Below are 57,671 nucleotides of genomic sequence, written 5' to 3' on the forward strand. Positions count from 1 at the left end.
CTGCCCGTTCCTGCTGCAGATAATCGGCTACCGCTTCACGCAACCCGGGATGAGACAGATAGTGCCACGAGTGCGTGATGTGCGGCTCAAAGCCGCGTACCAGCTTGTGCTCGCCCTGCGCACCGGCATCAAAACGCTGCAAACCTTCCGCAATGGCGAAATCCATGCCCTGATAAAAACAGGTTTCAAAATGCAGGCGATCGAACTCCGCCAGGCAGCCCCAATAGCGGCCATACAGCGTATTGCCATCCACTAAACAGAACGCCATCGCCGCCGGTTGGCCCTGCAGCGTCGAAATCACCACCCGAATCGAACGTGGCATCCGTTCTGCCAGCAGGCTAAAAAATTGGCGCGTCAGATACGGTCGCTGACCGCGCACCGCATAGGTGTTGGCGTAACAGGTGTAGATGAAATCCCACTGATCTTCGCGCAGCTCATCGCCGCGATACCAGGTGAAATCAAAACCGTTGTTCATCACCTGTTCACGCTCTTTGCGCAGCTGTTTACGCTTGCGTGACATCAGCGTGTCGAGGAAATCCTGAAAATCGCGATAGCCTTTATTATGCCAGTGATACTGCAGACCAAGGCGCTCCAGCCAATCTGGCTGCTGTTCAATGATCTGGTTAGCGAATGGCGTGGTGAAGTTGATATGCGCACCGCTCAGGCCGTGCTCAAACAGGTTATCCGGCAGCGCGTTGAGCAGTTTTCGCACCGCCGCTTCATCGCCCAGCAGGCGTGCGCCGGTCACTGGGCTGAACGGAATCGCGCCCAGCCATTTCGGGTAATACGCAATACCCGCGCGCTGACAGGCATCCGCCCACGCGTGGTCAAACACATATTCCCCGCGCGAATGGCGTTTGCGGTAGCCCGGCAGCGCCGCGCGCACGCTACCATTCTCACGCCATAACAGGTGATCGGGCTGCCAGCCATTTTCCGGCCGCACGCTGCCGCTCTCTTCTAATGTCAGGAGAAAGGCGTGGCGTAAAAAAGGTTGATCGTCAGGTAACAGCGCATCCCACTCGACAGCAGAAATCTCCGCCAGCGACGACAGATGAAACAAAGACATTCACGGCTCCCGGCCAGGTGAAAGCGAAAGTCTAGTTCAACAGGTTTTCCCGCGCGGGAAAAGGTGCAGCGCACTGAATGTGTAATGGAGGTATTTAACCGGTTGCGCGCCCTGCGGTTGATTGATTTTAGGTCGCCATAAATGGCGCCCCTACGATGGACCGACGCGTTTTGTAGGGTCGCCATTCATGGCGACCGTGTGCACAATTTGACACGGGTGACCCGCAGGCCGCACCCTACGATTTTCTCGTCACCTGGAATCTTGATGGATCGACTCGATTGTGACCGCATGTTCGTCGCGGTGCTGGAAGTGGGCAGCTTTGCCGGCGCGGCGGCGCGTCTTGGCACCAGCAGTGGCCAGGCCTCAAAGCTGGTTTCGCGGCTTGAGCAGGAGCTCGGTGTGCAGCTGTTGAAACGCAGCACGCGCGCGCTGTCGCCCACTGAAGTCGGTCGCGCCTACTACGAGCGAGTGAAAACGCTGCTGGAAGCCTTTGCTACGCTGGATGCCACAGTGCGCGATAATGCGACTACGCCAACCGGCCGCCTGAAAATCAGCGCTCCAGGCACTTTCGGCACGGCGATACTTTCCAGCGTATTGGTCGAGTTCGCACGCCACTATCCGCAGATCGAACTCGACGTTAACTTCTCCGATCGCGCAGTGAATATCGTCGATGAAGGATTTGATATGGCGATCCGTATCGGCAAGCTCGACGACAGCAGCCTAATCGCCCGCCGCCTCGGCGATGTGCCGATTCGCGTTGCTGCCTCTCCGGGCTATTTGCTCCAGCACGGCACGCCGCAGCACTGGCGCGATTTGGCGACGCATCAATGTATTAGTGACACCAACTTCCGCGATCCCTGGCATTGGCCGTTCGTTACGCCGTGCGGCGACAACGTAAGCATGCCGATTCGTGGTCGTCTCTGTTTCTCCAATACCGAAGCCTGTTTACAGGCGGCGGTGGCCGGATTAGGCATCGCGCGCCTGCCGGGCTTTATTGCCGTATCCGCGCTGCAGCGTGGCGATATCGTCCCATTGCTGGAAGCGTTTGCTACGCCGCCGCTCGGCCTGTTTGCGCTCTATCCGCCGTCGCGCCATCTGGCGCAAAAAACCCGGCTGCTGATCGATTTCCTCGCCAACCATTTCCAGCACCATCCGCCCGGCTGACTCCTTCCAAAATGGAAGCAATGAAAGCCATTTTACCCGGATTATCACTTATCCAGCAGCGCTGTATGCTCTCTTCATCAACGTAGAGGAGCAAAATTATGCTGGTAAACGGTAAGTGGAGTGCAGAGTGGCATCCGGTGCAAGCCACCGACAAACAGGGCGGATTTGTGCGTCAGACCTCCAGTTTTCGTCACTGGATTAGCGCAGATGGCTCCAGCGAATTTGCGGCCGAGCCGCATCGTTATCACCTCTATGTGGCACTGATTTGTCCCTGGGCTTCACGCACGCTGCTGGCGCGCAGCCTGAAAGGGCTAGAGCACGTGATCAGCGTGTCGGTGGTTGAGCCGCAGCTCGGCGCGCAGGGCTGGCGCTTCGGCGATTATCCCGGTGCAGATCGCGACTGGCTCAACAAAGCCGAATACCTTCACGAGCTTTACACCCGCGCCGATGCCGATTTCACCGGGCGCGCCACCGTGCCGGTGCTGTGGGACAAGCAGACGCACACTATCGTCAATAACGAGTCGGCCGATATTTTGCGCATGCTGAACAGCGGCTTTGGCGCGCTGGCGGACGATCGCATCGATCTCTATCCCGAGGATCTGCGTGCCGAGATCGACGCGCTGAATGAAGCGATCTATCCACGCCTGAATAACGGCGTCTATCGCACCGGCTTCGCCACCACGCAAGTGAGCTATCAGCAGGCGTTTAACGACGTGTTCAGCCAGCTGGATGAGCTGGAGCTGCGTTTGCAGGATGGCCGCACTTTCCTGCTCGGCGAGCGCGTAACCGAAGCGGATATCCGCCTGTTTGTCACGCTGGTACGCTTTGACGTCGCCTATCACGGCCTGTTTAAATGCAACCTGCGCCGCCTGCGCGACTATCCGCTGCTCGATCGTTATCTGAAGAGTATGCTGGCGGTTTCGGGCGTGCGTCAGACGGTGAATATCGACCATATCAAACAGGGCTATTATTCGATTAAAGCGCTGAATCCCAACGGCATTGTGCCGGTTGGCCCGGATATGACGGCCTACGGTTTATAAGGAGCAGTGCGATGGCAAAAGCGTTAGTGATTTTTTTACACGGCGTCGGCAGCAGCGGCGACGATCTGGCGGTGCTCGGCGAACATTGGGCGCGCCTGCTGCCGGATGTGGCGTTTGCCTCGCCGAATGCGCCCTTCCCGTTCGAACATGCGATGGGATATCAATGGTTCAGCCTGACCGGCATCACGCCGGAAAACCGCCCGGCGCGCGTACGCGACGCGCGTGCCGCCTTTGATGCCACGCTGCAACAGCTGATGGCGCAACACGGCATGGCGGACGCGTGGGATAAAGTGATTCTGGTGGGTTTTTCGCAGGGTTCGATTATGGCGCTGGATGCGCTAGCGTCTGGCCGTTATCCGCTGGCGGGCGTGGTGGCGTTTTCCGGCCGTCTGGCGTTTGACGCAGCCTTAACGCCGCAGCCTTACACGCCTGCGCTGCTGATTCACGGCAAAGCCGATGATGTGATTCCGTTTAGCGAAAGCGAATCGGCGGCGCAGCGTTTGCAGCAGGCGGGCGTGACGGTGGAAGCGCGTTATGAAGCCGCAACCGGCCACACCATTTCATCGCAGGGCGCGATGGATGCAGCCGGGTTTATTGCCCAATGCTTGCAGGATTAAGGCCAGTAGCGGTTTAACGCCTGCCACGCCTTGTGCGCAGCCACGTCCGCTGGCTGCGCTTTTAGCTCATCATTAAACACTTCAATGCCGACCGGCCCGCTGTAACCGGCACTTTTCAGCTTATCGACAAAGCGTTCCACTTCGATAATGCCGTCGCCCGGCAGCAAACGCTGATGACGCGCATACTCGCTGAGCGGCTTTTTATCCTGCGGCGGCATCTCTGCCATGTCGCACAGCTGCACTTCGTAGATACGATCGGCAGGAATGCCATCCAGCTGCGACGCATCGCCGCCTGGCGCACAGATGTGGAACAGATCGACCACTAAACCGATATTCGGTTGGTCCAGCCGCTGCAGCCGTTCCCATGCCAGCGGCAGCGTGTTATCCACGCTGCACCACGCCATTGGCTCATACATGATGCGCATGTTGTAGCGCGCGGCTTCCGACGCCAGCCAGCGCAAATCTTCATCAATCCGCGCCGCCACGCAATCTTCGCGCGTGCTGGCCGGTGCCTGGATGGTGTCGCAGCCGATGGCCTGAGCAATCTGAATAAACTGGCGCAGTTCTTCGCGTTTTTGCTGACGATCGCGATCCGGCGCACCGGTGAAATCGCGTAGCACCTGTACATTGGTGAAACCCAGCTGCAACTGCTTTGCGAGCTGCGACGTACTGGCCTGCACATCTTCACGCCAGATCTCCACCTGGTCGAAACCGGCGGCGCGTGCGGCGCGCAGCTTTTCCTCAGGTTCACCGTTTAACAACACCAGGTTAAGGAATTTGGGGTTACGGCGCATTAATCAGCTCCTTAATCGTCCGGATAATCGGTGACAAATTCTGTCCGTCACGCGGACAGAACGGCGTTCAGTATCTACCTCTTAGGAGTTATTTCAAGCGTGGCGGTTATCCCAGCAGATTCACCACGGCAAAACCGGCAAAGGTCATCAGCAGAGAACCGATAACGTGCACCATGACACTCGACATCGCCCAAAGGTATTTACCTGATTGTAGCAGCCCGACAATTTCCGCCGAAAAAGTGGAAAAGGTGGTTAAACCGCCACACAAGCCGGTAACTATCAGTAACTTCCAGAAAGGATCGATCTGTGGATTACGGACAAAAAACGCCAGCGCGGCACCAATAATAAAACCGCCCACAAGATTCACCATCAAGGTGCCCGGCGGCAAATTGGGAAACAGCGCGTTAAACCGCAAAGAGATTAACCAGCGCAATGAACAGCCCACTGCACCGCCAACGATAACCGCCAGTAACGACTTCAACATAGTGTGTAGCTCCTGAAATGAAATACGCGCAGGGCCGCGGCAGGACAGAAAACACCTGACACACCGCCGTCTCCCGCGCAGGGATACGAGTGTTGTCAGGCGTCATCAGCCGTCTGTGACCAGAACGGCGGTTGGGGAAGGTGGCACGCCATCACCTTAGGCGGGAGATAATACGCTGGCTTAGCAATGCAGACAATATGGTGAAAGAGGCACAATGTTGTAGCGGCGCGATTTATCGCGCGTATCAATGAAGGCACAGTGCCAACCCATCTTTGCGCAATAAATTGCGCCGCTACGGTGTGTGCGAATATCAACGATTGAAATGAATCACGCCCTTAATCAGTTCGCGATTATTGATGACCTCGGCTTCAAAGGTCTCCGCCAGCGTAGAGAAATCATAGTGACGATTCAGCATCATATCGGCACGAAGCTGACCGTTAGCCATCAGTTCGCCGACTTTGGCGAAATCTTCCAGCGTGGCGTTGCGGCTGCCCATCAAGGTGGTCTCCTTTTTATGGAACTCGATGTCGGGAATCACCAAATCCCCTTTATGCAGGCCAACAAACACGATGGTGCCGCCGTGACGAATCAGTTTTACCGCACCGTTCATTGCCGCCGGGCTGCCGGTAGCATCGATCACTTTGGCGGCTAAGCGTCCGCCAAACTCCGCTTTCAGCTGCGTTGCAAAATCCTCTTCCAACGGATTTACCGTCGCCACACCCAGCTTATCCGTCACATGCGCACGCCGCTGCTCGCTGGTATCCGCCACCACCACATGAGCGCCAGCCGCTGCCGCAATCGCCGCCACGCCGAGACCAATCGGCCCTGCGCCCACCACCAATACCTGCTCATCCGCCACCACCGCTGCACGGCGTACCGCATGGGCGCTAATGGCAAAGGGTTCAATCAGCGCGGCGGCTTGCGGATCGACATCATCTACCGCCAGTAAATTGCTGGCGGGCACGCTAAGGAATTCGCAGAAACCGCCATCCTGATGCACACCAATCACCGAGATTTTTTCGCAGCAGTTGGTTTTGCCGCTCAGGCAGGCATCGCACTGCTGGCAAGCCACATAAGGAATCAGCGCCACGCGCTGCCCTGTCCGGAAGCCGCTCGCCTGGCTACCGAGTTGCACTACTTCACCACACAACTCATGCCCCAACACGCGCGGATAGCTGAAGAACGGCTGATTTCCGGCCCAGGCATGAATGTCGGTGCCGCAAATCCCGGCGGCGATCGGTTTGATGAGGACTTCATTCGCGGCAGGCGTCGGTTTAGCACGCTGCTGCCACACCATCTGGCGCGGCTCGGCGACCACCAGCGTTTTCATTGTTGTCATGGGTTTCTCCTGTGCTGATGTCGCAGTTATGGCGAAAATCATGAGTTGTAGGTTTTTGCGTGGGGGGAAGTGTGAAGCGATCCGCTTTTTTTGGGCTTTGTATGGTTTTTAATTAATAAAAAACCGGAGACGCGTATGAGCCGCAGTCAAAACCTACGTCAGAACGTGATTAACCAAATGCTGGAGGGCATTGCCAAACGGCATATCCGTTCGCCGCTGCCACCGCAGGCGGCGCTGGCTGAGATGTTCAATATCAGCCGCACGACGGTGCGCTACACGTTACAGCACCTGCATGAGCGCGGCGTGCTGGAGAAGGTGGATGAAACCTACGTGATTGTGCGCGATCCCTGCGATGAAGACGGTTTTAACGCTCTCACACCGCCCATTGAACAGCAGGCCATGCAGTTTGAGCAGACCTTTTTCAACCTGATTAACCAGCGCCAGCTGATGCCGGGCGACACCTTTAGCGAGCTGCAACTGGCGCAGCAGGTGAAAGTGAGCCCGATTGTGGTGCGCGAATTTTTGCTGCGCTTTATGCGCTATGACCTGCTGGAACCGGTGAAACGTGGTCAGTGGCGCATGAAGAAGTTCGATCAAAACTATGCCGAAAATCTGTTTGAGCTGCGCGAAATGCTGGAAACCCACGCGCTGACGCGCTTTCTCAATCTTCCTTCTCAGGATGAGCGCTGGATGCAGGCGCGCGATCTGCTCGATCGCCATCGGTCGATGCGCGATACCATCGCCAGCAATTACCGCCACTTCGCCGCGCTGGATAAAGAGATGCACACGCTGATTCTCTCGGCCGCCAACAATCCTTTTTTCAATCAATCGCTGGAGATCATTTCAGTGATTTTTCACTCGCACTATCAGTGGGATGAAACCGATCTCAAGCAGCGCAATATCGTGGCGCTGGAGGAACATATGGCGATTCTCACCGCGCTGATTAGCCGTCAGGATGTGGAAGCGCTGTGCGCCCTGCATAATCATCTCAGTACAGCCAAGACCTCAATGATCCGCTCGATTCGTCAGTACAATTAAAAACCGATTAAAAACCACAAAGCATTAGCTCCCGCACGAATCTGAAACATCTCCGCAACATCCGAACGGTTTGCTTCTAGTCTCGAAGTCAATCCGTTGTGGCAGCACCGTTTCGCTGCCGCAGGATCCCACATCCACGCATAACGATAAGTACCCACATCCGGGAGGTTGCAATGGAAAATACTTCGGCTCGTGGTCGCGAAAATGCGCCACAACCCGCTGCTGACGGGCAAGATTTTATCCCGGCACGCGGTGATGAAGTGCGCTCGCCGCGCATCAAAAAGATTCAGGTCACCGCCATGTTGCTGCTGCTGTTTGCCGCCATGATCAACTATCTCGATCGCAGCTCGCTGTCGGTCGCCAACATGACGATTCGCGGCGAACTGGGGTTATCCGCGACCGAGATTGGTTTACTGCTTTCGGCGTTTTCCCTGGCTTACGGCCTGGCACAGCTGCCGTGTGGCGCGCTGCTGGATCGCAAAGGGCCACGCATTATGCTGGCGATTGGCATGTTCTTCTGGTCGCTGTTCCAGGCCGCAGCCGGTTTGGTGCATAACTTCACCCAGTTTATTTTCGTGCGCATCGGTTTGGGGATTGGTGAAGCGCCGATGAACCCGTGCGGCGTGAAGGTGATTAACGACTGGTTCAACATCAAAGATCGCGGCATGCCGATGGGGATGTTTAACGCCGCTTCGATGATTGGTTTATCCATCGCGCCACCTATTTTGGCGGCGATGATGATGGTCATGGGCTGGCGCGGCATGTTCATTACCATCGGCGTGCTGGGCATGTTCCTCGCCATCGGCTGGTATCTGATGTACCGCGACCGCGACAACAGCAAACTGAGCGGTGAAGAGATTCACTATTTGCAGGCGGGCAGCGTGGCATCACGCAAGGAACCGCTGAGTTTTGCCGAGTGGCGCGGCCTGTTCAAGCAGCGCACCATGTGGGGCATGATGATTGGCTTCAGCGGCATCAACTACACCGCGTGGCTGTATATCGCGTGGCTGCCGGGCTATCTGCAATCCACCTATAACCTCGACCTGAAAAGCACCGGTTTACTGGCGGCGATTCCTTTCCTGTTCGGCGCGGCGGGCATGCTGCTGAACGGTTATGTGGTAGATGCGCTGGTGCGTCGCGGTCACGATGCGGTGAAGGTGCGTAAGATCTCCATCGTCAGCGGCATGTTGCTGTCCGCCGCGTTTACTGCGTTTGTCACCCGTGCCACCGACACCACCAGTGCGGTGACGCTGATTGGTATGGCGCTGTTCTGCATCCACTTTGCCGGGACATCGTGCTGGGGTTTGATTCACGCCAACGTCACGGCACGCATGACGGCATCGGTCGGCAGCATCCAGAACTTCGCCAGCTTCGTTTTCGCCTCGTTCGCCCCGGTGATTACCGGTTGGGTGCTGGATACCACCAAGTCATTTAGCCTGGCGTTGATGATTTGCGCCGGTGTGACGGTGGTGGGGGCGCTGGCGTATTTGCTGCTGGTACGTAAACCGATTACGGATGGGATTTGATACAGAGCCGGCGGTCGCCATGAATGGCGACCCTACGGGTTTTGTAGGGTGCGCATTTATGCGCACCAGCAATAGGCGTTATGCCTGCCGGGTAAAAAACTGCGATTCACACTGCCGGGCAATCTCCCACAGCTTGTTGCGAATCACCTGTTTCAGCTGCAGCGTGGATTGCGACTGCGGCCGATCGCGGCGACTGATTAACATCACTTCAAACGGCAACGGCTGCGCCACCGGCAGCAGCTTGAGCTGGTCGGCATAACGACAGGCGGTGAACAGATCGACAATTCCCACGCCGCCGCCCGCCAGCACCATATCGGCAATCACCGAATAGGTTTTGATCGACAGCGATACCGCTGGATTCAGCCCCTTATCGCGCAGCGCGCGGTGCAGTACCCGACCCAGCGGATCCTGATTCTGCATCATCAGCAGGTTGTTGGCGCACAGCCACTCCAGCGTCACCGGCTCATGATGGGTGTGATGGCGCGGCAGCAGCGCCACCATCGATGACTGAAACAGCGGCTCGGCAAGTAAGTCCGCCTCCACCTGCTGCCCAAACACCAGCGCGAAATCGAGCTGATTATCCATGATCATGCGGCACAACGTGCTGAAGTGCTCGGTCACCAACTCGACGCTAACCGACGCCGCCTGTTGTCGCCAGTTCACCAGCGCCGGTGCCAATACCATCTGACCAAATGCGTGCGCGGCGCCAACGCGCACCGTTTGCCCTTCGCCGCGCCGCAGCTGTTCGGTCAATTGGGTAATCGACTGTAAACGTTGATAGATATCTTCCACTTCCGGCAGCAAGCGCCGCCCTTCTGCGGTAACAACCATGCCCTGCGCACGCCGTTCGAACAGGGCAAAGCCAAGCTGCTGCTCGGCGTGATTCAGCACCCGGCTAACATTCGGCTGCGACACATTGAGCAGGCGCGCCGCCGCACTGATGCTGCCGGTCTGCACAATCGCCTGAAACACTTCAATATGCCGCAGCCGCATGGTTATTCGCCCCAGGTGGCTTCAAGTACGCGCAGCCAGTTGCCGTGGCAAATCTTCTCCAGCAGCGCGTGCGAATAGCCGCGTGCCGCCAGCGCCTGCACCAGCAGCGGGAATCCGGCCACGTCTTTCAGATCGCCCGGCATGGTTGCGCCATCGAGATCCGAACCAAATCCAACGCCATCTTCCCCCACTTTTTCCAGCAGATACTCGACGTGACGCACGATGGCATCAACGCCGGTTGGCGCATGGCGATCGCCATCTTCACGCAGGAACGGCACTGCAAAGTTAACCCCGACAAAGCCGTGAGTTTCGGCAATCGCTGCCAGCTGGCGATCGGTGAGATTACGTGACTGCGCGCTTAGCGCATGCGCGTTGGAGTGGCTCGCCACCAGCGGTGCATCGCTGATCTCTGCGGTGTGCCAGAAGCCTTTCTCATCCATATGCGACAGATCGACCATGATACGGCGGCGATTACAGTCACGCACCAGCTGCTTGCCCGCCGCCGTCAGGCCGTTGCCGATGTCTGGAGAAGAAGGATAGAGGAACGGCACGCCGTCGCCGAACTGATTCGGACGACTCCACAGCGGCCCCAACGTGCGTAAACCGCTGGCGTACAAGATATCGAGCAGCTCGCCATCGCTATCCAGTGCTTCCGCGCCTTCCACGTGCATCACCACCGCTAACACCTTGTTTTCCATGCAGTGGCGGATATCGCGCACGCTGCGGCAAATTTTCACCTGGCCGTTTGATGCCTGCTCAATGCGCAGCAGCAGCGCCAGCATGGAAAAGGTGGCGTCGCGCGCAGCGCTGATAATTTCCTGCGGAAAATTTGCGAGGTCTGGCGCACTTCTTGCAATCAGAGGGTGGGACGGTACCCAGGTGGCGAAAATGCCACCTAACATATTTCCCTGACGGATACGCGGAAAATCCATTTGGCCACTGTGGGTGCCCGTAAAAAATGCCTTAACCGCGTCCGGCTGATGGTGCTGCCAGAGTTTATTCAGCACATCGTTATGGCCATCAAAAACCGGAATGGTGAAGGTTGTCGCATCAGACATGTTGTTCAGTTCCATGTTCGGGAGAAAGCGCAGCACTGCCAGCTGGCGGAGCAAATTGCACCAAAAAAGGGCGTGTGAAACAAAAGGCTTCGTGCCGGTATTAATCCTCCCGCACGCCAGGAAAGTCAAGACATAAAAACGCAAAATAACAATTTTTTATTTTAATTATCAATCAGTTGGGAGTTTACATGGTTACCAGAAGACGTTTTCTTGCAGGATGCACTGCCGTACCTGTTGTTTCCTACCTCAGCCTGAATTCCGCATTCGCCGCCACGCCACCCAGCATGCTGGTGATAGCGATGCAGCTCGATAACATCACCAGCCTCGATCCGCATGAAAGCTTCGAAGCCACCGGCGGCCAGATCTGCGGCAACCTGTATCAACGTTTAGTCACGCCCGATCCGCAACAAGCCGACAAAGTCATTGGCCAGCTGGCGCAAAGCTGGGACGTCAGCAGCGATAACAGCACGTATACCTTCCATCTCGATCCGGCGGCGAAATTCGCCGATGGTTCACCGCTCACCGCGGAAGATGTCGCATTCTCGATTGAACGTATCGTTAAGCTGGATAAGAGCCCGGCGTTTATCATCAACCAGTTTGGTTTCACCAAAGATAACGTGACGCAGCAGGTGACGGCGAAAGATGCCCACACCGTGGAGATGAAACTCGGTGCGCCAGCGGCAGAAACTTTCCTGCTTTACTGCCTGTCCGCTACCGTTGGCAGCATCGTGTCGAAGAAGGCTTGTCTGGCGAATCAGCAGAACAACGATTTCGGCAACGGCTGGCTGAAGCAGCACAGCGCCGGATCCGGTGCGTTTACGCTGCGCACCTGGAATGCCAGCGAAACGGTGATTCTGGAACTCAGCCCGCAATATGCCGCGCAGAGCAAAATCAAACGCGTGATCCTCAAACATATCGCCGACCCAGCGGCGCAGGCGCTGATGCTGAAGAAAGGCGATGTCGATGCGGCGTATGACCTCACCACCGAACAGCTGCTGCAGGTGAAAAACGACAGCAGCGTGGCGCTGGTGAATCAATCGCTGTCGGCCATCATGCTGATGTCGTGCAACACCAATAATCAGTATCTGAAAAAGCCGCAGGTGTGGCAGGCGCTGAAGTGGGCGCTGGATTACGACAGCATCCAGAAAAACATTCTGTCGATGAGTTTTGTCACCCATCAGAGTTTCCTGCCGAGCGGATTCCCGGCGGCGCTGGACGATACGCCATTCCACAAAGATGTGGCGAAAGCCAAAGCGCTGCTGGCCGAAGCCGGTTATCCGGACGGCTTCGAAATCACTCTCGATCACTACTCGATGCAGCCGTACCCGGACATCGCGCAGGCAATTCAGACCCAGCTGGGCGCGATTGGCATCAAAGTGTCATTGATCGCCGCCGAAAACCGCCAGGTGTTGACCAAAATGCGCGCGCGTCAGCATCAGCTGGCACTCACCGTGTGGGGCGCCGATTACTTCGATCCCAACTCCAACACCGAAGCCTTCTGCGTCAACACCGACAACAGCGATAACGCACGCGCGCGAACCCTGGCGTGGCGCTGCAGCTGGTCAGATGAACAGTTCAATAAACTGACCGAGCAGGCGCTGCACGAGCCGGATCCGGCAAAACGTATTGCCCTCTACCAGCATATCCAGCAGCTGGGGCGTGAAAAGAGTCCGTTCATTTTCATGATGCAGAAGACCAAGAATGTCGCCACCCGCAAAGGCCTGGCGGATGTGCACATGACCGTGCTGGAGCAGTGGCCGTATGCGCAGGTGAAAAAAGCCTGATGCCGTTACTGAAGAGAATCGTCAGCACCCTGGGAAGCCTGGTGCTGACGCTGTTTGGCCTGTCGGTGTTGACCTTTTTCATCGGCCGCGTCATGCCCACCGATCCGGTGCTGGCGGCGGTCGGCGATAACGCACCACAATCGGTGGTGGAGCGCGTGCGGACGGAAATGGGGCTGGATCAGCCGCTTTACGTGCAGTTTGGTCACTACCTCAATCAACTGCTGCATGGCGATCTTGGCCGATCGATTCTTACCTCCAATCCGGTGAGCACCGATATCGCGCGCTTCTTCCCCGCCACCATGGAACTGGCGACCGCAGCCATCATTATCGCTGCGCTCATCGGTATTCCACTCGGCGTATGGGCGGCGGTGCGTCAGGGTTCGTGGCTCGACCAAACCATTCGCGTGATCTGTCTCGCCGGCCATTCGCTGCCGGTGTTCGTGCTGGCGCTGTTGAGCCTGCTGGTGTTCTACGCGGTGCTCGGCATTGCGCCCGGTCCCGGCCGGCAGGACATTATCTGGCAGGATATGGTGCCGCAGGTGACCGGCTTCCTCACCATCGACTCGCTGCTGGCGGGAGAAATGGACGCCTTCTGGGATGCGCTGGCGCACATGGCGCAGCCGGTGCTGATTCTGGCCTACTTCAGCATGGCCTACATTACGCGCATGACGCGCACCTTTATGCTGAATGCGCTGAGCGGCGAATTCGTGATTACCGCCCGCGCCAAAGGGCTATCCTCGCGCCGGGTCATCTGGCGCCATGCCTTTCCCACCGTGGCGGTGCAGCTGGTGACGGTGCTGGCATTGACCTACGCCGGGCTGCTGGAAGGCGCGGTGGTGACGGAAAACGTCTTCGCCTGGCCGGGGCTTGGTCAATATCTCACCACCTCGCTGATGAACGCCGATATGAATCCGGTGGTCGGCGCGACGCTGCTGGTCGGCACCGTGTACGTGCTGCTCAACCAGCTGGCTGACCTTCTCTATCGACTTTGGGACCCGCGCGTAAAATGATCTTCTTCTCTCGAGACTGGCTGCTTGACGACACGCCAGCCAACCGCCGCCAGGCGGTGTGGGGCCGACGCTATCGCCTGTGGCTCAACCTGCGCAGCAATCCGCTGGCGATGATCGGCCTGCTGGTGATCAGCGTAATGCTGTTTCTGGCGCTGTTTGCGCCGTGGCTGACACCCTTTGATCCCGGCGTGCAGCATCTGGAAAACCGCCTCGCTGCGCCTTCTGCCGCGCACTGGCTCGGCACCGATGAGCTGGGGCGCGATGTCTGGACGCGCATTATCTACGGCGGCCGCACCACGCTCGGCATGGTGATCGCTGTGGTGCTGCTCACCGCGCCGCTCGGCCTGCTGATTGGCTGCATCGCCGGCTATGCGGGCGGCTTCGTTGATAAAGCGTTAATGCGCATCACCGATATCTTCCTCGCCTTCCCGCGTTTGATTCTGGCGCTGGCGTTTGTCGCGGCCCTGAAGCCAGGTGTGGAGAGCGCGATTCTGGCGATTGCCCTCACCTCCTGGCCGCCATATGCGCGCCTGGCACGCGCCGAAACCTTACAGTTTCGTCATAGCGATTTTATCGCCGCCAGCCGCCTGACCGGCGCTTCGCCGCTGCGCATTATTCTGCGCCACATCATGCCGCTGTGCGTACCGAGCCTGATTGTGCGGGTCACGCTGGATATGAGTTCCATCATTATCACCGCCGCCAGTCTGGGCTTTCTTGGCATGGGCGCGCAGCCGCCGTCACCGGAATGGGGCACGATGATCGCCACCGCGCGTCGTTTCCTGTTCAGTGAATGGTGGGTGCCACTGATGCCCTGTATCGCGATTTTCCTGACGTCGCTGGCGTTCAACTTTCTCGGCGACGGTCTGCGCGACGTGCTGGATCCTAAGGAGCGCTAAATGTTGGTGGAAATTAGTAACCTGCGCATTGCCTTCCGCTCGCGCAGCGAAACCTTTGAAGCGGTGCGCGGCGTCAGTTTTAGCGTTGGCCGCGAGAAGTTTGCGATTGTTGGCGAAAGCGGCTCTGGCAAATCGCTCACCGCGCGCAGCCTGATGCAGCTGCTGCCGGGCAATGCCGAGGTCAGCGCTGATGTACTGCGCTTTGATGGCATCGATCTGCGCGGTGCCAGCGAGAAAGTGATGCGCAAAATTCGTGGCAAGCGCGTCGGTTTTATCCTGCAGGACCCAAAGTATTCGCTCAATCCGGTGATGACTATTGGCCAGCAGATTGCCGAAGCCTGGCGCGAGCACAAAGGCGGCAGCCATAAAGCGGCGATGCAGGCGGCGATTGCGCTGCTGGAACAGGTGAAGATTCGCGATCCAGCTGCCGTGGCGAAACGCTATCCGCATGAAGTATCGGGCGGCATGGGCCAACGCGTGATGATTGCCATGATGCTGGCACCCGATCCGGAGCTGCTGATTGCCGATGAACCCACCAGCGCGCTGGATGCCACGGTGCAGGCCGAGATCCTTAAGTTGATTGACGAACTGGTGTCGGCGCGCGGCATGGGGCTGATCCTGATTAGCCACGATCTGCCGCTGGTGTCGCACTTCTGCGATCGTGTGGCGGTGATGTACGGCGGCCGCATCGTCGAGCTGCTCGACGCCGGGCAACTGCAGCAGGCACAGCATCCCTATACGCGCGGTTTGTTGGCCTGTTTGCCATCGCTGCGCCATGCGCGTGAGCGTTTACCCGTATTGCAGCGCGATGCCGCATGGCGGGAATAATTGGCAGGTCGCCATGAATGGCGCCCCTACGATCGTTCAGCGCGTTTTTGTAGGGTCGGCATTCATGCCGACCGTTTCCATGCCCGCACGGAGCATCCATGATTCAAATCGATAACCTGCACATCGCCTTCGGTGCGCACACGGCGGTGAATAACGTCAGCTTTGCGGTGGGTAACGGCGAAAGCTTTGGCCTGGTGGGTGAAAGCGGCTCGGGAAAATCCACCATTCTGCGTGCGCTCGCCGGGCTGAATGCCGACTGGCAAGGCAGCATGCTGTTTGGCGGCATGCAGCTCAGCGCCAAACGCAGCCGCGCTTTTTATCGTCAGGTGCAGATGGTATTTCAGGACCCGTTTGGTTCGCTGCATCCGCGCCAGACCATCGATCGTATCCTGCACGAACCGCTGCTGGTGCATCAGCTCGATCGCGCCGAGCAGCGCATCAGCCAGGCGTTAAGCGAAGTGGGTTTGCCGGCGGCGGTGCGTTTCCGCTATCCGCACCAGCTCTCCGGCGGCCAGCGCCAGCGCGTAGCGATTGCCCGCGCGCTGATCGCCGAACCGGAAGTGCTGCTGCTGGATGAACCTACCTCCGCGCTGGATGTGTCGGTGCAGGCCGAAATCCTGAATTTACTCAGCGATCTACGCAGCGAGCGCAAACTCACCTACATTATGGTGACGCATAACCTCGCGGTGGTAACGCACCTGTGTCAGCGCATTGGCGTGATGCAGCACGGCGAGATGGTGGAGCAGCTGAGCGCCGACGATCTGCGCGCGCGACGCATCCAGCATCCGCATACCGCCCAACTTTTCGATCTCAGCATGACGCTGGAGGAACCGGCATGACCGCTAACTGGCAACACGCTGCGGATATCGCACAACAGATTACCGAGAGCTGGCAGCAGCCGGGCGCGCCGGGCGGCGCAATCGTGCTGTTTGATGCGCAGCAGATTCACGCCACCCACTGCGCTGGCCTGGCCGATTTGGCGCAGCAAACGCCATTCAGCGCCGACAGCGTGGTGCGCTTCGCCTCCATCACCAAACATATCTTTGCCGCGTTGGTAACCGGCCCCGGCCGCCGCTATCTGCAGCTTGATGACACGCTGGCGCAGCATCTGCAGCAGCTCAGCGGCGCCAACGGGCAGATTACCGTTGGCCAGGCGCTGGACATGAGCAGCGGCCTGCCGGACGTGCGCGAAACCTTATCGCTGCTGGGATTGTCGGTGTACAACGCGACGCGCGCCGCCGACCTGTTAGATTTTATCGCGCGTGAAGGCGAGCTCAATTATCAGCCCGGCAGCGAAATTTCTTACACCAACACCGGCTACCGGCTGGTGGAAGAAGCGCTAAAAGCCAAAGGCGTACGCTTCAACGATTTGCTGCAGCAGTACATCAGCGATCCGCTGGATATCAACCTGATTGCGCCGGAAAGCTGGTTCGATATCGTGCCCGGTTTAGCGCCGGGTTACTGGCAAAACGGCGACCATTGGCAGCTCGCCAGCGCCGGTTTGCATCTCTCGGCTTCGGGCAGCGTAACCGGCAGCCTCAATCATCTGACACGCTGGCTGCAAAGCCTGCTGGCCGATAGCGGACCGGGCGCGGGCGTGCTGCAGCGCCTGACTGCACCGCGCAATCTCAACGATGGCCGCACCAGCGGTTACGGTTTGGGCATTACCAGCTCGACGCTTGGCAGCCAGACGCTGTTTGGCCACGGCGGTTCGCACGCCGGTTATAAGAGCTATTTTCTGCTGCATCCGGAGCTGAAAATCGGCGTGGCGCTGGTCGCCAATCGCGAAGATGCCACCACTTCCGAAAGCGTGTTGCGCGTGATGGCGGCGCTGCTTAATCGCGAATTGCCGGAGAAAGGACACGATTTAACGCCTGGACTCTACGTGGCGGAAGACGCCGCCGACTGGCTGGAGATCAAGGGCGTGACGGCCACCTGGCTTGGCGCCGGCGAAACGCTGTGGCGCGATGATGCGCACGGCGATGCGGTTTCGCTCTCCAGCACCTTTCCGATGCAGTTGCGTCACGAGGGCGCGGCGATTGTCGGTGAAATTGGCCATGCCGCACGACGTTTTGTGCCGGTGCAGCCCGACCAAGCCAGTCTCGATAATCTGCAAGGCCGGTGGTTCGCGTCCCAGTGGCGCAGCGAGTTGGTGGTTGAAGGCGATAGCTTGCTGATGGGCATCGGTCCGGCGGCGATTCGCGCCCGGTTACAGTCGTTAGGTGGCGATCGCGTACTGGCCACCGCGCAGGATGGACCGTGGGAGAAGCGTTTTGTGATTGCGCGCGCAGGCGACACGCTGCAGTTAATGTTGAACCGCAGCCGGGTGGTGAGGTTTAGCCGTTAAACCAGGTGCGCATAAATGCGCACCCTACAAGACCGGCTCGATTCTGTCGTAGGGTCGCCATTGATGGCGACCGCATTCAGACCACGCGGTGACGCAAGCGGCCGATTTTCTCGATCTCCACTTCAATCTCATCGCCGGGGAACATAAACAGCGGCGGCGTACGCTTTTTGCCCACGCCACCCGGTGAACCGGTGATGATCACATCGCCTGGCGACAGCGGGCTGAACGCTGAAATGTACTCAATGATCTTCGCCACCGGATGCACCATGCTGGCGGTGGTATCGTTCTGCACTTCGCGCTGATTCAGCCAGGTTTTAATTGCCAGCTGCTGTGGATCGGGGATCTCATCGGCGGTGGTCATCCACGGCCCAAACCCCCCGGTTTGCTGCCAGTTTTTACCGGCGGTGAACCAGGTAAACTGCATGTCGCGCACCGTGGCGTCCATAAAGCAGCTATAGCCAGCAACGTGCTGCAACGCATCGGCGGCCTTCACCTGATAGGCCGCTTTGCCAATGACCACCGCCAGTTCGCCTTCGTAATCAAACTCCTGCGTAGTGGCCGGTTTCAGCAGCGGCTGTTCGTGCGCCGCCAGCGAATCCGCAAAACGCACAAACAGCGTGGGCGCTTCAATCGTCTCAGCAAACTCTTTGCGTTTGTCGGCGTAGTTCATGCCAACGCAGAACACTTTGCCCGGATTTTCCACTACCGGCAGGAAGCGAATGGCGCTAAACGGATGATCAACGGGTTGCGCAAGGTAGGCATCAAGATCGCTCAACGCGCCGCGTTGCAGCAACGTTTTGAGATCCGGGCAGTCCGCACCGAGGCGCGCACCGATATCAATCACACCTTCCTGCTGCACAATACCGTAACTTTTTCTTTGCTGGTCAATAAGATAAAAACTGCAGAGCTGCATGACTGCCTCGTTGTTATAGATAAATTGCGCGCAGGTTAGCAAAATTCAGCAGGAGATGCGGACCGACCTGCTGATTTAGCGGTCGCCATAAATGGCGCCCCTACGTGTTGCATGTGGCAACGTCGTAGGGTGCGCATTAATGCGCAATTACGACTGCGTGCTCGCCAGATAGGAGAAGGCGCTCAGCAGGCTGATCAGCGTGTTCATCTCATCCGCGCGATAGCCGACGGTCACCGCATCAATGCGCGTCACGCCGGGAATCAGGCTGAACAGATCCGCCAGCACCGGTTTGCTGGCCTGCAGCTGCATCTCATAAGGCGCGCTCAGGCGCGTGGTGCTGACCTGCCGTTTACGCTGTACGGCGGCGGTCGCCGCTGCGCGAATGGCGTTTTGCGCCGCCTGCGGGCTGATGGATTCCGCGCAGGTGTGCGAGATGGCGCGTTTCACACAGACGTAATCCACCGAGGGATAGTGCTCCGCCATCCAGCCTTTAAGCTGATCGTCACCGCTCACCAGCCACAGCGGCGTGCCCTGTTCGGCCGCCGCGGCCGCGTAGATGTCGCTTTCACCCATCACTTTACCGTTGATGTGAATACGCCAGAATGCGCGGCCGTTAATGGTGTGCGCCAGCACGCCAGGCTCGCCCGCCGCGCTGTGGTAGCCGATAAAGAACAGGCCATCAAACGGCTGCTGTTCAATGCCTTCCACCATCGATAAACCGCGTGGTTTGCCCTGCACCATGCGCGCACGCGGATCGATATTTTCCGCGCGCAGGTTGGTCATCTGCGCGTGGCTGTCGGCTACCACCACTTCGGTGGCGCCACCGGTGAAGGCACCGTCGATGGCGGCATTGACTTCCTGTTCCATTAGTCCGCGCGCCAATTGATATTCCGCGTGGCCAGGTGAACACTGTTCCGGGCGCATCACGCCCGCGATGCCTTCGATATCGGCTGAGATGAAGATTTTCATGAGGTTGGGGTTCCGTGCGGTTATTAGCAGAGGCCGCCATGAATGGCGACCCTACGGGCCTGTGGTGTTTTTTGTAGGGTCGGCATTTATGCCGACCGGGACGACAGCGCCAATCGATCCAAAACGTCGCTTAACGACGGACGATAATGCCTGCGGAAACCGGTGACGGCTTCGGCGCTCAGCAAGGCATCCAGCACCGCGTGTTCGGTGGCATCGGCGGCGGCGGCGAGCAGCGGTTCCAGCGTGGATTCTTCCGGCGGTTGTGGCCGGGGCTGGGTGGAAAACGCCACAGCAATATCGCCCGAGCCGTGGCCCCAATAGCTGCCCAAACGCCCTAAACCGGCACCTGCGCGTTTGGCGACGCGCTTCAGTTGGCGCGCATCAAGCGGCGCATCGGTCGCCATAATAATGATGATGGAACCGGCATCGCGCTGCGGCGTCAGTTCCGGCAGCAGCGGCGCAATCATCTCGCCAAGGCGCACGCCATCCAGCGTCAGTGCGGTCAACGCGCCGAAGTTCGCCAGCACCAGCACGCCAAGCGTGGCATTGAGCGACGGAATCAGGCGCGATGCGGTGCCGATGCCGCCTTTCAAACTAAAACAGCTCATGCCGCGCCCGGCACCAACGCTGCCGCGGTCAAAATCGGCGGTGGCGTTATCCAGTGCCTGTTGCGCCATGGCTTCCGTAATGGCCAGCGCCTGAATGTCATTCAGCCAGCCGTCGTTGCACTCCAGTGCTAGCGGATTGACCGTCGGCAAACTGCGGCCCAGCTCGTGGTTGCGGCTGATGGCATCGCGCACCAGCGTGGTAAATAGCGTGCCCACCGCCAGCGTGTTGCTGAGCAAAACCGGCGTCTGCAGCACGCCCAACTCTTCGACCTGTACCAGGCCAACCGGCTTGGCGAAACCGTTGAACACCGCCGCCGCACACGGCAATGGCTGGGTAAACAGATTGTCGCCCGGTGGCACAATAGCGGTGACGCCGGTTTGCCGCTCGCCGTCCGCCAGCGTGTAATGTCCGACGCGTACGCCCGCCACATCGCTGATGCGATTAGTGGCACCGCTAACGCTGCGCGGTTGTCCCAGCTGGCGCTCGCTGCGCCAGCGTTGCAGCAGCAGATCGCGCTGTTGTTGTTGAAAATCCATACTTAGCTCTTCAGTTTAGGATCGAGCGTGTCGCGCAGCGCGTCACCCAGCAGGTTAAACGCCAGCACGGTAATGAATATCGCCAGACCTGGAAACACACTGACGTGCCACAAGCCAGCCATCATCATGCTGCGGCTCATCGCCAGAATATTGCCCCACTCCGGCACATCGGGTTCAGGGCCGAGGCCGATAAAACTCAGTCCGGCAGCAGTGAGAATACTGGTACCGATACGCATGGTGAAATAGACAATCACGTTCGAGAGCGTGCCTGGCAGAATATGGCGCAGCAGAATCACGCGATCCGGCGCGCCGGCGCAGCGCACTGCTTCGACATACGCCGCCTGCTTTAACGACAGCGTGGAAGCACGCACGATGCGGGCAAACACCGGCACGCTGAAGATGGCCACCGCAATGATGACGTTATTCAGTCCCGGCCCGAGAATCGCTACCACCGCAATCGCCAGCAGCATGCCGGGAAAGGCGAACAGCACGTCGGAGCCGCGCATAATCAGCATATCGATCCAGCGGCCATAATAGCCCGCCAGCAGGCCCAGCAGCACGCCGACTATCATGCCGAGCGTCACCGACAGCACGCCAACGTACAGCGAAATGCGTGCACCAAAGATGATGCGGCTGAAGAGATCGCGGCCCAATTCGTCGGTGCCCATCCAGTGCGTGCTGGACGGCGGTGATGACAGCGCCATCCAGTCCGGTGCCATTGGATCCCAGGGCGCCAGCCACGGTGCGAAGACGGCCACCAGCACCAGCAGCAGCACAAAACCGCCGGAGACCAGCGCCAGCGGATTACGCACCAGCGCGTGCAGGAAATCACGCCACGGCGAACGGATCGCCTCCTGCGCGTGGGCAGGCAGAGATTGCAGACTCATTACGGCTCCTGTCGCAGGCGAATCGCTGGGTTGACCACGGCATACAGCAGATCGACCAGCAGGTTAATCACAATAAATTCAAACACGAACAGCATCACTAACGCCTGGATCACCGGCTGATCCTGCGCCTTGATCGACTCGATCAACAGCCAGCCTAATCCCGGCCAGTTGAAGACGCTTTCGACCACGATCGATCCGCCGAGCAGAAAACCAAACTGCAAGCCGAGCATGGTGATCACCGGGATCAATGCATTGCGCATCACATGTTTCCACGTCACCAGCCGATTACGCAGCCCTTTGGCTTTGGCGGTGCGCACGTAATCTTCCTGCGCCACTTCGAGAAACGCCGAGCGGGTGAAGCGCGCCATCACCGCCGCCACCGATGAACCGAGCGTGATGGCCGGTAATACGATGTCGCTGGGTTGATTGAAGCCGCTGACCGAAAACAGGCCAAACGGCATGGCGACGAACTGGATCAGCAGCAGGCCCAGCCAGAAGGTCGGCATCGAGATGCCGCCCACGGCGACACTCATCAACGTCCAGTCCTGCCATTTACCGCGTTTCAGCGCGGCAAACACGCCGAGGAATAACCCCAGAATCACCGACCAGGCAAAACCCGCCAGCGCCAGCCACATCGTCGGCATAAAGCCTTGTTTAATCACTTCCAGCACCGGCTGTTGGGTGCGATAAGTGACGCCAAGATCGCCGCGCAGCAGGCCGCCGATCCAGTTGATGTATTGCTGCGGTAGCGGATCGTTAAGTCCGAGATGCTGGCGCGCAGCTTCCACCGCGGCTAAAGGCGCATCCGGCCCGGCGTAGATGCGCGCCGGATCGCCGGGCAGCAGCTTGATGAAGCCGAAGACCAGCAGCGAGACCACCAGCAGTACGGGGATCATCTCCAGCAGTCGGCGAATGATGTATGCGAACATGCGGTTCCTTTAAATGGGGTGCGCATGAATGCGCACCCTACAGTAGGGTCGCCATTTATGGCGACCGCCAACCTTTACTTAAACGCCGCCTGATTAAACAGGAAGTTGCCATCCGGCAGCATCGATACGCCGCTCAGCGTGCTGCGCTTGCCAACCAGATTGTCTGGCGTGCCGAGGAAGGCCACCGGTGCCTCTTTCCACAACACTTTCTGCGCTTCAGCGTATGCCTCGCCACGTTTGGCCGGATCGGCGGTGGCTAAACCTCCGGCAATCGCTTTGTCGGCTTCGGCATTGCTGAAGTACGAAACGTTGTAAGAGGTCGGCACCCAGGATTCGGTGGCATAGAGTGGACGCAGTGCCCAGTCGGCATCACCGGTTGAGGTGGACCAGCCACCGTAATAGAGGTCAAATTCCGCCTGTTTCGGGTCTTTCACGCCCCACAGTTTGGCGTTGCGCGTGCCAGAATCCATCGGCGTGACCGTGGCGCGAATGCCCACCGTTGCCAGCTGCGCTTTCAGCACCTGCGCGGCACGCACGCTAGCGGTGGCGTTGGTGACCCACAGTTTCAGGTCGAGGCCGTTCGGATAACCCGCTTCCTTCAACAGCGCTTTGGCCTCATCCGGCGCATAGCGATAGTTTGGCGCGCTCTGCTTCTGATAGAACTGCACGCCTTGCGGAATCGCCGAGCTGGCCGGTTTACCCATGCCGGCAAACGCCACTTTCAGCCACAGATCGCGGTCGATAGCGTAGTTGATCGCCTGACGCACGCGGACATCATTCAGCGGCTTGTGCTGGGTGTTGATCGCCATGTAGTAGAGGTAAATGCTTGGATCGCGCTGGATCGCCAGTTTGCTGTCGCTCTGCACGGTGGCAATCAGATCCGACGGCAGCGGCCAGATCGCATCAACCTGCCCCGATTTTAGTGCCGCGACGCGCGTGGCATCTTCCGGGCTGGGTGAGAAGATCACGTTATTCACCTTCGGCCAGCCCTTCTGCCAGTAGCCGTCGTACTTCGCTAAGCTGACAGCTTTACCCGGCTGCCAGCTGACGAATTTGAACGGGCCGGTGCCCACCGGATGCAGGCGCAGCTGCGCTTCTTCCGGATATTGCTTCAGGATTGCCGGGCTCCACATCACCGCCGACGGATGCGCCAGCGTGTTGATGAAGGCACCAAACGATTGGTTAAGCTCGATTTTTACCTGATCCGGCGCCAGCACCGTCACCTTCTCAATCATCTTGTACAGGCTGTTGCGCTTGAGGCCTTTTTTCTGATCGGCGAGGCGATCGAGGTTGGCTTTTACTGCTTCCGCATCGAACGGCGTACCGTCCTGGAAGGTGACGTCTTTACGCAGCGTCAGGGTAAATTCAGTGGCGCTGTCGTTGCTGGTGTAGCGGGTGGCCAGCCACGGCTGCAGCTTCATCTGTGCATCGAACTGGAACAAGCGCTCAAAGATGCCGCTCTGCACCGAGTAGCTGACGTTGTCGGAGGTATCGTGCGGATCGAGGCCGGTGATATCGGCATACATCGAAATGCGCAGATCCTGTGCCTGAGCAGCAGCGGCCAGCGAGAGGGTCAATCCCAGCGCAAGCGCCGTACGGCGGAAAATCGGGTTCATGAAATCTCCTGGTATTGAGGGTTAGCGCGAAACACAGTCAGCGACCCAGTGTTGCGGAGCAACCTGGCGATAACGTGGTTTGATGACCGTTTCTCCCACCTTGCGCAGTGGCGAAGGGATGTCGCTCTCTTCGAAAGTGCGGGGTTGCCGGTTCTGAGGATCGGCTACCGGCACCGAGGCCAGCAGACGTTGGGTATAAGGATGTTGTGGCTGGTTGAACACCGACTGGCGCGGCCCGAGCTCAACAATCTGGCCGAGATACATCACCGCCACGCGGTTAGCAATGCGTTCTACCACCGCCATATCATGCGAAATAAAAATCCACGCCACGCCGGTTTGCTGTTGCAGATCCATCATCAGATTGACCACCTGCGCCTGAATCGACACGTCCAACGCCGAAACGGCTTCATCGGCAATGATCACCTTGGGTTTCAACGCCATAGCGCGCGCAATGGCGATACGCTGGCGCTGGCCGCCGGAAAATTCGTGCGGATAGCGCCGCGCATGTTCCGGCAGCAGTCCCACGCTTTTTAGCAGCGCATCGACCTGCGGCGAGGCCTCGTCCAGCGACTTCACCATGCCGTGCAGCAGCAGCGGCTCGGCAATGGTGAAACCAACCGTCAAACGCGGATTAAGTGAGGCGTAGGGATCCTGAAATACCATCTGAATTTCACGGCGCAGCGGTTGAAACTGTGCCTCTTTCAGGTTGGCGATTTCATTGCCCTGAAAATGGATGCTGTCGGCGTCGCTGTTAATCAGCCGCATCAGCGCACGCCCGGTGGTGGATTTACCGCAGCCGCTTTCACCGACAATAGCCAAGGTTTCGCCCGGCCACAGGCTGAAATCGATCTGCTCCACCGCGTGCACCTGATGGGTCAGCGCCGAGAAAATGCCGCTGCGAATCGGGTAGTACACTTTCAGACCACGCACATCCAGCAGCGGCGTTTCGTCGTAGCGCGCGGTGCGCTGCTCGCTGCGATCGTTGGCCTCGCTGCTCAACAGCGGAAAGCGCTGCGGCCACGCGTGTTCGCGCATATCGCCGAGTTTCGGCACTGCGGCGAGTAATGCTTTGGTGTAAGGATGCTGCGGCGCATTGAAGATGTCGCTGACCGTGCCCTGCTCAACCACTTCGCCACGTAGCATCACCACCACGCGATCGGCGATTTCGGCCACCACGCCCATGTCGTGGGTGATAAATAGCACCGCCATCTGCTTCTCGCGCTGCAGATCACGCAGGATGTGCAGAATGCGCGCCTGCACCGTAACGTCCAGCGCGGTGGTCGGCTCATCGGCAATCAACAGTTGCGGATCGCAGGCCAGCGCCTGGGCAATCATCACGCGCTGGCGCATGCCGCCCGACAGCGAATGCGGATAGCTTTTCATTACGCGATCCACATCGGCGATGCGCACCTGACGCAGTAACTCACGCGCGCGCGCCTCGGCCTGGCTTTTGTCACAAATCTGGTGGTCACGCAGCGCTTCGGTCAGCTGATCGCCAACGCGTAATACCGGATTGAGCGAGGTCATCGGCTCCTGAAAAATCATCGCCATCTCGCGGCCACGCAGGGCGCGGCGCTGAGGTTCATTCAGGCTGGCCAGTTGATGGGCTTTGCCCTGACGATCGCGAAATTGCATGCTGCCGCGATCGATGCGACCAGAGGCGGCCAGCAAGCCCATCACCGCCAGCGAGGTGACCGATTTACCCGAACCGCTTTCGCCCACCACGGCGACAATTTCGCCCTGATGAATGTTAAAACTGATGCCCTTCAGCGCCTGATTCTCGCCGCTGCGGCCGCGAAAACTGACGCTGAGATCCTGAATCGCGAGCACCGGCTCAGAACCGGCAACGCTGGCGGCGTAGGGGGTAAGTGAAGTGTCCGTCATCGTTGCTCCGCGTGCGGGTTACAGCCAGATTCGGCCTTGAGCGTAAGAAAGGAACGGCGAGCTGTCGGCGGCCAGCCAGATCGGGCCATCGAGATCGACATGTTCGGCGGCTATCGCCACCGGCAGCGCCGCCTCCATCGCCAGCGATGAGCCGAGCATGCAGCCCACCATCAGCCGCATATCGCGCTTCTGCGCCTCTTCCACCATCGCCAGCGCTTCGGTGAGCCCGCCGCACTTATCCAGCTTGATGTTGATCATCTCGTAGCGATTGCGCAGCGGCGCGATGTCTTCTCGCGTGTGGCAGCTTTCATCGGCACAGATTGGAATTGGGTGCGCAAAACGCTGCAGCTCCTGATCCTGGCCCGCCGGCAGCGGCTGCTCGACCATCGCGATGTTGTAGCTAACCAGCGCATTGAGCAGGCTGGGCAGATCGACGCCCGACCAGGCTTCATTGGCATCAATGATTAAGGTAGCGCGCGGCGCGGCCTGACGGATCGCCGCGACTTTTTCAAGAATCTCGTCGCGATTAAGTTTGATTTTCAATAGGATGGCACCGCGCGATACTGCATCGGCAGCGGCGGCGGCCATGTTCTCGATGGAATCGAGGCTGAGAGTTTCGGCGGTAATCACCGAGGGCGGCTGAGCACGTTCGCACTGTTGCCACAGCGTGTGCTTCGCCAGCGCGGCATCCAGGCGCCACAGCGCACAGTCCAGCGCATTACGCGCTGCACCCGCAGACAAACGGCTTTGCAGATCGAGGCGGCTCAAGCCCGCTTCAATGTCGGCGCGCAGCGTTTCCAGTTCAGCGTTGACGCTTTCCGGCGTTTCATCGTAGCGCGGCGTTGGCGTACATTCGCCCCGACCAATGAAGCCGTTCTGCTCCAGCGTCACGCGAATCACCGTGACCGCCGTACGCGTGCCGCGCGAGATGGCAAATGGACGCGCCAGCGGCAGCTCCAGCACTTCAATCTGCATGCGCCGCATGTTAGCCACGCTCCTGCAGCAGCGCGGCGATATCCGCCATGCCAAATCGCACCGGATCGGTGGCCGGCACGCCGAATTCAGCGCTGATTTCACTGCAGTAGGCGCGCGCTTCCTGTTCGCTGTAGTTCGAGGTGTTGATGGCAAAACCGGCCAGTTGCACAACCTCGCTGGTGACGTGCGCCGCGCGCAGGTTGGCTTCGACACAATCCTTCAGGCTCACCATCGGCTGATGCGGCAGATGACGCATATGCGGACGGCCCATTTCGTGACACATCACCAGCCAATGCGGCTGTGCACCGTGGATCAGTCCCATACTGACGCCAGCGTAAGAGGGATGGAACAATGAACCCTGGCCTTCAACGATATCCCAGTGATCGGCATCATTGGCAGGCGACAATGCTTCGGCCGCACCGGCGATGAAGTCGGCAATCACCGCGTCAATCGCAATCCCTTCGCCTGCCACTAAAATGCCGGTCTGACCGGTAGCGCGGAAATCGGCTTTCATGCCGCGTTCGCGCATCGCCGCTTCCAGCGCCAGCGAGGTGTACATTTTGCCCACCGAGCAGTCGGTGCCAACAGTAAGCACTCGCTTACCTGTACGCTTTTTACCACTTCCCACGTTCAGTTTTGGACGCATATGGCGCAGGTCAAACAGCTTAACCCCTTGCGCTTCTGCTAACGCGACCAATTCCGGTTCATCGACTAAACGGTGGTGCAAGCCGCTGGCGACGTTCATCCCGGCAGCAATGGCGCTTTTCACCGTGTCGAGCCAGTGTGTTGGCAGGTAACCACCGGCATTGGCGGTGCCAAGCACCAGCGTTTTGGCGCCGCGCGCTTTGGCGGCGGCGATATCCAGTTCTTCGAGGCCAAGGCTAACGGTGCAGCCTGGCAGTTTGATTTCGCCAACGCACTGCTCGGGTCGCCATACCTGAATGCCGCGCGCGGTTTTAGCGGCCAATGGATCGGTAACGTCGCCGAGGAAGAGTAAATAAGGTTGAGGGATCAGCATGATGTTTCTCGTTTCAGACGGTTTATAGGGCCTGAGCTGACTATTTCATGCAGAAGAAAAGGTGACGAATGCTTGTTTAGTAGCGGGGTATAACCTGCGGCTATAGCCAGATCGAAATGTGATGACTGAAGGGATAAATCAATGAATTAGGGAGAGAATTACGGCAGAAGTGGTGAGAGCGATAAGAAAACAGTTGATAACCACAGGTCGATCCCTGACCGCGATTATCGAGGGTATGCTGGGGAGATCTTAATTAAGCGCGCCCGGCGGTACGTGTTTGAAGGTTTCGACATAAGAACGGAACACGTAGCGGAAAAAGCGTTTCATAAGGCACCTGGTTCAAAAATTGTTGAAGAAATACGCAAAAAGTATAGCGCCTGAGCGTTTTTACCGCAATTTTTTTTGAAGTGGATCACAGAATGGAGGGGGGGGTTATTGCGGGTTTGCGGTGGTCGCCATGAATGGCGACCCTACGGGAAGCGCAGAAGAAGTTGTAGGGTGTGCATTTATGCGCACCAGGCAGCTGCAGGCTTAGCTGAACCAGCCCATGTGCTCGCTTAAAATGGTGCAGCCAATGCTGATCAGTACCACGCCACCGAGGACTTCAGCCCATTTGCCCATCACCGGACCAATAAAGCGTCCTACCAGCACGCCGGTGGTCGCCATCACGGTGGTCGCGGCGCCAATGGTAACGGCGGTCATAATGATATTAACCTGCAGGAACGCCAACCCAACACCGACCGCCAGCGCATCCAGGCTGGTGGCAACGGCGGTTAATGCCAGCACCATAAAACCGTGCCGCTGCGGCGCTTCGCAAGGCTCATCGGCCGTTTGACGGAAACCTTCCATGATCATACGACCGCCCAGTATGGTTAACAGGCCAAACGCTACCCAGTGATCCCACGCCATAACGTAGCGGCTGGCCGCGAGACCAATCGCCCAGCCAATCAGCGGCGTCAGCATTTCGATCACGCCAAAGATTAAGCCAGTACGCAGCGCTTCTTTAAAATTCGGGCGATTCAGCGATGCGCCTTTGCCCAGTGCTGCGGCGAAAGCGTCCATCGACATACCAAAGGCCAGAATCAGGGTTGCGATAAATGTCATGGGATTTCAATCAATGCCGCGGAACAGGCCCTAAAGCCGCTACTTCTCCGCATTTATTGTTCAGTAATGAAAAAGTGCGCGCAGTCTAACACGCTAAAACGCCAAAAAAAAGACAGTAAAATCAGGGATTTAAGTATAGCAAAGGCTATAACTCTTAACTTCCGCTATTTTTGTCGCTAAGTGAATGGAATAGAAGAAATTTCTTAGCGCGATCCGGCACGGGGATTGCACCGTAGCGCCCTTTTATGCGCTAATGCCGACGCTAACTGATTTGGAAGATGACCATGAATAATCCATTCGAAACGCTGATTATCCCGGGAGGCATTCTGCTGCTGGGCTTTCTCTCCGCTCTGCTGCTGCCCGCGCCCTCGTTTGGCATTGAGCTGGCAAAACGGCTGCAGGAAAGTTTGCATCTGATGGATGTTAATCAGCTGTATACGATTGTTTTTAGCCTGTGGTTTTTGCTGCTGGGTGCCATTGAGTTTTTCGTCATTCGTTTCCTGTGGCGACGTCGTTCGCGTTGATCGCTCTCCGCATGGTGATGCATTTTTCTTCTGCAGGAGTCGCCTCCTCATACCAAAATTCATCACCACAAAATTGTAACATTACTTTTACACGGACTGGCTAAATATTGAGCACCACAAATTCCGCATAAATAATCAATCCACCAAAAACAGATAAGAATCATTGGTTTAAATTGTGATGTATGTCACTACACCTCTCCTTCCCCCATAACAACACTCACAAAGCCATAACATTCACATTACGATAAGCATCTGATTAAGAGATAAAAATCCCTTATGGCAGCGGGGTTGAGCTGATTAATTCTTATGCTGAATCATTTCCGCCTTTAAAAAATAAACAAACGTTTAATTCCGATACGAGAATGTTATATTCGAATGCATATGCATAACGTGCAGTTAACCGTTATCGTCCCTATGACTTATACCTGAGTCTTAACCTTTGAGAAGTAGCACCACGCGCTCGAAAGAAGCGCGGCTATTTCGCCTGCGAACCTGTTGAGCTTCAGGTCAACAGAGAGAGGAGATGTCGCCTCATGAGTACTACTGCGGTAAATCTGGCGCTCGCCGCCGCTGGCAAGGAAAGCGCACACCTTCAGGACCGAAAAGACGTCGACGTACTGCTGATTGGCGCAGGCGTGATGAGTGCGACCCTGGGCACATGGCTGCAGGATCTCGAGCCTGACTGGTCGATTGAGATGGTTGAACGTCTTGATGACGTTGCCGTTGAATCCTCTAATGGCTGGAACAATGCGGGAACCGGCCATGCCGCGCTGGCGGAGCTGAACTATACGCCGCAAAAGGCGGATGGCAGCATCGACATCGCTAAAGCGGTGGCGATTAACGAATCGTTCCAGATTTCGCGCCAGTTCTGGGCCTATCACGTTCAGAAAGGCAACCTGCGCAATCCTAAAAGCTTTATCCACAGTACGCCGCACATGAGTTTCGTCTGGGGCGACGATAACGTTGAATTCCTGCGCAAGCGCTTCAATGCGTTGCAAAAAAGTACGCTGTTCCGCGGCATGAGCTATTCAGAAGACCGCGATCAAATCACCCGCTGGATTCCGCTGGTGATGAACGGGCGTGACAGCAAGCAGAAAGTTGCCGCCACCTGGACCGAGATGGGCACCGATGTGAACTTCGGTGAAGTGACGCGTCAGCTGATTGCTGCTTTAGAGAAGAAAGCCAATTTCCGCCTGCGTCTGCGCCAGGAAGTGCGTGACATTAAGCGCCTGAGCGACGGCCGCTGGCAGGTCAGCCTGCATAATCTGGCCAGCGGAGAAAACCGTGTGCTGACTACGCGCCAGCTGTTTATTGGTGCGGGCGGCGCGGCGTTGCCGCTGCTGCAGAAATCCGGCATTCCCGAAGTGAAAGGCTACGCCGGCTTCCCGGTGGGCGGCTCTTTCCTCGTTACGGAAAATCCGGACGTGGTGAAACAGCACATGGCGAAGGTATATGGCAAAGCCAGCGTCGGCGCACCGCCGATGTCGGTGCCGCACGTTGATACCCGCGTGCTGGATGGTAAGCAGGTGCTGCTCTTTGGCCCGTTCGCCACCTTCTCCACTAAATTCCTTAAGCAAGGTTCGCTGCTGGATATGTTCGGCGCGATGAATGGCAGCAACCTGAAACCGATGGTGCAGGTTGGCCTGAAGAGTTTCGACCTGGTGAAATATCTGGTTGATCAGGTGCTGCAAAGCGACAGCGATCGTATGGAAGCCTTGCGTGCTTACGTCCCGCAGGCGCAGCAGGAAGATTGGCGTTTAGTGACGGCAGGCCAGCGCGTGCAGATCATTAAAAATGACGAGAAAGAGGGCGGCGTGCTGCGTCTTGGCACCGAAGTGGTGACGTCTGAAGACGGTTCGATTTCGGCGTTGCTCGGCGCCTCACCTGGTGCATCAACCGCCGCACCGATTATGCTCGAGCTGATGGCGAAAGCCTTCCCGGAGCAGATGCGTTCACCGGAGTGGCAGACCAAAATCCGCATGGTGATCCCATCGTGGGGCCGCAAACTGAACGGCGATGTGGCGCTAACCGAGAAAGTGCTGGCCGACACCAGTCGCGTGCTGCAACTCGATTACGAACCCGTTGTTACACCAGATGCCGCCAACGATGAAGCGCGCGAAACGGCGCACGTGGTGGGGAAGTAATAAGGTGGTCTCAACCCAGGTCGCCATGAATGGCGACCCTACATTGTAGGGTGCGCATTCATGCGCACCGCAATCACTAGCTTAGCAGTACCGCGTCATACAGCATCCACGCCGTAGTTGCCACCAGCGATAACGCCATCAAACCGTTAAACGCCTGACGTTTCCACGCTACCTGCAGATGGCTGCGAAGGCGGTCGCCCAATGCAGCCCAAATCAAAATGCACGGCAGATTCAACGCTGCAAATCCCAATAATACGGTCAGCACGCCGTTGCTGTTGGCGTACATCAGCGCCACGTTCGTCACCATCAGCCAGGCTTTCGGATTCACCGCCTGAAAACAGATACCGCCCACTAGCGTCATCGGGCGCGGGCGTTCGCGCAACTCCGGCGCCCCGGCGCGGAATATCTTCCATGAGAGCCACAGCAGATAGCTGCATCCGACCACTGTCAGCGGCAGGCGAATCGCGCCCATCCAGTGCAGCAACACATCCAGCGCCATACTTGCCAGCAGCATCTGTATCGCACAGCCCAGCAGGATGCCAAACAGCATCGGCAGCGTGCGCCTGAAGCCAAAGTTGACGCCTGAGGTCGCCAGTAACAGATTGTTCGGGCCGGGCGTGATCGACATAACGGTGACGTAGCTGAAGAATGAGGGATCGAGCATGATGCGCTTCCTGATGAACCAATGTTGCATTTATGCTAATGCGGAGCGCGCGATGGAAACAGAGACACAAAACCACTATTGTAATGGATACAGTTGTCTTAAAACTGAATTGTACCCATCACGCGCGGAGGCTTTTGTGTCCCTTCCTCTTTCATCCGGCCAAACGCTGTATCAGCAGCTGGTCGATAGTTTTGCCGAGTCAATTCATCAGGGCACGTTAAAGCCGGGCAAACGCCTGCCGGCAATCCGGCGCGTGGCACAATCACATCAGGTTAGTATCAATACGGTGTTAAACGCCTGGCAAATCCTGGAAGATCGCGGCCTGATCGAATCACGTCCGCAATCGGGTTATTACGTGCGCGGCGTGCTGCCCGCCGTGACGCGCCCGGTTAAACCGCTTGCGGCAAAAATTAATGACCCCAGCTCGCAAAAGCTGGCGCTAATTGAGCAGGTGTTCGCCGCGCAGAATAATCCGGAGTACACCAATATCTCGCTCGCCTGTCCGCAGGATGGCACCTTCTATCCGGCGGCGCGTATCGGACGCATTACCGCCTCCATTTTGCGGCAGAATCCCGACATTATCGGGCGCTACGCGCTTCCGCCTGGTAGTGAGCGCTTACGGGAGGAGATTGCGCGCCGCGCGCTGCATAACGGCATCAATCTGCCGCCGCAGGAGATCACCCTCACCCACGGCTGCATGGAAGCGCTGCAGCTGGCGCTGCGTGCAGTAACCAAGCCCGGCGACTGCATTGGTCTGGAATCGCCAACCTATTTCTTCCTGTTTCCGCTGCTGGCGTCGCTGGGGCTGAAGGCGCTGGAAATCCCCACCGATCCGCAGCAAGGTTTGTCGCTGGATGCACTGGAGATGCTGCTGCAGGAGAAACGCATTCAGGCAGTGATCGCCATGCCCGGCGCGCAGAACCCGCTGGGTTATGTGATGCCGCTGGAGCATAAAAAGCGCCTGGCTAAGTTAGTGAATACTTACCACGTTCCGCTGCTGGAAGACGGCTTGTACGACGAATTGCAATTTGAGTGGCCGCTATCGCCGCCGGTGAAGGCCTTTGATAGCGACGGCTGGGTGATTTACTGCACCAGCTTTACCAAAACCGTGGCACCCGATTTTCGTATCGGCTGGACGGCCGCCGGCCGCTTTCATGAACGCATCGCCCAGCTTAAGGCGGTGTCCTCCATGGCAGAATCACGCCTGTTGAGCGAAACGCTGGCCGAGTTTCTTGCCAGCGGCGGTTACGATCATCATCTGCGCACGCTGCGGCGGCGCTATGCCGCAAATCTCGATGCCGCGCGCGGGATGCTGGCGCGCCACTTCCCACAGGGCACGCGCGCTACCCTGCCGCGCGGCGGATTTGTCTTTTGGGTAGAACTGCCGGGCAAAGTCGATACCGTGGAGATGTTTCATCGTCTGCTGCAAGAGCAAATCTGTGTAACGCCGGGCGCGCTCTACTCGCTGAGCAATCGCTATACGCACGCGTTGCGCCTCTCCTGCTGCTATCCGTTTGATGAGCGTTATACGTGGGCATTGCAGCGCACGGGCGCGCTGGCCTGCGAAATGACAGGCCTCGCTCCGGGGCAGGATCAGGGCTTGCCGTTGCGGCCCCAGGTGGTGTAAGGCTCACGCTCGGTCAGGCGCTCGTAATACGTTTGTACCGCCGGGAAGGGAGGATGCTCAAGCGGTGTTTCATACCAGCGATTCACCGCTAATCCCACGGGAATGTCTGCCAGCGAGAAATTGCGGCCTGCAACGTAGCGCCCGGTTTTTTCCAAATGCGCGTTGAGAATGTTCATGGTGTGCGTCCAGCCTTTGACGGCCGCCGCCAGCAGGCGGGGATCCTGATGTGCTGGCGAGTTACGCACCAGCGACATAAATGCATAGCGCCAGGAGGTATTCAGCTCGGTGGCTTGCCAATCCATCCACTGATCGACCGGCGCACGGGCGCGCGGATTCTCTGGGTAGAGCCATTCGCCGCCGTTGCTATTAGCCAGATAGCGCAAAATAGTGTTGGATTCCCACAGCACGAAATCGTCCTCGATAATCACCGGGACCATTGCATTGGGATTGAGAGCCATAAACTCGGGCGAGTGCAGCGATTGCGGATCGTCGCCCCAGGGTTCAGATTCATACGCGATATCCAGTTCTTCGCACAGCCACAGAACTTTTCGCACGTTAATAGACGAAGTACGGCCAAGCACTTTTAACATTGCAGTCTCCAATTGCAGAATTCTTAATCTATTCATAGCCCTGTTGCTGGCCTTTCGCAATCGGCAGGATGTAAATCCGGATTTCAGACAACCTCAACGAGGAAGGAGTGACAATGCAGGTCGCATTTAAACAAGTGGATGTGTTTACCTCATCGGCGTTCAAAGGCAATCCGCTGGCGGTGATTATGGATGCGCAGGGATTAAGTGACGCGCAGCTGGCAGCAATCGCGCGCTGGACGAATCTGTCGGAAACCACCTTTGTGCTGCCGCCGCAAGATGAAGCGGCAGATTACCGCGTGCGCATTTTTACCGTAGAAGGTGAACTGCCCTTTGCCGGTCATCCAACGCTCGGCACCGCGCACGCGCTACTCGAAGCGGGTTGGCCGCTAAAAACGCCGGGCAAGATTGTGCAGGAGTGCGGCGTTGGCCTGGTTGAGGTGAAGATTAGCCACGACGGCGCGCTGGCCTTTGCTGCCCCCGCCGCCACCTTAACGCCTTTTAGCGATGCGCTGATGAGCAGTGCGCTCAACAGCGAAGCCTTCGATCTCAGCCAGGCACCCACCATCGTCGATATGGGCATTCGCTGGCTGCTGATTCCACTGAGCAGCGCGCAGGCGGTACTGGATGTGGTGCCCTCGGTGGCCGATTTACATCGTCTGCAACAGCATGCCGATGTTAACGGCACGATGATTTTTGGCGCGCTACCCGCGGGTGAAAACGAGCAGTACGAAGTACGCGCGTTGCTGGTTGAGAATGGCAGTTTGACCGAAGATCCGGTTACCGGTAGCGCCAATGCGTGCCTGGCACGCTACTTCGCCGCCCAGGGCCAAACGCGTGATTATCGGGCGCGCCAGGGCAGCGTGATTCAGCGTGAAGGTCGCATTCAGGTGAGTTTTAGTGATGCAGCGATCTGGATTGGCGGCCAAACGGTGACGGTGATTGATGGGACGATTGCGGTGTAAGGTTGCCATTTATGGCAACCTGGCTGGCGTCGCTGTTTAATGAGGTCGCCATTAATGGCGACCCTACGAATTACAGTGCTTGGCCACCTGAGGCTTCAATGCGCTGCGCGGTGATCCAGCTGGTTTCATCGCTGAGAATTGCGCTAATGGCGTCACCAATATCATCCGGTAATCCCACACGACCCAGCGCAGTCACCGAAGCGATGTGGTCGTTGAGATCTTTGGTATCACGTACGTGGCCACCGCCAAAATCGGTTTCTATCGCTCCTGGCGCCAGAATGTTGACGCGGATGCGGCGTTCACCCAGCTCTTTAGCCTGATAGCGGGTTAATACTTCCATCGCGCCTTTCATCGACGCGTAAGTGCCAGAACCTGGCAGCGTCATACGCGTTAAGCCACTGGAAATGTTGAGGATGCGCGCACCATCCACCAGCAGTGGCAGCAGTTTCTGCGTCAGGAAATAGGGCCCTTTGAAATGCACATTCACCAGTGCGTCGAACTCATCTTCCGTGGTATCGGCAAAGGGCTTGTAGTGGCCGTGGCCGGCGTTGTTCACTAAATAGTCAAAGTTGTCACGCTGCCAGGTTTTTTGCAGCGCCTCTTTTACCTGGGCCACAAAGCCATCAAATTGCCCCGTGTCGCCAACATCCAGCTGCAGCGCCACTGCACGCGCGCCCAGCGCTTCAATCTGTTGTACTACCGCCTGCGCTTCTTCAGCATGGTTGCGATAGGTAAACAGGATATCGGTGCCTTTAGCGGCCAGTTTCAGCGCGCCATTTTTGCCTAAACCGCGATTTCCGCCGGTAATCAATGCAATTTTATGACTCATGTTTCGCTCCAGTTGGAAAATTGAACACGGGATAAGGATATTCGCGAATAATTGATCTATAAACGCAGAGGAATACGCAGCACTGTTTCACTAACAACAACAATCGGTGAACAACATGGATAAAATTCACGCAATGCAGGTTTTTGTGCGGGTGGCAGAAATGGGCAGTTTTACCCGTGCGGCAGAAAGTCTCGGTTTACCGAAAGGCAGCGTTTCACGCCAGCTACAGGCGCTGGAAAATCAAATGGGTACGCGCCTGCTGCATCGCACCACGCGCCGCGTGCATCTGACTCAGGATGGCCTGGTCTATTACGATCGCTGCCTCGATTTACTATCGATGCTCGACGACATGGACAGCCTGTTTCAGCACGATCCCGGCACCTTAAGCGGCAAACTGCGCGTGGATATGTCGGTGGCGATGGCGACCGGCTTTGTGTTGCCGCGCCTGCCGGAGTTTTTACAGCACTATCCTGGCGTGGAGATTGAGCTGAGCAGCAGCGATCGTCAGGTGGATGTGATTCGTGAAGGCTTTGACTGCGTGGTACGCGTGGGCGAGCTGAAAGATTCCGGCCTGATTGCGCGCAAAATTGGCACTCACGCCTTGATCAACTGCGCCAGCGCCGACTACCTTTCCCGCTTCGGCATGCCGGTGCGGCTGGAAGATTTGTCGCAACATGCGATGGTGCATTACAGCCAACAGCTTGGGCAACCTTCACAGGGCTTTGAGTATTTTGATGGCAAACAGTGTCATTACATTCAAACCGGCGGCGTGGTGACGGTAAACAGCACCGAGACCTATCGTGCCGCGTGTCTCGCCGGTCTCGGCATTATTCAGGTACCGGCGATTGGCGTACAGCCGCTGCTGGAATCAGGACAGCTGGTAGAAGTGCTGCATCACTTCCCGGCGAAACCGATGCCGATCTCGCTGCTTTATCCGCATCGTCGTAACGTGGCGCGTCGCGTGCGAGTGTTTATGGAGTGGCTCAGCCAAGTCCTACAAGAGTATGTGACATAAGACGCTATAATTGTATTTTCGCAGTGAACAGGATAACTATCGTCTATGACGGACAACACCCCTAAAGAGAGCGCGGCTGAGGCAGAAGCCAAGCCGCTGATTGATATCAAAACCGGTAATAAAACCGTAGATGGCTCGATCCAAAACGTTTCGCGCTTTGCCGCCTGGTTTCAGGCGATTCCCGCGGTCGCACATTTTTTGCGTGCGCTTGAACGCTTTAACGATCGCCTCGGCAGCCAGTTTGGCGCGGCTATAACCTACTTCTCATTTCTCTCCCTGATACCGATTTTGATGGTCTCCTTTGCGGCTGTCGGCTTTGTGCTGGCGTCGAATCAGGATTTGCTCACCGAGTTGATCAACAAAATCGTTAACAGCATCAGCGATCCTACGTTGGCTACCACCCTGAAAAACACGGTGAATACCGCGATTCAGCAACGTGCTACGGTAGGATTGACCGGTTTGCTGCTGGCGCTGTACTCCGGCATCAACTGGATGGGCAATCTGCGTGAAGCGGTGCGCGCGCAGTCGCGCGATGTATGGGAACGTAAGCCAGATGACCAGGAGAAGTTCTGGAAAAAGTACGCGCGTGATTTGCTTTCACTGCTTGGTTTGATGTTTGCGCTGGTGATTACGCTGTCGCTGACCTCCATTGCGGGTGCGGCGCAGGCGGCAATTGTGAATGCGCTGGGATTGCAGGATATTGAGTGGCTGCGACCAGCGATGACAATCATCGCGTTATCGATCTCTATCTTCGCGAACTACCTGCTGTTCCTGTGGATCTTCTGGATTCTGCCGCGCCATAAGCCGCGTAAGAAAGCGCTGTTCCGCGGTACGCTGCTGGCAGCAATTGGCTTTGAGGTGATTAAATTTGTGATGACGCTGACCCTGCCAAAACTGGCAACCTCGCCTTCTGGCGCGGCCTTTGGTTCGGTGCTTGGCTTAATGGCCTTCTTCTACTTCTTTGCACGTCTGACGCTGTTCTGCGCGGCGTGGATCGCCACGGCGAAATACAAAGATGATAAAGAGATGCCGCAACCGCATCAGGCAAAATAGGCTGGCTCACTTGTTACATTTTCTCAACTAGCTAAAAATGTTTCCTGCTGGCTGCTTTTCCAGCAAAAACCAGCAGGAAACGCTGAAGGGTCACTTTAATTTGGCCCTTTTGCAGAGATTCACGCCAAAAAAGTGACACTTCCCGTTCCCATCCGCCACTGATTGCATCAACTCAGAAATTATCCACTTTTTCGCCGAAAAAGCCCGGTCTGACGCGGTTTTTCGCCATTGAATGCCGCAAACCAGGTGCGTAAGATTCTCTGTCTACATTTACAATTAAGAAACACTTATGCAAGCCTCCATCACAGAAACACTCGACCAAAAACACGACGACACGCCGGTCAATTCACGCGGCAAAGTGGTTGTGGCATCGCTTGTCGGCACCGCCATCGAATTCTTCGATTTCTATATTTATGCCACTGCCGCGGTGATTATTTTCCCGCATATCTTCTTCCCGCAGGGCGATCCAACCGTCGCCACGCTGCAATCACTGGCTACCTTCGCCATCGCCTTCGTTGCGCGCCCTATCGGCTCTGCGCTGTTCGGGCACTTTGGCGATCGCGTCGGCCGTAAAGCCACCCTGGTGGCATCGCTGCTGACCATGGGCGTTTCGACAGTGCTGATTGGTTTGCTGCCGAGCTATCAAACCATTGGCGTGGCTGCCCCGCTGCTGCTGGCGCTGGCGCGTTTTGGTCAGGGTCTTGGCCTGGGCGGCGAATGGGGCGGTGCGGCACTTTTAGCGACCGAGAATGCGCCCGCAAAGAAACGCGCGCTTTATGGTTCATTCCCACAGCTTGGCGCGCCGATTGGCTTCTTCTTCGCCAACGGCACCTTCCTGTTGCTGTCATGGCTGCTAACCGATGAGCAGTTCATGAACTGGGGCTGGCGCGTGCCGTTTATCCTTTCTGCAGTGCTGGTGCTGATTGGCCTGTATGTGCGCGTTTCGCTGCATGAAAGCCCGGTGTTTGCCAAAGTGCAGAAAGAGAATAAGCAGGTGCGGATGCCGATTGGTACGCTGCTGAGCAAGCATTTAACGGCGACCATTCTCGGTACCTTCATCATGCTTGCCACCTATACGCTGTTCTACATTATGACCGTCTACTCGATGAGTTACGGCACCGCACCCGCCCCGGCAGGCCTCGGTTATTCGCGTAATAGCTTCCTGTGGATGTTGATGGTGGCAGTGATTGGTTTTGGTGTGATGGTGCCGATTGCCGGTTTGCTGGCCGATCGTTTTGGTCGCCGTAAAACCATGATCACCATTACGCTGATGATTATCGCTTTTGCGTTGATGTTCCCCGTGCTGCTCGGTTCGGGTTCTCAGGTGCTGGTGATGGGCTTCCTGATTCTCGGTTTGAGCATTATGGGTTTGACGTTTGGTCCAATGGGCGCGCTGCTGCCTGAGCTGTTCCCGACCGAAGTACGTTATACCGGCGCGTCGTTCTCCTATAATCTTTCGTCGATTCTTGGTGCGTCGGTTGCGCCCTATATCGCCACCTGGTTAAACGCCAATTACGGTTTGCAGGCGGTAGGTTTCTATCTGGCTTCAATGGCAGTGCTGACGCTGATTGCGCTGATTGCCTGTAAAGAGACCCGTAATCAGACGCTGTATGAAGCGGTGTGATTTGATTGAGCGTCAAGAGAACCCGGCTTTTAGCCGGGTTTTTTATTGATTGAGATAAGGTATGCGGAAACCAGGTCGCCATGAATGGCGACCCTACGATGTTGTATAGTCAGCATTCATGCTGAACCGATCGAATCCCACATAATAAAAAACCCCGGCAAGCCGGGGTTTCTTTGTGCTGAAAACGGTGTCGTGCGTGGCTTAGCCCGCGACGGCGATACGTTTCATATCGGTCATGTAGCCACGCAGCTTGCGGCCTACCGATTCGATTGGGTGCTGACGCACCGCTTCGTTGACGTCACGCAGCTGCGCGTTATCAACCTGAGTGCCTTCAACCGCTTTACCCAAATCGCCTGGCTGCAGCGTGGTCATGAACTCTTTCAGCAGCGGAACGGCTGCGAAGGAGAACAGGTAGTTACCGTATTCTGCGGTATCTGAGATAACCACGTTCATTTCATACAGGCGCTTACGGGCGATGGTATTGGCAATCAGCGGCAGCTCGTGCAGTGATTCGTAGTAAGCCGACTCTTCGATGATGCCTGCGTCAACCATGGTTTCGAACGCCAGCTCAACGCCCGCTTTCACCATCGCAACCATCACTACGCCTTTGTCGTAGTACTCCTGCTCTTCGATTTTGCCTTCAAACTGCGGTGCATTTTCGAACGCGGTAGCACCGGTCTCTTCACGCCAGGTCAGCAGATTTTTATCGTCGTTAGCCCAGTCAGCCATCATGCCAGAAGAGAATTCGCCAGAGATGATGTCATCCATGTGCTTCTGGAACAGCGGCGCCATGATGGTTTTCAGCTGCTCAGACAGCGCATAAGCGCGGATTTTCGCCGGGTTAGACAGACGATCCATCATCAACGTGATGCCGCCGAACTTCAGAGATTCGGTGATGGTTTCCCAGCCGAACTGAATCAGTTTTTCGGTGTAAGCCGCGTCGTGACCTTCCGCCACCAGCTTGTCGAAGCACAGCAGAGAACCGGCCTGCAGCATACCGCACAGGATGGTCTGCTCGCCCATCAGGTCAGATTTCACTTCCGCAACGAAGGAAGACTCCAGCACGCCCGCACGGTCGCCGCCGGTGGCTGCGGCCCAGGCTTTAGCAATCGCCATGCCTTCACCTTTCGGATCGTTTTCCGGGTGAACCGCGATCAGCGTCGGCACACCGAAACCACGCTTGTACTCTTCACGCACTTCGGTACCCGGGCATTTCGGCGCCACCATCACGACGGTGATGTCTTTACGAATGGTTTCGCCCACTTCAACGATATTGAAACCGTGTGAGTAACCCAGCGCCGCGCCATCTTTCATCAGCGGCTGAACAGCCTGAACGACGGCGGAGTGCTGTTTGTCCGGCGTCAGGTTAACCACCAGATCGGCTTGCGGGATCAGTTCTTCGTAGGTGCCGACTTTGAAGCCGTTATCGGTGGCTTTACGGAAAGAAGCACGCTTCTCAGCAATCGCTTCAGCACGCAGGGCATACGCCACATCCAGACCAGAATCACGCATGTTCAGACCCTGGTTCAGACCCTGAGCACCACAGCCAACGATGACCACTTTTTTGCCTTTCAGGAAGCTTGCGCCATCGGCGAATTCATCGCGCGCCATAAAGCGACACTTGCCCAGCTGCGCTAACTGGTTGCGCAGATTCAATGTGTTGAAGTAATTAGCCATGGGTACTCCGGTTAGATGTTGTGTTTGTTTTTGTTCAGGAACAGCGTTGTCTATTACGCCGCGAATGACCCCATCATATGACAGGAAATCTATTGCTTAAATTGATATATTAGCAAGGTCACATTGCAGAAATTGCAACATAACGTTGAGGCGACAAGCGCATGGATTTACGAGACCTGAAACTGTTTCTTCATTTGGCGGAAAGCTGCCATTTCGGACGTACTGCGCGCGCCATGCACGTCAGCCCATCCACCCTTTCGCGCCAGATTCAGCGCCTGGAAGAGGATGTCGGCCACGCGCTATTTCTGCGTGATAATCGTACCGTTACGCTGACCGAAGCCGGTGAGCGTCTGCGCCAGTTTGCGCAGCAGACGTTGCTGCAATACCAGCAGCTGCGCCATGTGATGGATCTCAACGGTCCGTCACTCAGCGGCGAACTGCGCCTGTTTTGCTCGGTGACGGCCGCTTACAGTCATCTGCCACCGATTCTCGACCGCTTCCGTGCCGAACATCCGCAGGTGGAGATCAAGCTCACCACCGGTGATGCCGCCGATGCGATTGAGATGGTGCAGTCCGGTGACGCCGATCTCGCCATTGCCGGCCGACCTGAATCGCTGCCTGCCAGTATAGATTTTACGCCACTGGGCCTGATCCCGCTGGTGCTGATCGCCCCGGCGCTGCCTTGTCCGGTGCGCAGCCAGGCAACGCAGGATGAGCCGGATTGGGCGCAAATTCCGTTTATCCTGCCGGAACAAGGGCCTGCGCGCCGCGGCATTGATTTGTGGTTCCGCCGCCAGCGCATCCCCAATCCGCAGATTTACGCCACGGTTTCGGGACACGAGGCGATTGTCTCGATGGTGGCGCTGGGCTGTGGCATTGCGCTGCTGCCGGATGTGGTGCTGGAAAACAGTCCGGAACCGGTGCGCAATCGCGTGTTAACGCTGGAGAATGTGGAATCTGTTGCGCCGCTGGAGCTTGGCGTGTGCGTACAAAAAAAGCGGCTCGGGGAGCCGCTTATCAATGCGTTCTGGCACCAGCTGTAATTACTGCCCGGCGAGGAAGAAACGAAACGCCGGGTTGTTCGCTTCGTCGTGCCATTCGTAACCCAACGCGGTGAGATGAGTTTCGAAATCCGGCTCCTGCTCGTTAGCTTCAAACGCCGCCAGCACGCGACCGTAATCGGTGCCGTGGCTGCGATAGTGGAACAGCGAGATATTCCAGTGTGCGCCCAGCGTCTGCAGGAACTTCAGCAGCGCGCCCGGTGCTTCCGGGAACTCAAAGCTAAACAGGCGTTCACGCAGCGGCTTCGATGGACGGCCGCCCACCATGTAGCGCACGTGCAGCTTTGCCATCTCATCATCCGACAGGTCCACCACGTGATAACCGGCTTCGTTCAGCTGGTTGATGATTTCACTGCGCTCCTCCAGCCCACGCGTTAAGCGCACGCCGACGAAAATGCAGGCGTTATCCGCATCCGCATAGCGATAGTTGAACTCGGTGATTGAGCGGCCGCCGATGGTTTGGCAGAACTTGAGGAAACTGCCCTGCTGCTCTGGAATCGTCACCGCCAGCAGTGCTTCACGCTGTTCCCCCAGTTCGCAACGCTCCGAAACGTAACGCAAGCCGTGGAAGTTGACGTTGGCACCTGACAACACGTGCGCCAGACGCTCGCCTTTGATGTCATGCTGCTGGATGTACTTCTTCATACCCGCCAGCGCCAGCGCACCTGAAGGTTCCGCTACCGCGCGCACATCTTCGAACAGATCTTTTACCGCCGCACATATCGCATCGCTATCCACCGTGATGATGTCGTCGAGATACTCACGACACAGACGGAAGGTCTCATCACCAATGCGTTTGACCGCCACGCCTTCAGCAAACAAGCCGACGCGCGGCAAATCTACCGGCTCGCCGGCATCCAGCGCTGCTTTCAGGCAGGCTGAATCTTCCGACTCCACGGCAATCACTTTGATCTGCGGCATTAGCTGTTTGATCAGCACCGCAACCCCCGCTGCCAGACCACCGCCGCCCACCGGTACGAAGACGCGATCGAGATGCGCATCCTGTTGCAACAGCTCCATCGCCAGCGTGCCCTGTCCGGCGATGACCGCAGGATGGTCAAACGGCGGCACGAAGGTGTAACCCTGCTGTTCTGACAGCTCGATCGCTTTGGCTTTTGCCTCGTCGAAGTTGGCCCCAAACAGATAAGCCTCACCGCCAAATGCGCGCACTGCATCAACCTTGATGTCTGCCGTGGCCAACGGCATCACAATCAGTGATTTGATGCCAAGCGTGCTGGCCGAGAGCGCCACGCCCTGCGCATGGTTACCGGCCGAAGCCGTCACCACGCCGCGTGCTTTTTGCTCTTCATTCAGCCCGGCTATCATCGCGTACGCCCCGCGCAGCTTGAAGCTGTGCACCGGCTGGCGATCTTCACGCTTCACCAAAATGGTGTTGCCAAGACGCGATGATATTTTTTCCATTTTCTGCAGCGGCGTTACCTGGGCGATTTCATACACCGGTGAACGCAGCACGGCGCGCAAATATTCCGCGCCGTTGGGCGACGCGGGTAGCGGTTGAGACTCAGCCATCGGTTAGCCTCCCAGCTTGGACTTATCGCGCACCGCGCCTTTGTCAGCGCTGGTCGCGAGGGATGCATAAGCGCGCAGGGCGAAGGAGACTTCACGCACGCGGCCGTGCGGCGTGTAGGCCGCTTCGCCACGTGCCTGCTCTTCTTCACGACGGGCGTGCAGTTCGTTATCCGCCACCGCCAGCTTTATGCCACGGTTCGGGATATCGATTTCAATCATGTCGCCATCTTTCACCAGCGCGATGGTGCCGCCGCTCGCCGCTTCCGGAGAGGCGTGACCAATCGAAAGACCGGAGGTGCCGCCCGAGAAGCGACCGTCGGTGATCAGCGCGCAGCTTTTGCCGAGGCCCATCGATTTCAGATAGGTGGTGGGATAAAGCATTTCCTGCATGCCCGGGCCACCTTTCGGTCCTTCGTAGCGGATAACCACCACGTCACCGGCAACCACTTTGCCGCCAAGGATGGCTTCTACCGCATCGTCCTGGCTTTCGTACACTTTGGCTGGGCCTTTGAAGGTGAGGATTTCTTTATCAACGCCCGCGGTTTTTACGATACAGCCATCTTCTGCCAGGTTGCCGTAAAGTACCGCCAGCCCCCCATCCTGTGAGTAAGCGTGTTCGCGCGTACGGATGCAGCCTTCGCTACGATCGTCATCCAGCGTGTCCCAACGGCAATTCTGCGAGAACGCCTTGGTGGTACGAATACCGGCAGGACCGGCGCGGAACATATCCTTCACGGCCTGATCGTTGGTCAGCATGATGTCGTACTGATCGATGGTTTCACGCATGCTTTGCTGCAGAATGTTGCGCGCGCTGGAGTCGATTAAGCCGGCGCGATCTAACTCACCGAGAATGCCGATAACGCCACCCGCACGGTGCACATCTTCCATGTGATATTTCGGCGTACTTGGTGCCACTTTGCACAGCTGCGGCACCTTGCGCGACAGACGGTCAATATCGGAGATATTAAAATCGATCTCGCCTTCCTGCGCCGCAGCCAGCAGGTGCAGAACGGTGTTAGTGGAACCACCCATGGCAATATCCAGCGTCATCGCATTCTCAAACGCCGCCTTGGTGGCGATGTTGCGCGGCAGCATGTTGACGTCATCCTGCTCGTAATAGCGTTTGGTCAGACTCACGATGCGCTTACCGGCATTGATGAACAACTCTTTACGATCGGCGTGTGTTGCCAGCAGTGAACCGTTACCTGGCTGCGACAAGCCCAGCGCTTCGGTCAGGCAGTTCATGGAGTTGGCGGTGAACATCCCAGAACAGGAGCCGCAGGTTGGACAGGCAGAACGTTCAATCTGATCGCTGTCGGCATCGCTGACGTTCGGGTTGGCACCCTGAATCATCGCGTCCACCAGATCCAGCTTGATGATTTGATCGGACAGCTTGGTTTTACCGGCTTCCATCGGGCCGCCAGAAACAAAGATCACCGGAATGTTGAGGCGCAGTGCGGCCATCAGCATGCCCGGGGTGATTTTATCGCAGTTGGAGATACACACCATGGCGTCGGCGCAGTGCGCGTTAACCATGTACTCCACTGAATCGGCAATCAGCTCACGTGAAGGCAGTGAATACAGCATGCCGCCATGACCCATGGCGATACCATCATCCACCGCAATGGTGTTGAACTCTTTGGCTACACCGCCTGCTGCTTCGATTTCTTCAGCAACCAATTTGCCAAGGTCGCGCAGGTGCACGTGGCCCGGTACGAATTGGGTGAATGAGTTAACCACGGCGATAATCGGCTTACCGAAATCGTCGTCGGTCATTCCAGTCGCGCGCCACAAGGCACGGGCACCGGCCATGTTGCGTCCATGGGTGGTGGTGGCGGAACGGTACTTAGGCATGCTCTATTTACTCCAGTAATAATAAGGTTGCGGGCGCCATCTGACGCCCGCAAAAAATCTCGTTATGCGTTAACCGGATCCAACCAGCCCCACTTGTCTTCCGTCTCGCCAGTGAACAGGCCAAAGAAGGCCTTCTGGATACGACCGGTGACCGGACCACGTTTACCTTCGCCAACCTGAATACCATCGACGCTGCGCACCGGGGTGATCTCCGCTGCAGTACCTGACATGAAGACTTCGTCTGCCAGATACAGCGATTCACGCGACAGAACCTGCTCACGCACTTCGATCCCCATGTCTTGCGCCAGCTTGATGATGGCGTCACGGGTGATGCCTGGCAGCGCCGAAGAGGTGAACGGTGGCGTGAACAGAACGCCATCTTTCACTTCGAACAAGTTTTCGCCAGCGCCTTCTGAAATATAGCCGTTGGTGTCGAGGGCGATACCTTCCTGATAGCCGTGACGGCGTGCTTCGCTACCCACCAGCAGAGAGGAGAGATAGTTACCACCGGCTTTCGCAGCGGTCGGCAAGGTGTTTGGTGCCACGCGGTTCCACGAAGAAACCATCGCATCGATGCCGTTTTCCAGCGCTTCAGCGCCCAGGTAAGCACCCCATGGGAAGGCGGCGATGATTACGTCGGTGGTGTAGCCATCTGGCGGGTTTACACCCAGGCCCACGTCACCCACAAAGGCCAGCGGACGGATATAAGCGCTTTTCAGTTTGTTCACGCGGATCACTTCGCGGCACGCTTCCATCAGTTCATCTACGCTGGCTTTGATCGGGAAACGGTAAATTTTGGCGGATTCATGCAGACGCTTCATGTGTTCACGATGACGGAACACCACTGGGCCTTTGTGTGAGTCGTAGCAACGTACGCCTTCAAACACAGAAGTACCGTAATGCAGTGCGTGAGACATTACGCTGACCTTGGCGTCTTCCCACTTAACCATCTCTCCATTGAACCAAATAAAGTCTGCTTTCTTTGTACTCATTGCTTTTTTCCTTTGGCGACTAAGCGCGGATTTGTTGTGTTGTCTGTTGTTGGATCTCGACGCAAGCGACATCCATAAGTTTGCTTAACTGCGAAGACAGTAAATCGACAGAGCGTTGGCTGGCAACGGTCATTTCGATATTAATGTTCTCGACATTGACCGCGGAGGCCATGTTCATCGCACACACCTGGAATCCACGGTGACGCACGACACGCAAAATGCGCTCCAATATTTCAGGGCGAAAGCGAGCTTCGATAGACAATTGATGCTGGTTCATGCGGTTTTCTCCATCATGTTTGCGTTGCTGGCACCCGGTGGTACCAATGGCCAGACGTTTTCATGCTCATCTATCGAAACATGCAGGAAGTAAGGACCTTCACTGTTCAGCAGAGCATCGAGGGCGGCGTCGACCTGATCTTTACGGCTAATGCGCTGGCCTGGAATATCAAAGGCGCTGGCCAGCGTGAGGAAATCGGGATTGTCGGTAAGAATGGTTTCGCTATAGCGTCCATCAAAAAACAGTTGCTGCCACTGGCGCACCATGCCCAGACGTTGGTTATCCAACAGCAGGATTTTTACGGGTAGTTTGCCGCGCTTGATGGTGCCCAACTCCTGAATATTCATCATGATCGAGCCATCGCCAGATACGCAGATCACCGTATCTTCAGGACGCGCCACTTGCGCACCGATCGCCGCTGGCAGGCCAAAGCCCATGGTGCCGAGGCCGCTGGAGGTGATGAAGTTTTCTGGTGCGGTGAAACTCATGTGCTGAGCGGCCCACATCTGATGCTGACCAACGTCAGTGGTCACCACCGCGCTATCCGCTTTGCGATCGGATAACTGCTTCAGCAGCAGCGGCGCGTAAATCGCTTCGCCTGGATGATCGTAGCGCCAGTCGAATTCAGTTTTCATCGCGCTCACTTCCGCGCGCCAGCCATCAATCTGCAGCGGCATGCTCAGCGCAGGCAGCACCTGATTCATGTCACCCTGCAAAGAGACGTGCGCACGGCGCAGTTTGTTCAGTTCGGCAGGATCGATATCGATATGGATGACGCTGGCATGCGGCGCGAAGGTATCCAGCTTGCCAGTGACGCGGTCGTCAAAACGTGCGCCCACTGCAATCAGCAAATCGCAGGATTGCACCGCGAGGTTAGCGGCTTTGGTACCGTGCATGCCCAGCATGCCGAGATAGAGATCGCTGCTGGCATCCGCACTACCGAGACCTTTCAAGGTGGAAACCATCGGAATACCGGTTTCCTGTGCCATGGCGCGCAGTGCGGGAACGGCTTGCGCCATGCCCACGCCGCCGCCGATATACAGCATCGGTTTGTGCGACTGTGCCATTAAGGCACGCGCTTCCGCGATATGCTGCGCCGAATAGCTCACTTCTTCTTCCACCGGCAGCAGGTGCGGCGTCAGTTCGCCATGGGCAATTTGGATGTCTTTCGGGATATCAACCAGTACCGGACCAGGGCGGCCGGACTGTGCAATAGCGAAGGCTTCGGCCATCACGGAAGGTAAATCATCAAGCGATTCAACGAGGAAACTGTGCTTGGTGCAGGCTAACGACAAACCGAGTACATCGATTTCCTGGAAGGCGTCGGTGCCGATAAAAGCGGAAGAGACCTGACCAGTGATCGCCACAACCGGGATGGAATCCATCATCGCATCCGCCAGGCCGGTAATCAGGTTGGTGGCGCCCGGACCCGAAGTAGCGATGCATACGCCAGTTTTGCCGGTTGCACGGGCATAACCAATTGCCGCCATCACCGCACCTTGCTCATGACGGCACAATAGGTGTTCCACGCCGCCATCGTAGAGCGCATCGTACACTGGCATGATTGCGCCGCCAGGATAACCAAACACTGTATCAACACCCTGCGCGCGTAAAGCCTGAACTACCCACTGTGCACCTGTCATGGTTATTCTCCTGTGTTCCTTGGGGAACAACAGAATTTTATGCTACTGCTCATAATCTGTTCCTCGCTGATTCGCTAATATTTTGTCTGGTTAAAAAAAAACCCCCGGACCTTTCGGTGCGGGGGTTTTTGGAATTCCAGACTTGATTTTTAAGCCTTTCTTTCTCCAAGCGATGCCCCGCACGGTGGGATAATAATCACCACCACGCTAATCACGACTAGGCTAATCACTTGTAGAAGGGCTTTCATGTGTTATTCGTTTTTTCGATTGTTCGAAGTAATACCTACAGAGTTACCATAGTTATCTGGCTCTTGACAATAATTTTCATTGGATTTTTTTATAATGACATTGGCGGCGGTTCGTTATCACATTGTATGTAAAAGGTTATTTACATAAGTGATGAATTTTCATTACGTCCGGAGGGCAACTTTTTTTCGACCATTGGGAACGGGATCTGAATTTCACTGAAAGAGTCGCAATCATGAGGGATTATGCGGAATCTTCCTCCGAAATCAGAGATCAGGGATTTGAGTGACTCAACACAGGCACCGATGATAAGGACAACAAGGAGCGGCTATGTCTTTATCAAAGGTTTTAACACGGGCTGCGTTAGGGGTTCAGGCTCCGCTCGTCACGGTAGAAGTGCATATCAGTAATGGCTTGCCTGCCCTGACATTAGTCGGTTTGCCCGAAACCACTGTGAAAGAGGCACGAGAACGGGTTCGCAGTGCGATCATCACTAGCGGTTTCACTTTCCCGGCCAAACGCGTCACCATTAATCTTGCCCCTGCCGATCTGCCTAAAGAAGGGGGGCGTTATGACCTACCCATTGCTATTGCGATTCTGGCAGCCTCTGAGCAGCTACCAGACGATAAACTGACGCAATATGAATTCCTGGGAGAGCTAGCCCTCAACGGCGCGCTCTGTGGCGTTCAGGCCGCCATTCCGGCAGCAATGGCGGCGCTGCAAGCAGGACGACAAATGGTACTCGCTGAGCAGAATCAACAGGATGTTGGTTTGATTCAGCAAGGTGAAACCTTGGTGGGCAATCATCTGGTGGATATCTGCGCCTTTCTTCATAACAAAACGACGCTCACCGTTGCCCGCTATCATCCTGAAGCCCTTGATCAGCAAACGCAGGACCTTAGCGATATCATTGGCCAGGATCAGGGCCGGCGTGCGCTGGAAATTACAGCTGCAGGTGGCCATAACCTATTACTGATTGGTCCGCCCGGTACGGGAAAAACCATGTTAGCGACACGTCTGCCCGGCATCATGCCCCCGTTAGACGACCAGGAAGCACTGGAGTGCGCCGCTATTGCCAGCCTGGTAAGTAGTGGCAACCTGCATCATCAATGGCGTAAACGGCCGTTCAGGGCCCCTCACCACAGTGCTTCTCTGTACGCACTGGTAGGGGGCGGTTCATTGCCGCGCCCGGGTGAAATCTCTTTGGCGCACAATGGCGTGTTATTCCTGGATGAGTTACCGGAGTTTGAACGCAAAACGCTGGATGCATTGCGTGAGCCAATAGAATCGGGCGAGATTTCTATTTCGCGCACCCGCGCCAAAGTGACCTATCCTGCGCGCTTTCAATTAGTGGGAGCCATGAATCCTAGCCCCACGGGCCATTATCAGGGCAACCACAATCGTTGTACGCCCCAACAGGTTTTACGTTACCTCAGCCGTCTATCAGGACCTTTTCTTGACCGCTTTGATTTGTCGCTGGAAGTACCGCTCCTGCCCAGCGGTACCCTGAGTAAGAAACAGCAAGTTAGCGAAAGCAGTGCTGAAGTGCTAAGCCGTGTTATAGCTGCCCGTAAGATTCAGACGGCGCGCAGTGGCAAAATAAACGCACAACTTTCAAACCCTGAGATTTTACGTTGGTGTTCGCTGAGGCAGGAGGAAGCTGAATGGCTGGAAGGGGTGCTGAATTCGTTAGGACTTTCAGTACGCGCCTGGCAGCGGATTTTAAAAGTGGCGAGAACAATTGCTGACTTAGCGGGTGAAGAACAGATTACGCGGAGCCATCTGCAGGAAGCGGTGGGATATCGTAGTATTGACCGTTTAATGATCTATTTGCACAAGAGCCTGGAATAAAAAACGGGGCTTATATAAGCCCCGTTTTTTTAATCATCACTATCGCTGAAATCTTCCACCGTATCCATCTGTGGCTTACCACCAGACAGCGTGTGGAAACGCTTAGGACGCTTGATACGCGCAGTGTATTTTGACCATACACGCTCAGCTTCCGTTTGCGGCTCACGAAGACCACGACATACTTCTAAAAAAGAACGCTCTTCTTCTGTAGTGGGTTCACGCTTTGCGAGATCCAATTCATTGAAGGCGTAACCGTGGCGCTCCAGAAGCTGGGCTTCTTTAATGGTGAAATCACCATGGCGCGAAAAACCACGTGGGTAATGTTTGTTATCAAAGAAACGATTTGTTGTTGCGAAGCTATCCGCCATTTTACACGCTCCTGACTCTCATATGGCCGTGCTATTTATGGCGCGGAGTATTAGATAGGCTTGACAGAGTGTAAAACAAAACATTTAAATCAGTACGACAAACAATTTTTGGGAGAATGGTGTGGATACGGAATTACTGAAAACTTTCCTCGAAGTGAGCAGAACGCGCCATTTCGGGCGTGCTGCTGAAGCGCTCTACCTCACGCAATCAGCCGTTAGTTTCCGCATTCGTCAGTTGGAGAATCAACTGGGTGTTAACCTCTTTACTCGCCATCGTAATAACATCCGGTTGACCTCAGCAGGCGAGCGTTTATTACCCTATGCCGAAAGCTTGATGAGTACCTGGTTGATGGCCAAGAAGGAAGTTTCACATACCCAACAGCACCATGAGCTTTCTATAGGAGGTAGCGCATCCCTTTGGGAAGCCTACTTAACTCCTTGGTTACAAACGCTTTATGAGAATAGAGAAAGTCTTCATCTTGAGGCAAGAATTGCCCAGCGACACCTGCTGGTTAAGCAATTACATGAACGCCAACTGGATCTGTTGATTACCACTGAAGCACCAAAAATGGACGAGTTAACCAGTCAGCAGATTGGTCATATCTCGCTCGCATTATTCCGCGCGCGCAAAACGGAGAAGCGTGAAAAGTATGATTACATTAAACTGGAATGGGGAGCAGATTTCCATCAGCATGAAAGTTATCTATCCAGTGATGATGTGCCCGTATTAACCACTACATCAGCGCATGTGACGCGTGAATTACTGCATACCACCGGTGCCTGTGCATTTTTACCTGATTTCTGGCACGGGATTTATAGTGATTTGATGGTTATTCCAGATACACCTGTCGCTGTGCGACCTTTATATGCGGTGTGGCTGCAGAATAGCGATCAACAAACTCACATTCGCCAGTTACTTAAATATCCGGTACTGACACACTAATAGAGTAAATGAGCAAGTTTGAGTGGATCACAGTGAAACTCAAACTCTTTTCACTGCTAAATTTTGGACAAAAAAAATCCTTTGCCGAAGCAAAGGATTATTTTCTGGCAGGGGCGGAGGGACTCGAACCCCCAACACCCGGTTTTGGAGACCGGTGCTCTACCAATTGAACTACGCCCCTAATTAGGGTGGCGGAACGGACGGGGCTCGAACCCGCGACCCCCTGCGTGACAGGCAGGTATTCTAACCAACTGAACTACCGCTCCACCGATTCTGTACTGATATCAGAAAATCGTTCTGATTTCAGGTGTTTCGCCCTTTCCGCGTCACCGGGAAGGTCACGACCCGTTAACGGGTCTTAAATTGATGCCTGGCAGTTCCCTACTCTCGCATGGGGAGACCCCACACTACCATCGGCGCTACGGCGTTTCACTTCTGAGTTCGGCATGGGGTCAGGTGGGACCACCGCGCTAAAGCCGCCAGGCAAATTCTGTTTCGTTCTGTCCTGTGTCTTTTACGCTGCTGCTGCGTTGGCCGCTCTCGCGCTACTCCGTCACATACCCTCGTATGCTCCCTCGTAGCGTCTCGTTTGCCGCCTTGCTTCAGCGCAAAATCCTTCGGACTTAACTCCGCAGGACAAAACTGAATTCTTTATCCGGTAAAACAAGCTGAAAATCTCTGGTCTCTCTCACCAAAACGCCTCTGGCGTTGTAAGGTTAAGCCTCACGGGTCATTAGTACCGGTTAGCTCAACGCATCGCTGCGCTTACACACCCGGCCTATCAACGTCGTAGTCTTCAACGTCCCTTCAGGACTCTCAAGGAGTCAGGGAGAACTCATCTCGGGGCAAGTTTCGTGCTTAGATGCTTTCAGCACTTATCTTTTCCGCACTTAGCTACCGGGCAGTGCCATTGGCATGACAACCCGAACACCAGTGGTGCGTTCACTCCGGTCCTCTCGTACTAGGAGCAACCCCCCTCAATTCTCCAGCGCCCACGGCAGATAGGGACCGAACTGTCTCACGACGTTCTAAACCCAGCTCGCGTACCACTTTAAACGGCGAACAGCCGTACCCTTGGGACCTACTTCAGCCCCAGGATGTGATGAGCCGACATCGAGGTGCCAAACACCGCCGTCGATATGAACTCTTGGGCGGTATCAGCCTGTTATCCCCGGAGTACCTTTTATCCGTTGAGCGATGGCCCTTCCATTCAGAACCACCGGATCACTATGACCTGCTTTCGCACCTGCTCGAGCCGTCACTCTCGCAGTCAAGCTGGCTTATGCCATTGCACTAACCTCCTGATGTCCGACCAGGATTAGCCAACCTTCGTGCTCCTCCGTTACTCTTTGGGAGGAGACCGCCCCAGTCAAACTACCCACCAGACACTGTCCGCAGCCCGGATTACGGGCCTACGTTAGAACATCAAACATTAAAGGGTGGTATTTCAAGGTTGGCTCCACGCAGACTGGCGTCCACGCTTCAAAGCCTCCCACCTATCCTACACATCAAGGCTCAATGTTCAGTGTCAAGCTATAGTAAAGGTTCACGGGGTCTTTCCGTCTTGCCGCGGGTACACTGCATCTTCACAGCGATTTCAATTTCACTGAGTCTCGGGTGGAGACAGCCTGGCCATCATTACGCCATTCGTGCAGGTCGGAACTTACCCGACAAGGAATTTCGCTACCTTAGGACCGTTATAGTTACGGCCGCCGTTTACCGGGGCTTCGATCAAGAGCTTCTCCTTACGGATAACCCCATCAATTAACCTTCCGGCACCGGGCAGGCGTCACACCGTATACGTCCACTTTCGTGTTTGCACAGTGCTGTGTTTTTAATAAACAGTTGCAGCCAGCTGGTATCTTCGACTGGCTTCAGCTCCGGGAGCAAGTCCCTTCACCTACGCGCCAGCGTGCCTTCTCCCGAAGTTACGGCACCATTTTGCCTAGTTCCTTCACCCGAGTTCTCTCAAGCGCCTTGGTATTCTCTACCTGACCACCTGTGTCGGTTTGGGGTACGATTTCGTGTTACCTGGAGCTTAGAGGCTTTTCCTGGAAGCAGGGCATCAGTTACTTCACCACCGTGGTGGCTCGTCGTCACGCCTCAGCCTTAAGACACCCCGGATTTACCAAAGGTGTCAGCCTACACGCTTAAACCGGGACAACCGTCGCCCGGATAACCTAGCCTTCTCCGTCCCCCCTTCGCAGTAACACCAAGTGCAGGAATATTAACCTGCTTCCCATCGACTACGCTTTTCAGCCTCGCCTTAGGGGTCGACTCACCCTGCTCCGATTAACGTTGAACAGGAACCCTTGGTCTTCCGGCGAGCGGGCTTTTCACCCGCTTTATCGTTACTTATGTCAGCATTCGCACTTCTGATACCTCCAGCAACCCTCACAGGCCACCTTCAACGGCTTACAGAACGCTCCCCTACCCAACAACACATACGCGTCGCTGCCGCAGCTTCGGTGCATGGTTTAGCCCCGTTACATCTTCCGCGCAGGCCGACTCGACCAGTGAGCTATTACGCTTTCTTTAAATGATGGCTGCTTCTAAGCCAACATCCTGGCTGTCTGTGCCTTCCCACATCGTTTCCCACTTAACCATGACTTTGGGACCTTAGCTGGCGGTCTGGGTTGTTTCCCTCTTCACGACGGACGTTAGCACCCGCCGTGTGTCTCCCGTGATAACATTCCTCGGTATTCGCAGTTTGCATCGGGTTGGTAAGCCGGGATGGCCCCCTAGCCGAAACAGTGCTCTACCCCCGAGGATGAGTTCACGAGGCGCTACCTAAATAGCTTTCGGGGAGAACCAGCTATCTCCCGGTTTGATTGGCCTTTCACCCCCAGCCACAAGTCATCCGCTAATTTTTCAACATTAGTCGGTTCGGTCCTCCAGTTAGTGTTACCCAACCTTCAACCTGCCCATGGCTAGATCACCGGGTTTCGGGTCTATACCCTGCAACTTAACGCCCAGTTAAGACTCGGTTTCCCTGCGGCTCCCCTATACGGTTAACCTTGCTACAGAATATAAGTCGCTGACCCATTATACAAAAGGTACGCAGTCACCCCATAAAGAGGCTCCCACTGCTTGTACGTACACGGTTTCAGGTTCTGTTTCACTCCCCTCGCCGGGGTTCTTTTCGCCTTTCCCTCACGGTACTGGTTCACTATCGGTCAGTCAGGAGTATTTAGCCTTGGAGGATGGTCCCCCCATATTCAGACAGGATACCACGTGTCCCGCCCTACTCTTCGAACTCACAACCTGTGCACTTTCGTGTACGGGACTATCACCCGGTGTCGTGCGACTTTCCAGACGCTTCCACTAATGCACAAACTGATTCAGGTTCTGGGCTGCTCCCCGTTCGCTCGCCGCTACTGGGGGAATCTCGGTTGATTTCTTTTCCTCCGGGTACTTAGATGTTTCAGTTCCCCGGGTTCGCCTCGCAACACTATGTATTCATGTTGCGATGATGCACTGGGTGCACCGGGTTTCCCCATTCGGACATCGTCGGCTGTAGCGGTTCATATCACCTTACCGACGCTTTACGCAGATTAGCACGTCCTTCATCGCCTCTGACTGCCAGGGCATCCACCGTGTACGCTTAGTCGCTTAACCTCACAACCCACAGGCGTTTTGCAACGCTTGGGACTGCAGGCATTGAGAGACTCGAACATGTTGTTATTCATTTCTTATTACGGAGAAATGAACCAACACGTCGTTTCAATTTTCAGCTTGTTCCGGATTGTTAAAGAGCATAATACTTCGCAGCACACCGTTTCCGGTTTGCTCTGAAGTATTGTTTTGAGTCACTGTAATGGTGGAGCTAAGCGGGATCGAACCGCTGACCTCCTGCGTGCAAGGCAGGCGCTCTCCCAGCTGAGCTATAGCCCCATACAGTTACTGCAGAGACCATCTACTACCACTCAACCGAGTACATTTCCTGAGAAATGCAATTCGTGCTCAGGCAAGGCATGTTTCCGCGAAGCATAGTGAACTATGCGAGCCGGAGACATAACGCAGCGTGAGTGCGAATTTGGTAGGCCTGAGTGGACTTGAACCACCGACCTCACCCTTATCAGGGGTGCGCTCTAACCACCTGAGCTACAAGCCTGTAGAGGTTTTTTCTGCTCGTTACTTTCTATCAGACAATCTGTGTGAGCACTTCGCGGGAAGGTATCTTCAGGTAAGGAGGTGATCCAACCGCAGGTTCCCCTACGGTTACCTTGTTACGACTTCACCCCAGTCATGAATCACAAAGTGGTAAGCGCCCTCCCGAAGGTTAAGCTACCTACTTCTTTTGCAACCCACTCCCATGGTGTGACGGGCGGTGTGTACAAGGCCCGGGAACGTATTCACCGTAGCATTCTGATCTACGATTACTAGCGATTCCGACTTCACGGAGTCGAGTTGCAGACTCCGATCCGGACTACGACGCACTTTATGAGGTCCGCTTGCTCTCGCGAGGTCGCTTCTCTTTGTATGCGCCATTGTAGCACGTGTGTAGCCCTACTCGTAAGGGCCATGATGACTTGACGTCATCCCCACCTTCCTCCAGTTTATCACTGGCAGTCTCCTTTGAGTTCCCGGCATTACCCGCTGGCAACAAAGGATAAGGGTTGCGCTCGTTGCGGGACTTAACCCAACATTTCACAACACGAGCTGACGACAGCCATGCAGCACCTGTCTCACGGTTCCCGAAGGCACCAAGGCATCTCTGCCAAGTTCCGTGGATGTCAAGAGTAGGTAAGGTTCTTCGCGTTGCATCGAATT

49 protein-coding genes, 4 tRNA genes, 3 rRNA genes and 1 riboswitch (2 of these 57 running past the window's edge) are annotated in these 57,671 nt (G+C 56.4%); of the genes, 21 read left to right on the forward strand and 35 right to left on the reverse strand.

The window, feature by feature from the left end:
• Positions 1–1,066, reverse strand: the 5' portion of a protein-coding gene (locus AC07WB_RS18490; RefSeq protein ID WP_097095711.1) for a GNAT family N-acetyltransferase. It extends 59 nt beyond the left edge of the window; the window shows 1,066 of its 1,125 coding nt (coding positions 1–1,066); its start codon is at positions 1,064–1,066; its stop codon lies off the left edge, out of view.
• Between the two features lie 264 nt (positions 1,067–1,330).
• Here AC07WB_RS18490 and AC07WB_RS18495 point away from each other — a divergent pair, with 264 nt between their 5' ends.
• The 3 genes from AC07WB_RS18495 to AC07WB_RS18505 all read left to right on the forward strand — a co-directional run bounded on the left by AC07WB_RS18495 (position 1,331) and on the right by AC07WB_RS18505 (position 3,887).
• Positions 1,331–2,230: a LysR family transcriptional regulator gene (locus AC07WB_RS18495; RefSeq protein ID WP_494940982.1), complete on the forward strand. Its 900-nt coding sequence runs from the start codon at positions 1,331–1,333 to the stop codon at positions 2,228–2,230.
• 98 nt (positions 2,231–2,328) lie between these two features.
• A complete protein-coding gene (locus AC07WB_RS18500) occupies positions 2,329–3,270 on the forward strand; it encodes a glutathione S-transferase family protein (RefSeq protein WP_345827840.1) in 942 nt (313 codons plus the stop codon).
• 11 nt (positions 3,271–3,281) lie between these two features.
• Positions 3,282–3,887 (forward strand): alpha/beta hydrolase, encoded by a 606-nt coding sequence (locus AC07WB_RS18505; RefSeq protein ID WP_097095708.1) that lies wholly within the window; start codon positions 3,282–3,284, stop codon positions 3,885–3,887.
• On the opposite strand, the gene AC07WB_RS18510 is transcribed toward AC07WB_RS18505, so the two are convergent.
• The 3 genes from AC07WB_RS18510 to AC07WB_RS18520 all read right to left on the reverse strand — a co-directional run bounded on the left by AC07WB_RS18510 (position 3,884) and on the right by AC07WB_RS18520 (position 6,504).
• A complete protein-coding gene (locus tag AC07WB_RS18510) occupies positions 3,884–4,681 on the reverse strand; it encodes a sugar phosphate isomerase/epimerase family protein (protein WP_345827837.1) in 798 nt (265 codons plus the stop codon). The genes AC07WB_RS18505 and AC07WB_RS18510 overlap by 4 nt on opposite strands.
• 106 nt (positions 4,682–4,787) lie before the next feature.
• Complete coding sequence (gene crcB, locus AC07WB_RS18515; RefSeq protein WP_097095706.1) at positions 4,788–5,165, reverse strand: fluoride efflux transporter CrcB; 378 nt, start codon at positions 5,163–5,165, stop codon at positions 4,788–4,790.
• 89 nt (positions 5,166–5,254) lie between these two features.
• Positions 5,255–5,330, reverse strand: a riboswitch (Fluoride riboswitch).
• Between the two features lie 145 nt (positions 5,331–5,475).
• Positions 5,476–6,504 (reverse strand): zinc-binding alcohol dehydrogenase family protein, encoded by a 1,029-nt coding sequence (locus AC07WB_RS18520; RefSeq protein WP_494940983.1) that lies wholly within the window; start codon positions 6,502–6,504, stop codon positions 5,476–5,478.
• 135 nt (positions 6,505–6,639) lie between these two features.
• On the opposite strand from AC07WB_RS18520, the gene AC07WB_RS18525 reads away from it, so the two are divergent.
• Positions 6,640–7,542 (forward strand): GntR family transcriptional regulator, encoded by a 903-nt coding sequence (locus tag AC07WB_RS18525; protein ID WP_097095704.1) that lies wholly within the window; start codon positions 6,640–6,642, stop codon positions 7,540–7,542.
• Positions 7,543–7,715: 173 nt separating this feature from the next.
• Positions 7,716–9,068, forward strand: coding sequence for an MFS transporter (locus tag AC07WB_RS18530; protein WP_400458798.1), 1,353 nt, complete (start codon positions 7,716–7,718; stop codon positions 9,066–9,068).
• Positions 9,069–9,146: 78 nt separating this feature from the next.
• Here AC07WB_RS18530 and AC07WB_RS18535 read toward each other — a convergent pair whose 3' ends face one another.
• Together AC07WB_RS18535 and AC07WB_RS18540 are read right to left on the reverse strand one after the other, a co-directional pair.
• Entirely contained in the window at positions 9,147–10,061 is a 915-nt protein-coding gene (locus tag AC07WB_RS18535) for a LysR family transcriptional regulator (protein ID WP_097095702.1), read from the reverse strand.
• Positions 10,062–10,063: 2 nt separating this feature from the next.
• Positions 10,064–11,119 carry a dipeptidase gene (locus tag AC07WB_RS18540; protein WP_494940984.1) on the reverse strand — a complete coding sequence of 352 codons (1,056 nt, stop codon included), beginning with the start codon at positions 11,117–11,119 and terminating at the stop codon, positions 10,064–10,066.
• Between the two features lie 188 nt (positions 11,120–11,307).
• On the opposite strand from AC07WB_RS18540, the gene AC07WB_RS18545 reads away from it, so the two are divergent.
• The 6 genes from AC07WB_RS18545 to AC07WB_RS18570 all read left to right on the forward strand — a co-directional run bounded on the left by AC07WB_RS18545 (position 11,308) and on the right by AC07WB_RS18570 (position 17,984).
• Positions 11,308–12,903 (forward strand): ABC transporter substrate-binding protein, encoded by a 1,596-nt coding sequence (locus AC07WB_RS18545; RefSeq protein ID WP_494940985.1) that lies wholly within the window; start codon positions 11,308–11,310, stop codon positions 12,901–12,903.
• Positions 12,903–13,913, forward strand: coding sequence for an ABC transporter permease (locus AC07WB_RS18550; protein ID WP_345827826.1), 1,011 nt, complete (start codon positions 12,903–12,905; stop codon positions 13,911–13,913). Before AC07WB_RS18545 ends, AC07WB_RS18550 begins: the two co-directional genes overlap by 1 nt.
• On the forward strand, positions 13,910–14,809 hold the full coding sequence (locus AC07WB_RS18555; protein ID WP_097095698.1) for an ABC transporter permease: 900 nt from the start codon (positions 13,910–13,912) through the stop codon (positions 14,807–14,809). The genes AC07WB_RS18550 and AC07WB_RS18555 overlap by 4 nt, the downstream gene beginning before the upstream one ends.
• The gene (locus AC07WB_RS18560; RefSeq protein ID WP_097095697.1) at positions 14,810–15,637 is read left to right on the forward strand and encodes an ABC transporter ATP-binding protein; all 828 of its coding nucleotides are present in this window, start codon (positions 14,810–14,812) and stop codon (positions 15,635–15,637) included.
• A gap of 98 nt (positions 15,638–15,735) precedes the next feature.
• Complete coding sequence (locus AC07WB_RS18565) at positions 15,736–16,476, forward strand: ABC transporter ATP-binding protein (protein ID WP_097095696.1); 741 nt, start codon at positions 15,736–15,738, stop codon at positions 16,474–16,476.
• Positions 16,473–17,984, forward strand: a complete 1,512-nt coding sequence (locus AC07WB_RS18570) for a serine hydrolase domain-containing protein (protein ID WP_494940986.1) — start codon at positions 16,473–16,475, stop codon at positions 17,982–17,984. The genes AC07WB_RS18565 and AC07WB_RS18570 overlap by 4 nt, the downstream gene beginning before the upstream one ends.
• A 76-nt stretch (positions 17,985–18,060) precedes the next feature.
• On the opposite strand, the gene AC07WB_RS18575 is transcribed toward AC07WB_RS18570, so the two are convergent.
• From AC07WB_RS18575 to mntP, 11 genes are all read right to left on the reverse strand, one after another.
• Positions 18,061–18,897: a fumarylacetoacetate hydrolase family protein gene (locus AC07WB_RS18575; RefSeq protein WP_097095694.1), complete on the reverse strand. Its 837-nt coding sequence runs from the start codon at positions 18,895–18,897 to the stop codon at positions 18,061–18,063.
• 147 nt (positions 18,898–19,044) lie between these two features.
• Positions 19,045–19,866: a M55 family metallopeptidase gene (locus tag AC07WB_RS18580; RefSeq protein WP_494940987.1), complete on the reverse strand. Its 822-nt coding sequence runs from the start codon at positions 19,864–19,866 to the stop codon at positions 19,045–19,047.
• Positions 19,867–19,952: 86 nt separating this feature from the next.
• Positions 19,953–21,011, reverse strand: a complete 1,059-nt coding sequence (locus AC07WB_RS18585) for a DmpA family aminopeptidase (RefSeq protein WP_494940988.1) — start codon at positions 21,009–21,011, stop codon at positions 19,953–19,955.
• Positions 21,012–21,013: 2 nt separating this feature from the next.
• Positions 21,014–21,898 (reverse strand): ABC transporter permease subunit, encoded by an 885-nt coding sequence (locus AC07WB_RS18590; protein ID WP_345827816.1) that lies wholly within the window; start codon positions 21,896–21,898, stop codon positions 21,014–21,016.
• A complete protein-coding gene (locus AC07WB_RS18595; protein ID WP_345827815.1) occupies positions 21,898–22,827 on the reverse strand; it encodes an ABC transporter permease in 930 nt (309 codons plus the stop codon). Before AC07WB_RS18595 ends, AC07WB_RS18590 begins: the two co-directional genes overlap by 1 nt.
• Before the next feature lie 74 nt (positions 22,828–22,901).
• Complete coding sequence (locus AC07WB_RS18600; protein WP_494940989.1) at positions 22,902–24,443, reverse strand: glutathione ABC transporter substrate-binding protein; 1,542 nt, start codon at positions 24,441–24,443, stop codon at positions 22,902–22,904.
• Positions 24,444–24,464: 21 nt separating this feature from the next.
• Entirely contained in the window at positions 24,465–26,327 is a 1,863-nt protein-coding gene (locus AC07WB_RS18605) for an ABC transporter ATP-binding protein (protein ID WP_494940990.1), read from the reverse strand.
• Between the two features lie 18 nt (positions 26,328–26,345).
• Positions 26,346–27,311, reverse strand: coding sequence for an N-acetyl-D-Glu racemase DgcA (gene dgcA, locus AC07WB_RS18610; RefSeq protein WP_345827809.1), 966 nt, complete (start codon positions 27,309–27,311; stop codon positions 26,346–26,348).
• A 1-nt stretch (position 27,312) separates the two neighbouring features.
• Entirely contained in the window at positions 27,313–28,320 is a 1,008-nt protein-coding gene (gene dgcN, locus AC07WB_RS18615) for an N-acetyltransferase DgcN (RefSeq protein ID WP_345827807.1), read from the reverse strand.
• Between the two features lie 249 nt (positions 28,321–28,569).
• Positions 28,570–28,647 (reverse strand): stress response protein AzuC, encoded by a 78-nt coding sequence (azuC, locus tag AC07WB_RS18620; RefSeq protein ID WP_141400269.1) that lies wholly within the window; start codon positions 28,645–28,647, stop codon positions 28,570–28,572.
• A gap of 204 nt (positions 28,648–28,851) precedes the next feature.
• The gene (gene mntP / locus AC07WB_RS18625) at positions 28,852–29,424 is read right to left on the reverse strand and encodes a manganese efflux pump MntP (RefSeq protein WP_494940991.1); all 573 of its coding nucleotides are present in this window, start codon (positions 29,422–29,424) and stop codon (positions 28,852–28,854) included.
• Between the two features lie 284 nt (positions 29,425–29,708).
• Here mntP and AC07WB_RS18630 point away from each other — a divergent pair, with 284 nt between their 5' ends.
• Both AC07WB_RS18630 and mqo read left to right on the forward strand, forming a co-directional pair.
• On the forward strand, positions 29,709–29,948 hold the full coding sequence (locus AC07WB_RS18630) for a DUF1158 domain-containing protein (RefSeq protein ID WP_097097629.1): 240 nt from the start codon (positions 29,709–29,711) through the stop codon (positions 29,946–29,948).
• Positions 29,949–30,481: 533 nt separating this feature from the next.
• A complete protein-coding gene (gene mqo / locus AC07WB_RS18635; RefSeq protein ID WP_494940992.1) occupies positions 30,482–32,092 on the forward strand; it encodes a malate dehydrogenase (quinone) in 1,611 nt (536 codons plus the stop codon).
• A gap of 76 nt (positions 32,093–32,168) precedes the next feature.
• On the opposite strand, the gene AC07WB_RS18640 is transcribed toward mqo, so the two are convergent.
• A complete protein-coding gene (locus AC07WB_RS18640) occupies positions 32,169–32,756 on the reverse strand; it encodes a LysE family translocator (protein ID WP_400458773.1) in 588 nt (195 codons plus the stop codon).
• A 136-nt stretch (positions 32,757–32,892) separates the two neighbouring features.
• Here AC07WB_RS18640 and AC07WB_RS18645 point away from each other — a divergent pair, with 136 nt between their 5' ends.
• On the forward strand, positions 32,893–34,383 hold the full coding sequence (locus AC07WB_RS18645) for an aminotransferase-like domain-containing protein (RefSeq protein ID WP_494940993.1): 1,491 nt from the start codon (positions 32,893–32,895) through the stop codon (positions 34,381–34,383).
• On the opposite strand, the gene AC07WB_RS18650 is transcribed toward AC07WB_RS18645, so the two are convergent.
• Complete coding sequence (locus AC07WB_RS18650) at positions 34,350–34,973, reverse strand: glutathione S-transferase family protein (protein ID WP_097095682.1); 624 nt, start codon at positions 34,971–34,973, stop codon at positions 34,350–34,352. The two genes, AC07WB_RS18645 and AC07WB_RS18650, sit on opposite strands and share 34 nt — an antisense overlap.
• A 113-nt stretch (positions 34,974–35,086) precedes the next feature.
• Here AC07WB_RS18650 and AC07WB_RS18655 point away from each other — a divergent pair, with 113 nt between their 5' ends.
• Entirely contained in the window at positions 35,087–35,935 is an 849-nt protein-coding gene (locus AC07WB_RS18655) for a PhzF family phenazine biosynthesis protein (RefSeq protein WP_494940994.1), read from the forward strand.
• A gap of 70 nt (positions 35,936–36,005) precedes the next feature.
• Here AC07WB_RS18655 and AC07WB_RS18660 read toward each other — a convergent pair whose 3' ends face one another.
• Entirely contained in the window at positions 36,006–36,764 is a 759-nt protein-coding gene (locus AC07WB_RS18660; RefSeq protein WP_097095680.1) for an SDR family NAD(P)-dependent oxidoreductase, read from the reverse strand.
• A 115-nt stretch (positions 36,765–36,879) separates the two neighbouring features.
• Between AC07WB_RS18660 and AC07WB_RS18665 the strand changes: the two genes are divergently transcribed.
• From AC07WB_RS18665 to AC07WB_RS18675, 3 genes are all read left to right on the forward strand, one after another.
• Complete coding sequence (locus AC07WB_RS18665) at positions 36,880–37,779, forward strand: LysR family transcriptional regulator (protein WP_345827797.1); 900 nt, start codon at positions 36,880–36,882, stop codon at positions 37,777–37,779.
• 45 nt (positions 37,780–37,824) lie between these two features.
• Entirely contained in the window at positions 37,825–38,832 is a 1,008-nt protein-coding gene (yhjD, locus tag AC07WB_RS18670) for an inner membrane protein YhjD (RefSeq protein WP_097095679.1), read from the forward strand.
• Between the two features lie 289 nt (positions 38,833–39,121).
• On the forward strand, positions 39,122–40,456 hold the full coding sequence (locus AC07WB_RS18675; RefSeq protein WP_097095678.1) for an MFS transporter: 1,335 nt from the start codon (positions 39,122–39,124) through the stop codon (positions 40,454–40,456).
• 201 nt (positions 40,457–40,657) lie between these two features.
• On the opposite strand, the gene ilvC is transcribed toward AC07WB_RS18675, so the two are convergent.
• Positions 40,658–42,133, reverse strand: a complete 1,476-nt coding sequence (ilvC, locus tag AC07WB_RS18680) for a ketol-acid reductoisomerase (protein WP_097095677.1) — start codon at positions 42,131–42,133, stop codon at positions 40,658–40,660.
• Positions 42,134–42,294: 161 nt separating this feature from the next.
• Between ilvC and ilvY the strand changes: the two genes are divergently transcribed.
• Positions 42,295–43,176, forward strand: a complete 882-nt coding sequence (gene ilvY, locus AC07WB_RS18685; RefSeq protein ID WP_007888824.1) for an HTH-type transcriptional activator IlvY — start codon at positions 42,295–42,297, stop codon at positions 43,174–43,176.
• Here ilvY and ilvA read toward each other — a convergent pair whose 3' ends face one another.
• The 6 genes from ilvA to ilvL form a co-directional block, all read right to left on the reverse strand.
• A complete protein-coding gene (gene ilvA, locus AC07WB_RS18690) occupies positions 43,177–44,724 on the reverse strand; it encodes a threonine ammonia-lyase, biosynthetic (RefSeq protein ID WP_097095676.1) in 1,548 nt (515 codons plus the stop codon). It abuts the gene before it with no gap.
• Between the two features lie 3 nt (positions 44,725–44,727).
• Complete coding sequence (gene ilvD, locus AC07WB_RS18695) at positions 44,728–46,578, reverse strand: dihydroxy-acid dehydratase (protein WP_097095675.1); 1,851 nt, start codon at positions 46,576–46,578, stop codon at positions 44,728–44,730.
• A 62-nt stretch (positions 46,579–46,640) separates the two neighbouring features.
• Positions 46,641–47,570 carry a branched-chain amino acid transaminase gene (locus AC07WB_RS18700; RefSeq protein WP_097095674.1) on the reverse strand — a complete coding sequence of 310 codons (930 nt, stop codon included), beginning with the start codon at positions 47,568–47,570 and terminating at the stop codon, positions 46,641–46,643.
• Positions 47,571–47,589: 19 nt separating this feature from the next.
• Entirely contained in the window at positions 47,590–47,847 is a 258-nt protein-coding gene (gene ilvM, locus AC07WB_RS18705; RefSeq protein ID WP_097095673.1) for an acetolactate synthase 2 small subunit, read from the reverse strand.
• Entirely contained in the window at positions 47,844–49,490 is a 1,647-nt protein-coding gene (ilvG, locus tag AC07WB_RS18710; RefSeq protein ID WP_097095672.1) for an acetolactate synthase 2 catalytic subunit, read from the reverse strand. Before ilvG ends, ilvM begins: the two co-directional genes overlap by 4 nt.
• A 149-nt stretch (positions 49,491–49,639) precedes the next feature.
• Positions 49,640–49,738, reverse strand: coding sequence for an ilv operon leader peptide (ilvL, locus tag AC07WB_RS18715; RefSeq protein WP_071531048.1), 99 nt, complete (start codon positions 49,736–49,738; stop codon positions 49,640–49,642).
• A 328-nt stretch (positions 49,739–50,066) separates the two neighbouring features.
• On the opposite strand from ilvL, the gene AC07WB_RS18720 reads away from it, so the two are divergent.
• Entirely contained in the window at positions 50,067–51,587 is a 1,521-nt protein-coding gene (locus AC07WB_RS18720; protein ID WP_345827792.1) for a YifB family Mg chelatase-like AAA ATPase, read from the forward strand.
• Positions 51,588–51,616: 29 nt separating this feature from the next.
• Here AC07WB_RS18720 and AC07WB_RS18725 read toward each other — a convergent pair whose 3' ends face one another.
• Complete coding sequence (locus AC07WB_RS18725) at positions 51,617–51,955, reverse strand: MaoP family protein (RefSeq protein ID WP_007888811.1); 339 nt, start codon at positions 51,953–51,955, stop codon at positions 51,617–51,619.
• 121 nt (positions 51,956–52,076) lie between these two features.
• On the opposite strand from AC07WB_RS18725, the gene hdfR reads away from it, so the two are divergent.
• On the forward strand, positions 52,077–52,898 hold the full coding sequence (gene hdfR, locus AC07WB_RS18730) for an HTH-type transcriptional regulator HdfR (protein WP_494940995.1): 822 nt from the start codon (positions 52,077–52,079) through the stop codon (positions 52,896–52,898).
• Between the two features lie 105 nt (positions 52,899–53,003).
• Here the strand turns inward: hdfR and AC07WB_RS18735 are convergent.
• The 7 genes from AC07WB_RS18735 to AC07WB_RS18765 all read right to left on the reverse strand — a co-directional run.
• Positions 53,004–53,079 (reverse strand) — tRNA-Trp (locus AC07WB_RS18735).
• Between the two features lie 8 nt (positions 53,080–53,087).
• Positions 53,088–53,164: transfer RNA gene (locus AC07WB_RS18740), tRNA-Asp, on the reverse strand.
• A gap of 102 nt (positions 53,165–53,266) precedes the next feature.
• A 5S ribosomal RNA gene (gene rrf / locus AC07WB_RS18745) occupies positions 53,267–53,382 on the reverse strand.
• A 228-nt stretch (positions 53,383–53,610) separates the two neighbouring features.
• Positions 53,611–56,516 (reverse strand): 23S ribosomal RNA (locus AC07WB_RS18750).
• Between the two features lie 200 nt (positions 56,517–56,716).
• Positions 56,717–56,792: transfer RNA gene (locus AC07WB_RS18755), tRNA-Ala, on the reverse strand.
• A 143-nt stretch (positions 56,793–56,935) separates the two neighbouring features.
• Positions 56,936–57,012: transfer RNA gene (locus AC07WB_RS18760), tRNA-Ile, on the reverse strand.
• Between the two features lie 73 nt (positions 57,013–57,085).
• Positions 57,086–57,671, reverse strand: a 16S ribosomal RNA gene (locus AC07WB_RS18765) (it continues 955 nt past the right edge of the window).
• The 16S, 23S and 5S rRNA genes sit together here with 4 tRNA genes alongside, the layout of an rRNA operon.

The sequence above is a fragment of the Pantoea sp. GW821-FHT03E06 genome (genome assembly GCF_059420725.1).

What these genes read in the sequence shown, in the direction of transcription:
- AC07WB_RS18495 (WP_494940982.1), top strand. Translation starts at nt 1,331, where the DNA reads ATGGATCGACTCGATTGTGACCGCATGTTCGTCGCGGTGCTGGAAGTG.
- AC07WB_RS18500 (WP_345827840.1), top strand. Translation starts at nt 2,329, where the DNA reads ATGCTGGTAAACGGTAAGTGGAGTGCAGAGTGGCATCCGGTGCAAGCC.
- AC07WB_RS18505 (WP_097095708.1), top strand. Translation starts at nt 3,282, where the DNA reads ATGGCAAAAGCGTTAGTGATTTTTTTACACGGCGTCGGCAGCAGCGGC.
- AC07WB_RS18510 (WP_345827837.1), bottom strand. Translation starts at nt 4,681, where the DNA reads ATGCGCCGTAACCCCAAATTCCTTAACCTGGTGTTGTTAAACGGTGAA.
- crcB (WP_097095706.1), bottom strand. Translation starts at nt 5,165, where the DNA reads ATGTTGAAGTCGTTACTGGCGGTTATCGTTGGCGGTGCAGTGGGCTGT.
- AC07WB_RS18520 (WP_494940983.1), bottom strand. Translation starts at nt 6,504, where the DNA reads ATGACAACAATGAAAACGCTGGTGGTCGCCGAGCCGCGCCAGATGGTG.
- AC07WB_RS18525 (WP_097095704.1), top strand. Translation starts at nt 6,640, where the DNA reads ATGAGCCGCAGTCAAAACCTACGTCAGAACGTGATTAACCAAATGCTG.
- AC07WB_RS18530 (WP_400458798.1), top strand. Translation starts at nt 7,716, where the DNA reads ATGGAAAATACTTCGGCTCGTGGTCGCGAAAATGCGCCACAACCCGCT.
- AC07WB_RS18535 (WP_097095702.1), bottom strand. Translation starts at nt 10,061, where the DNA reads ATGCGGCTGCGGCATATTGAAGTGTTTCAGGCGATTGTGCAGACCGGC.
- AC07WB_RS18540 (WP_494940984.1), bottom strand. Translation starts at nt 11,119, where the DNA reads ATGTCTGATGCGACAACCTTCACCATTCCGGTTTTTGATGGCCATAAC.
- AC07WB_RS18545 (WP_494940985.1), top strand. Translation starts at nt 11,308, where the DNA reads ATGGTTACCAGAAGACGTTTTCTTGCAGGATGCACTGCCGTACCTGTT.
- AC07WB_RS18550 (WP_345827826.1), top strand. Translation starts at nt 12,903, where the DNA reads ATGCCGTTACTGAAGAGAATCGTCAGCACCCTGGGAAGCCTGGTGCTG.
- AC07WB_RS18555 (WP_097095698.1), top strand. Translation starts at nt 13,910, where the DNA reads ATGATCTTCTTCTCTCGAGACTGGCTGCTTGACGACACGCCAGCCAAC.
- AC07WB_RS18560 (WP_097095697.1), top strand. Translation starts at nt 14,810, where the DNA reads ATGTTGGTGGAAATTAGTAACCTGCGCATTGCCTTCCGCTCGCGCAGC.
- AC07WB_RS18565 (WP_097095696.1), top strand. Translation starts at nt 15,736, where the DNA reads ATGATTCAAATCGATAACCTGCACATCGCCTTCGGTGCGCACACGGCG.
- AC07WB_RS18570 (WP_494940986.1), top strand. Translation starts at nt 16,473, where the DNA reads ATGACCGCTAACTGGCAACACGCTGCGGATATCGCACAACAGATTACC.
- AC07WB_RS18575 (WP_097095694.1), bottom strand. Translation starts at nt 18,897, where the DNA reads ATGCAGCTCTGCAGTTTTTATCTTATTGACCAGCAAAGAAAAAGTTAC.
- AC07WB_RS18580 (WP_494940987.1), bottom strand. Translation starts at nt 19,866, where the DNA reads ATGAAAATCTTCATCTCAGCCGATATCGAAGGCATCGCGGGCGTGATG.
- AC07WB_RS18585 (WP_494940988.1), bottom strand. Translation starts at nt 21,011, where the DNA reads ATGGATTTTCAACAACAACAGCGCGATCTGCTGCTGCAACGCTGGCGC.
- AC07WB_RS18590 (WP_345827816.1), bottom strand. Translation starts at nt 21,898, where the DNA reads ATGAGTCTGCAATCTCTGCCTGCCCACGCGCAGGAGGCGATCCGTTCG.
- AC07WB_RS18595 (WP_345827815.1), bottom strand. Translation starts at nt 22,827, where the DNA reads ATGTTCGCATACATCATTCGCCGACTGCTGGAGATGATCCCCGTACTG.
- AC07WB_RS18600 (WP_494940989.1), bottom strand. Translation starts at nt 24,443, where the DNA reads ATGAACCCGATTTTCCGCCGTACGGCGCTTGCGCTGGGATTGACCCTC.
- AC07WB_RS18605 (WP_494940990.1), bottom strand. Translation starts at nt 26,327, where the DNA reads ATGACGGACACTTCACTTACCCCCTACGCCGCCAGCGTTGCCGGTTCT.
- dgcA (WP_345827809.1), bottom strand. Translation starts at nt 27,311, where the DNA reads ATGCGGCGCATGCAGATTGAAGTGCTGGAGCTGCCGCTGGCGCGTCCA.
- dgcN (WP_345827807.1), bottom strand. Translation starts at nt 28,320, where the DNA reads ATGCTGATCCCTCAACCTTATTTACTCTTCCTCGGCGACGTTACCGAT.
- azuC (WP_141400269.1), bottom strand. Translation starts at nt 28,647, where the DNA reads ATGAAACGCTTTTTCCGCTACGTGTTCCGTTCTTATGTCGAAACCTTC.
- mntP (WP_494940991.1), bottom strand. Translation starts at nt 29,424, where the DNA reads ATGACATTTATCGCAACCCTGATTCTGGCCTTTGGTATGTCGATGGAC.
- AC07WB_RS18630 (WP_097097629.1), top strand. Translation starts at nt 29,709, where the DNA reads ATGAATAATCCATTCGAAACGCTGATTATCCCGGGAGGCATTCTGCTG.
- mqo (WP_494940992.1), top strand. Translation starts at nt 30,482, where the DNA reads ATGAGTACTACTGCGGTAAATCTGGCGCTCGCCGCCGCTGGCAAGGAA.
- AC07WB_RS18640 (WP_400458773.1), bottom strand. Translation starts at nt 32,756, where the DNA reads ATGCTCGATCCCTCATTCTTCAGCTACGTCACCGTTATGTCGATCACG.
- AC07WB_RS18650 (WP_097095682.1), bottom strand. Translation starts at nt 34,973, where the DNA reads ATGTTAAAAGTGCTTGGCCGTACTTCGTCTATTAACGTGCGAAAAGTT.
- AC07WB_RS18655 (WP_494940994.1), top strand. Translation starts at nt 35,087, where the DNA reads ATGCAGGTCGCATTTAAACAAGTGGATGTGTTTACCTCATCGGCGTTC.
- AC07WB_RS18660 (WP_097095680.1), bottom strand. Translation starts at nt 36,764, where the DNA reads ATGAGTCATAAAATTGCATTGATTACCGGCGGAAATCGCGGTTTAGGC.
- AC07WB_RS18665 (WP_345827797.1), top strand. Translation starts at nt 36,880, where the DNA reads ATGGATAAAATTCACGCAATGCAGGTTTTTGTGCGGGTGGCAGAAATG.
- yhjD (WP_097095679.1), top strand. Translation starts at nt 37,825, where the DNA reads ATGACGGACAACACCCCTAAAGAGAGCGCGGCTGAGGCAGAAGCCAAG.
- AC07WB_RS18675 (WP_097095678.1), top strand. Translation starts at nt 39,122, where the DNA reads ATGCAAGCCTCCATCACAGAAACACTCGACCAAAAACACGACGACACG.
- ilvC (WP_097095677.1), bottom strand. Translation starts at nt 42,133, where the DNA reads ATGGCTAATTACTTCAACACATTGAATCTGCGCAACCAGTTAGCGCAG.
- ilvY (WP_007888824.1), top strand. Translation starts at nt 42,295, where the DNA reads ATGGATTTACGAGACCTGAAACTGTTTCTTCATTTGGCGGAAAGCTGC.
- ilvA (WP_097095676.1), bottom strand. Translation starts at nt 44,724, where the DNA reads ATGGCTGAGTCTCAACCGCTACCCGCGTCGCCCAACGGCGCGGAATAT.
- ilvD (WP_097095675.1), bottom strand. Translation starts at nt 46,578, where the DNA reads ATGCCTAAGTACCGTTCCGCCACCACCACCCATGGACGCAACATGGCC.
- AC07WB_RS18700 (WP_097095674.1), bottom strand. Translation starts at nt 47,570, where the DNA reads ATGAGTACAAAGAAAGCAGACTTTATTTGGTTCAATGGAGAGATGGTT.
- ilvM (WP_097095673.1), bottom strand. Translation starts at nt 47,847, where the DNA reads ATGAACCAGCATCAATTGTCTATCGAAGCTCGCTTTCGCCCTGAAATA.
- ilvG (WP_097095672.1), bottom strand. Translation starts at nt 49,490, where the DNA reads ATGACAGGTGCACAGTGGGTAGTTCAGGCTTTACGCGCGCAGGGTGTT.
- ilvL (WP_071531048.1), bottom strand. Translation starts at nt 49,738, where the DNA reads ATGAAAGCCCTTCTACAAGTGATTAGCCTAGTCGTGATTAGCGTGGTG.
- AC07WB_RS18720 (WP_345827792.1), top strand. Translation starts at nt 50,067, where the DNA reads ATGTCTTTATCAAAGGTTTTAACACGGGCTGCGTTAGGGGTTCAGGCT.
- AC07WB_RS18725 (WP_007888811.1), bottom strand. Translation starts at nt 51,955, where the DNA reads ATGGCGGATAGCTTCGCAACAACAAATCGTTTCTTTGATAACAAACAT.